The organism is Saccharopolyspora sp. NPDC002376, assembly GCF_053593195.1.
Genome location: NZ_JBSFBZ010000019.1, coordinates 1 through 56849, shown reverse-complemented (window position 1 = coordinate 56849; position 56849 = coordinate 1). Strand labels below are relative to the sequence as shown.

Annotated in this window: 53 protein-coding genes and 1 pseudogene (1 of these 54 running past the window's edge); 23 read left to right on the top strand and 31 right to left on the bottom strand. The window is 68.4% G+C overall.

From position 1 onward, the window contains the following. The 6 genes from ACWCO2_RS15445 to ACWCO2_RS15420 form a co-directional block, all read right to left on the bottom strand. Positions 1-364, bottom strand: the beginning of a protein-coding gene (locus tag ACWCO2_RS15445) for a replicative DNA helicase (protein WP_450128384.1). Its footprint begins 2309 nt before the window's first position; the window shows 364 of its 2673 coding nt (coding positions 1-364); the start codon lies at positions 362-364; its stop codon lies off the left edge, out of view. A 414-nt stretch (positions 365-778) separates the two neighbouring features. Further along, positions 779-1231 carry a 50S ribosomal protein L9 gene (rplI, locus tag ACWCO2_RS15440; protein WP_450128383.1) on the bottom strand — a complete coding sequence of 151 codons (453 nt, stop codon included), beginning with the start codon at positions 1229-1231 and terminating at the stop codon, positions 779-781. A 19-nt stretch (positions 1232-1250) separates the two neighbouring features. After that, positions 1251-1487 (bottom strand): 30S ribosomal protein S18, encoded by a 237-nt coding sequence (gene rpsR / locus ACWCO2_RS15435; RefSeq protein ID WP_093151213.1) that lies wholly within the window; start codon positions 1485-1487, stop codon positions 1251-1253. A gap of 45 nt (positions 1488-1532) precedes the next feature. Beyond that, positions 1533-2018: a single-stranded DNA-binding protein gene (locus ACWCO2_RS15430; RefSeq protein WP_450128382.1), complete on the bottom strand. Its 486-nt coding sequence runs from the start codon at positions 2016-2018 to the stop codon at positions 1533-1535. 42 nt (positions 2019-2060) lie between these two features. Beyond that, the gene (gene rpsF / locus ACWCO2_RS15425; protein WP_450128381.1) at positions 2061-2426 is read right to left on the bottom strand and encodes a 30S ribosomal protein S6; all 366 of its coding nucleotides are present in this window, start codon (positions 2424-2426) and stop codon (positions 2061-2063) included. Between the two features lie 272 nt (positions 2427-2698). Continuing rightward, positions 2699-3631, bottom strand: coding sequence for a hypothetical protein (locus ACWCO2_RS15420; RefSeq protein WP_450128380.1), 933 nt, complete (start codon positions 3629-3631; stop codon positions 2699-2701). A gap of 167 nt (positions 3632-3798) precedes the next feature. Here ACWCO2_RS15420 and ACWCO2_RS15415 point away from each other — a divergent pair, with 167 nt between their 5' ends. Beyond that, entirely contained in the window at positions 3799-4566 is a 768-nt protein-coding gene (locus tag ACWCO2_RS15415; protein WP_450128379.1) for a deoxyribonuclease IV, read from the top strand. 10 nt (positions 4567-4576) lie between these two features. Then, a complete protein-coding gene (locus tag ACWCO2_RS15410; RefSeq protein ID WP_450128378.1) occupies positions 4577-5947 on the top strand; it encodes a glycosyltransferase family 87 protein in 1371 nt (456 codons plus the stop codon). Here ACWCO2_RS15410 and ACWCO2_RS15405 read toward each other — a convergent pair. Then, complete coding sequence (locus ACWCO2_RS15405; protein ID WP_450128377.1) at positions 5935-6900, bottom strand: helix-turn-helix transcriptional regulator; 966 nt, start codon at positions 6898-6900, stop codon at positions 5935-5937. The two genes, ACWCO2_RS15410 and ACWCO2_RS15405, sit on opposite strands and share 13 nt — an antisense overlap. Positions 6901-6951: 51 nt before the next feature. Between ACWCO2_RS15405 and ACWCO2_RS15400 the strand changes: the two genes are divergently transcribed. Then, the gene (locus ACWCO2_RS15400; protein WP_450128376.1) at positions 6952-7377 is read left to right on the top strand and encodes a DUF3224 domain-containing protein; all 426 of its coding nucleotides are present in this window, start codon (positions 6952-6954) and stop codon (positions 7375-7377) included. Between the two features lie 60 nt (positions 7378-7437). Here the strand turns inward: ACWCO2_RS15400 and ACWCO2_RS15395 are convergent, their stop codons facing one another. Beyond that, positions 7438-9282: an acyl-CoA dehydrogenase gene (locus ACWCO2_RS15395; protein ID WP_450128375.1), complete on the bottom strand. Its 1845-nt coding sequence runs from the start codon at positions 9280-9282 to the stop codon at positions 7438-7440. Between the two features lie 436 nt (positions 9283-9718). Between ACWCO2_RS15395 and ACWCO2_RS15390 the strand changes: the two genes are divergently transcribed. The 6 genes from ACWCO2_RS15390 to ACWCO2_RS15365 all read left to right on the top strand — a co-directional run bounded on the left by ACWCO2_RS15390 (position 9719) and on the right by ACWCO2_RS15365 (position 14592). After that, positions 9719-10483 carry a MerR family transcriptional regulator gene (locus ACWCO2_RS15390; RefSeq protein ID WP_450128374.1) on the top strand — a complete coding sequence of 255 codons (765 nt, stop codon included), beginning with the start codon at positions 9719-9721 and terminating at the stop codon, positions 10481-10483. A gap of 163 nt (positions 10484-10646) precedes the next feature. Next, the gene (locus ACWCO2_RS15385; protein WP_450128373.1) at positions 10647-11165 is read left to right on the top strand and encodes a fluoride efflux transporter FluC; all 519 of its coding nucleotides are present in this window, start codon (positions 10647-10649) and stop codon (positions 11163-11165) included. Continuing rightward, positions 11165-11506, top strand: coding sequence for a DUF190 domain-containing protein (locus ACWCO2_RS15380; RefSeq protein WP_450128372.1), 342 nt, complete (start codon positions 11165-11167; stop codon positions 11504-11506). Before ACWCO2_RS15385 ends, ACWCO2_RS15380 begins: the two co-directional genes overlap by 1 nt. After that, positions 11503-11877, top strand: a complete 375-nt coding sequence (crcB, locus tag ACWCO2_RS15375; protein WP_450128371.1) for a fluoride efflux transporter CrcB — start codon at positions 11503-11505, stop codon at positions 11875-11877. The genes ACWCO2_RS15380 and crcB overlap by 4 nt, the downstream gene beginning before the upstream one ends. A 57-nt stretch (positions 11878-11934) precedes the next feature. Then, positions 11935-12237 carry a hypothetical protein gene (locus tag ACWCO2_RS15370; protein WP_450128370.1) on the top strand — a complete coding sequence of 101 codons (303 nt, stop codon included), beginning with the start codon at positions 11935-11937 and terminating at the stop codon, positions 12235-12237. A 69-nt stretch (positions 12238-12306) separates the two neighbouring features. After that, positions 12307-14592, top strand: a complete 2286-nt coding sequence (locus ACWCO2_RS15365; protein ID WP_450128369.1) for a LuxR C-terminal-related transcriptional regulator — start codon at positions 12307-12309, stop codon at positions 14590-14592. Positions 14593-14795: 203 nt separating this feature from the next. Here the strand turns inward: ACWCO2_RS15365 and ACWCO2_RS15360 are convergent, their stop codons facing one another. Next, positions 14796-15200, bottom strand: a complete 405-nt coding sequence (locus ACWCO2_RS15360) for a hypothetical protein (RefSeq protein WP_450128368.1) — start codon at positions 15198-15200, stop codon at positions 14796-14798. 496 nt (positions 15201-15696) lie between these two features. Here ACWCO2_RS15360 and ACWCO2_RS15355 point away from each other — a divergent pair, with 496 nt between their 5' ends. The 4 genes from ACWCO2_RS15355 to ACWCO2_RS15340 all read left to right on the top strand — a co-directional run bounded on the left by ACWCO2_RS15355 (position 15697) and on the right by ACWCO2_RS15340 (position 21957). After that, positions 15697-17478 carry a HEAT repeat domain-containing protein gene (locus tag ACWCO2_RS15355; protein WP_450128367.1) on the top strand — a complete coding sequence of 594 codons (1782 nt, stop codon included), beginning with the start codon at positions 15697-15699 and terminating at the stop codon, positions 17476-17478. Positions 17479-17681: 203 nt separating this feature from the next. After that, a complete protein-coding gene (locus ACWCO2_RS15350) occupies positions 17682-18905 on the top strand; it encodes an MFS transporter (protein ID WP_450128366.1) in 1224 nt (407 codons plus the stop codon). A gap of 183 nt (positions 18906-19088) precedes the next feature. Continuing rightward, complete coding sequence (locus tag ACWCO2_RS15345; protein ID WP_450128365.1) at positions 19089-21080, top strand: PhoX family protein; 1992 nt, start codon at positions 19089-19091, stop codon at positions 21078-21080. A 112-nt stretch (positions 21081-21192) separates the two neighbouring features. Continuing rightward, entirely contained in the window at positions 21193-21957 is a 765-nt protein-coding gene (locus tag ACWCO2_RS15340) for a hypothetical protein (RefSeq protein ID WP_450128364.1), read from the top strand. Positions 21958-21971: 14 nt separating this feature from the next. Here the strand turns inward: ACWCO2_RS15340 and ACWCO2_RS15335 are convergent, their stop codons facing one another. Together ACWCO2_RS15335 and ACWCO2_RS15330 are read right to left on the bottom strand one after the other, a co-directional pair. Continuing rightward, on the bottom strand, positions 21972-22433 hold the full coding sequence (locus ACWCO2_RS15335) for an NUDIX domain-containing protein (RefSeq protein ID WP_450128363.1): 462 nt from the start codon (positions 22431-22433) through the stop codon (positions 21972-21974). Between the two features lie 109 nt (positions 22434-22542). Further along, the gene (locus tag ACWCO2_RS15330; protein ID WP_450128362.1) at positions 22543-23733 is read right to left on the bottom strand and encodes an MFS transporter; all 1191 of its coding nucleotides are present in this window, start codon (positions 23731-23733) and stop codon (positions 22543-22545) included. Positions 23734-23872: 139 nt separating this feature from the next. On the opposite strand from ACWCO2_RS15330, the gene ACWCO2_RS15325 reads away from it, so the two are divergent. Next, positions 23873-24301 (top strand): DoxX family protein, encoded by a 429-nt coding sequence (locus ACWCO2_RS15325; protein WP_450128361.1) that lies wholly within the window; start codon positions 23873-23875, stop codon positions 24299-24301. 13 nt (positions 24302-24314) lie between these two features. Here the strand turns inward: ACWCO2_RS15325 and ACWCO2_RS15320 are convergent, their stop codons facing one another. From ACWCO2_RS15320 to erm, 4 genes are all read right to left on the bottom strand, one after another. Continuing rightward, the gene (locus tag ACWCO2_RS15320) at positions 24315-24797 is read right to left on the bottom strand and encodes an N-acetyltransferase family protein (RefSeq protein ID WP_450128360.1); all 483 of its coding nucleotides are present in this window, start codon (positions 24795-24797) and stop codon (positions 24315-24317) included. A 34-nt stretch (positions 24798-24831) separates the two neighbouring features. Further along, complete coding sequence (locus ACWCO2_RS15315) at positions 24832-25419, bottom strand: TetR/AcrR family transcriptional regulator (protein ID WP_450128359.1); 588 nt, start codon at positions 25417-25419, stop codon at positions 24832-24834. Next, positions 25416-27788: a PEP/pyruvate-binding domain-containing protein gene (locus tag ACWCO2_RS15310; RefSeq protein ID WP_450128358.1), complete on the bottom strand. Its 2373-nt coding sequence runs from the start codon at positions 27786-27788 to the stop codon at positions 25416-25418. Before ACWCO2_RS15310 ends, ACWCO2_RS15315 begins: the two co-directional genes overlap by 4 nt. 94 nt (positions 27789-27882) lie before the next feature. After that, positions 27883-28620, bottom strand: coding sequence for a 23S ribosomal RNA methyltransferase Erm (erm, locus tag ACWCO2_RS15305; RefSeq protein ID WP_450128357.1), 738 nt, complete (start codon positions 28618-28620; stop codon positions 27883-27885). A 286-nt stretch (positions 28621-28906) separates the two neighbouring features. Here erm and ACWCO2_RS15300 point away from each other — a divergent pair, with 286 nt between their 5' ends. From ACWCO2_RS15300 to ACWCO2_RS15290, 3 genes are all read left to right on the top strand, one after another. Continuing rightward, entirely contained in the window at positions 28907-29740 is an 834-nt protein-coding gene (locus ACWCO2_RS15300; protein ID WP_450128356.1) for a M55 family metallopeptidase, read from the top strand. A gap of 155 nt (positions 29741-29895) precedes the next feature. Next, positions 29896-31959, top strand: a complete 2064-nt coding sequence (locus tag ACWCO2_RS15295; RefSeq protein ID WP_450128355.1) for a PhoX family protein — start codon at positions 29896-29898, stop codon at positions 31957-31959. A 95-nt stretch (positions 31960-32054) separates the two neighbouring features. Then, complete coding sequence (locus tag ACWCO2_RS15290) at positions 32055-32843, top strand: hypothetical protein (protein ID WP_450128354.1); 789 nt, start codon at positions 32055-32057, stop codon at positions 32841-32843. Here ACWCO2_RS15290 and ACWCO2_RS15285 read toward each other — a convergent pair. Further along, positions 32829-34160, bottom strand: a complete 1332-nt coding sequence (locus tag ACWCO2_RS15285; RefSeq protein ID WP_450128353.1) for an MFS transporter — start codon at positions 34158-34160, stop codon at positions 32829-32831. The two genes, ACWCO2_RS15290 and ACWCO2_RS15285, sit on opposite strands and share 15 nt — an antisense overlap. Positions 34161-34261: 101 nt before the next feature. On the opposite strand from ACWCO2_RS15285, the gene ACWCO2_RS15280 reads away from it, so the two are divergent. Beyond that, entirely contained in the window at positions 34262-34945 is a 684-nt protein-coding gene (locus tag ACWCO2_RS15280; RefSeq protein ID WP_450128352.1) for an SDR family oxidoreductase, read from the top strand. Between the two features lie 130 nt (positions 34946-35075). Here ACWCO2_RS15280 and ACWCO2_RS15275 read toward each other — a convergent pair whose 3' ends face one another. The 4 genes from ACWCO2_RS15275 to ACWCO2_RS15260 all read right to left on the bottom strand — a co-directional run bounded on the left by ACWCO2_RS15275 (position 35076) and on the right by ACWCO2_RS15260 (position 41032). Then, a complete protein-coding gene (locus ACWCO2_RS15275; RefSeq protein ID WP_450128351.1) occupies positions 35076-36407 on the bottom strand; it encodes an amidohydrolase family protein in 1332 nt (443 codons plus the stop codon). Positions 36408-36659: 252 nt separating this feature from the next. Then, the gene (abc-f, locus tag ACWCO2_RS15270; protein ID WP_450128350.1) at positions 36660-38297 is read right to left on the bottom strand and encodes a ribosomal protection-like ABC-F family protein; all 1638 of its coding nucleotides are present in this window, start codon (positions 38295-38297) and stop codon (positions 36660-36662) included. A gap of 249 nt (positions 38298-38546) precedes the next feature. After that, complete coding sequence (locus ACWCO2_RS15265; RefSeq protein WP_450128349.1) at positions 38547-39200, bottom strand: response regulator transcription factor; 654 nt, start codon at positions 39198-39200, stop codon at positions 38547-38549. Further along, positions 39197-41032 carry a sensor histidine kinase gene (locus tag ACWCO2_RS15260; RefSeq protein WP_450128348.1) on the bottom strand — a complete coding sequence of 612 codons (1836 nt, stop codon included), beginning with the start codon at positions 41030-41032 and terminating at the stop codon, positions 39197-39199. The genes ACWCO2_RS15265 and ACWCO2_RS15260 overlap by 4 nt, the downstream gene beginning before the upstream one ends. A 206-nt stretch (positions 41033-41238) precedes the next feature. On the opposite strand from ACWCO2_RS15260, the gene ACWCO2_RS15255 reads away from it, so the two are divergent. Further along, positions 41239-41946: an ABC transporter ATP-binding protein gene (locus ACWCO2_RS15255; protein ID WP_450128347.1), complete on the top strand. Its 708-nt coding sequence runs from the start codon at positions 41239-41241 to the stop codon at positions 41944-41946. Next, positions 41943-44174: an FtsX-like permease family protein gene (locus ACWCO2_RS15250; protein WP_450128346.1), complete on the top strand. Its 2232-nt coding sequence runs from the start codon at positions 41943-41945 to the stop codon at positions 44172-44174. Before ACWCO2_RS15255 ends, ACWCO2_RS15250 begins: the two co-directional genes overlap by 4 nt. A 393-nt stretch (positions 44175-44567) precedes the next feature. Here ACWCO2_RS15250 and ACWCO2_RS15245 read toward each other — a convergent pair whose 3' ends face one another. The 5 genes from ACWCO2_RS15245 to ACWCO2_RS15225 all read right to left on the bottom strand — a co-directional run bounded on the left by ACWCO2_RS15245 (position 44568) and on the right by ACWCO2_RS15225 (position 48285). Then, the gene (locus ACWCO2_RS15245; RefSeq protein WP_450128345.1) at positions 44568-45806 is read right to left on the bottom strand and encodes a nitric oxide synthase oxygenase; all 1239 of its coding nucleotides are present in this window, start codon (positions 45804-45806) and stop codon (positions 44568-44570) included. Between the two features lie 294 nt (positions 45807-46100). Then, the gene (locus ACWCO2_RS15240) at positions 46101-46538 is read right to left on the bottom strand and encodes a GNAT family N-acetyltransferase (protein WP_450128344.1); all 438 of its coding nucleotides are present in this window, start codon (positions 46536-46538) and stop codon (positions 46101-46103) included. Between the two features lie 27 nt (positions 46539-46565). After that, a complete protein-coding gene (locus ACWCO2_RS15235; protein ID WP_450128343.1) occupies positions 46566-46913 on the bottom strand; it encodes a YybH family protein in 348 nt (115 codons plus the stop codon). Positions 46914-46963: 50 nt separating this feature from the next. Further along, a complete protein-coding gene (gene trmB / locus ACWCO2_RS15230) occupies positions 46964-47608 on the bottom strand; it encodes a tRNA (guanosine(46)-N7)-methyltransferase TrmB (protein WP_450128426.1) in 645 nt (214 codons plus the stop codon). A 119-nt stretch (positions 47609-47727) separates the two neighbouring features. Then, the gene (locus tag ACWCO2_RS15225) at positions 47728-48285 is read right to left on the bottom strand and encodes a hypothetical protein (RefSeq protein ID WP_450128342.1); all 558 of its coding nucleotides are present in this window, start codon (positions 48283-48285) and stop codon (positions 47728-47730) included. Positions 48286-48474: 189 nt separating this feature from the next. Between ACWCO2_RS15225 and ACWCO2_RS15220 the strand changes: the two genes are divergently transcribed. Next, the gene (locus tag ACWCO2_RS15220; protein ID WP_450128341.1) at positions 48475-48942 is read left to right on the top strand and encodes a universal stress protein; all 468 of its coding nucleotides are present in this window, start codon (positions 48475-48477) and stop codon (positions 48940-48942) included. A 531-nt stretch (positions 48943-49473) separates the two neighbouring features. Here the strand turns inward: ACWCO2_RS15220 and ACWCO2_RS15215 are convergent. The 5 genes from ACWCO2_RS15215 to ACWCO2_RS15195 form a co-directional block, all read right to left on the bottom strand. Beyond that, a complete protein-coding gene (locus ACWCO2_RS15215) occupies positions 49474-50196 on the bottom strand; it encodes a hypothetical protein (protein ID WP_450128340.1) in 723 nt (240 codons plus the stop codon). Continuing rightward, the gene (locus ACWCO2_RS15210) at positions 50193-51140 is read right to left on the bottom strand and encodes an ABC transporter ATP-binding protein (protein WP_450128339.1); all 948 of its coding nucleotides are present in this window, start codon (positions 51138-51140) and stop codon (positions 50193-50195) included. Before ACWCO2_RS15210 ends, ACWCO2_RS15215 begins: the two co-directional genes overlap by 4 nt. Positions 51141-51349: 209 nt before the next feature. After that, on the bottom strand, positions 51350-52150 hold the full coding sequence (locus tag ACWCO2_RS15205) for an HAD family hydrolase (RefSeq protein ID WP_450128338.1): 801 nt from the start codon (positions 52148-52150) through the stop codon (positions 51350-51352). A gap of 51 nt (positions 52151-52201) precedes the next feature. Further along, positions 52202-52858, bottom strand: coding sequence for a response regulator (locus ACWCO2_RS15200; protein ID WP_450128337.1), 657 nt, complete (start codon positions 52856-52858; stop codon positions 52202-52204). Positions 52859-53090: 232 nt separating this feature from the next. Next, positions 53091-54284, bottom strand: coding sequence for a sensor histidine kinase (locus ACWCO2_RS15195; protein ID WP_450128336.1), 1194 nt, complete (start codon positions 54282-54284; stop codon positions 53091-53093). Positions 54285-54429: 145 nt separating this feature from the next. Between ACWCO2_RS15195 and ACWCO2_RS15190 the strand changes: the two genes are divergently transcribed. Both ACWCO2_RS15190 and ACWCO2_RS15185 read left to right on the top strand, forming a co-directional pair. Continuing rightward, positions 54430-55965 (top strand): dynamin family protein, encoded by a 1536-nt coding sequence (locus ACWCO2_RS15190; RefSeq protein WP_450128335.1) that lies wholly within the window; start codon positions 54430-54432, stop codon positions 55963-55965. 113 nt (positions 55966-56078) lie between these two features. Continuing rightward, positions 56079-56408 (top strand): nucleotide exchange factor GrpE, encoded by a 330-nt coding sequence (locus ACWCO2_RS15185; RefSeq protein WP_450128425.1) that lies wholly within the window; start codon positions 56079-56081, stop codon positions 56406-56408. 201 nt (positions 56409-56609) lie between these two features. Here the strand turns inward: ACWCO2_RS15185 and ACWCO2_RS15180 are convergent. Continuing rightward, positions 56610-56849: pseudogene (locus ACWCO2_RS15180) on the bottom strand (IS1380 family transposase); the annotation flags it as partial.

Below are 56849 nucleotides of genomic sequence, written 5' to 3'. Positions count from 1 at the left end.
CGTTCGCCGCCGTGGGGACGGTGGCGATCAGCGTGTGCAAGTAGGGGGCGCCGCCGACCTTGAGAAGCTCCTGGCGGCGTTCCAGCTCCGCGGACACCGTGATCGCGTCCGCCGGCTCGCCGCGGCCGTAGAGGTCGAGGATGCAGTCGTAGATCGCCTGGTGCGCCGGGCGGTAGAAGTCGTTCGGGCTGAGCGCCTCGACCACGTCCGCGATCGCGTCCTTGCTCAGCATCATGCCGCCGAGCACGGACTGCTCCGCGGCCAGGTCTTGCGGGGGTTGCCGTTCGAAGGTGGTGCCCCCGGCCGGGCCGCTGCCACCGTCGTCCTCGAAGTAGGGGTCCTCGTGCTCCTCGGGAACCGCCACCTGACCCGGTCACCTCCTTCGCGCCAAGACCGTCGCGCGCGTTGGGCGCGTGGGCACGCGCGAAGCTAGATCACCCGCACAGAGCAGGCAACCCAGGCTGTGGACAAAACTCGGGACAACCTGTGGATAAGTTGCATCGAGCCTGGGGATAACTCACAGCAGCCTCCGGCAAAGCTGGGGACAACTTGGGGACAAGTCACCGGAGGTGACAACAATCCCCAGGTCAGAGGCTGCGCGTTGGCTGTGGAAGAAATCCGTGGAAAAGTCCGGGCGTGTCGTCAGCTCGGTGTGTCGGGATCGGCGGAACTTCGTCGTCGCCGTGACAGCCGGTGCACGCGCCGGACGAAGCACCGTCCACCCTTCACTCGAATGGCCGGGGTGGACGGTGCTTCGCGTTGTTCCGGTGTTACCGGGTCACTGCTCCTTGGTGACCTGGACGGCGACGTTGGCCGCCACGTCCGGGTGCAGCTGCACGTCGACGACGTGCTTGCCCAGCGACTTGATGTGGCCGCGCAGGCTGACCGAACGCTTGTCCAGGTTCGGGCCACCGGCCTTGCGGACCGCGGCGACGACGTCGCCGGGGGTGATCGAGCCGAACAGCTTGCCCTGCGCGGAAACCTTCGCGGTCAGGGTGACGCTGCCCAGGTTCTGCAGCAGCTGCTTCAGCTCGTGGGCGTGCTCCAGGTTCCGCACGCGGCGGCTCTCCTGGACGCGGCGGATCGTCTCGATCTGCTTCTGCGCGCCCTTGGTGCCCACGATGGCCAGGCCCTTGGGCAGCAGGTAGTTGCGCGCGTAGCCGTCCTTGACCTCGACGATGTCGCCGGACTCGCCCAGGTTGGACACGTCAGCGGTGAGGATGATCTTCACGACGTGACTCCTTTCCGGCTCAGCGAGCGGTCGAGGTGTAGGGCAGCAGCGCCATCTCGCGGGCGTTCTTCACCGCGATGGCGACGTCGCGCTGGTGCTGGCTGCAGTTGCCGGTCACGCGACGGGCACGGATCTTGCCGCGGTCGGAGATGTACTTCCGCAGCAGAGTCGTGTCCTTGTAGTCGATCTGCGCAGCCTTGTCCTTGCAGAAAACGCAGACCTTCTTCTTCGGCTTGCGCACGGGCGCCTTGGCCATCGGTCTTCCTCCTGAACGAAAACTTCGAGAGCGTTGTCGCCGCGTTTAGAACGGCGGCTCGTCGCTGAACCCACCGCCGGAACCGGCAGGTGGTGCGGAACCCCACGGGTCGTCGGCCGGCGGACCGGCCGGGCTGCCCCCGCCGCCGCTGAAACCGCTGCCGCCACGGCTGGCCTTGTTGACCTTGGCGGTGGCGTACTTGAGAGACGGACCGATCTCGTCGACCTCGAGCTCGACGACGGTGCGCTTCTCGCCCTCCTTCGTCTCGAAGGAGCGCTGGCGCAGTCGGCCCTGCACGACCACCCGCATGCCGCGGGTCAGCGACTCGGCCACGTTCTCCGCTGCCTGCCGCCAGATGTTGCAGCGCAGGAAGAGGGCTTCGCCGTCCTTCCACTCGCCGCTCTGGCGGTCGAAGGTCCGGGGCGTGGACGCGACGGTGAAGTTCGCGACCGCGGCACCCGACGGGGTGAAGCGCAGCTCCGGGTCGGCGGTCAGGTTGCCGACCACCGTGATTACCGTTTCACCAGCCATGACCTGGGGACTCCAGTCTGGTCGTTAGCGGTTCGGGCCGGATCAGGCGCTGGCCTGAGCCGCAGCAGCAGCCGCGGCACGAGCCTTGGCGGCACGCGCGGCCTTGCGGGGCTCGACGACCTTGCGCATGACCTTGGTCCGCAGGATCGACTCGTTGAGGTTCAGCTGCCGGTCCAGTTCCTTGATGGTGGCCGGCTCGCTGTTGAGGTCCAGGACGACGTAGATGCCCTCGGAGTTCTTCTCGATCTCGAAGGACAGACGACGACGGCCCCAGACGTCGACCTTCTCGACGGTGCCACCGTCGTTTCGGACGACGTTGAGGAAGTTCTCCAAGGACGGAGCGACGGTGCGCTCGTCCAGGCTCGGGTCCAGGATGACCATGAGCTCGTAATGACGCATGAAGACCATTCACCTCCTGTGGACTCACGGCCATGGACTTTCCATGGCAGGAGGGTCGTTCGCGTCGACGAACTGGACAAGGCTAGCAAGCCCCACCGACACCCAGCGCACGGGGCAACCCCCGAAGGCACTGGAACTCCGCCCCGCAGGGGCACCGGAACCCCAGCGGACGGGACAACCCGCAATGCACGGAACTCCGGCGAGATCAACTGAATTCCACAGTTTCAATTGAAACTGTAAATCCCACCCACGGCGGATCACAGTTTCAATTGAAACTGTGATTACTGGCGGCGGAGGACCCAGCTTCGGACCAGGGCCGCGGTGGCGACCGCGAGGGCGATGGAGGCGAGCAGGACCGGGACCGCCACGCGCTCGGTGACCTCGGTCGGCAGCGCCTCGGCCTTGCCCGCGGCGCGGACCTCGTCCTGCTGCTCGCGCGCCTGCTGCTGCTCCTGCGCGTGCTTGGCCTGCTGGACGAGGTCTCCGACGTTGGGCGTCATGCCGGGCGCCTTGCCGTAGCTGCCCTGCGCCCAGGTCAGCGCCGATCCCCGCAGGTCGGGCGGCAGGATGCTCATCGCGGTCGGCGCCCCGCCCGGCTGCGGGAGCGCGGGCGCCGGGTCCGGCGGGGGCAGCGCCTGGCGAGGGGCGGGCGGCGGTGTCTTGCCCGTCGTCGGGTCCGGCGGCGGCGCGGGTTTCTCCGATGACGACGGCGGGGGCGGCGGCTCTTCCTCGTTCTTCGGGACGCGCACGGTGACGGCATTGCCGAGGCTGACGAGGTTGGTGAAGTGCGTGCGCACCGAGTCGACCTTGTCCTCGGGCAGGCCGATCTCGGAGAGCCGCGATCCGGCGGCCTTGGCGATGTCCTTGCCCGAGTAGAAGGTGCTGCCCTCGGACGCGGTGCCGATCGGGATCGGGCTGAGCGCGGCGAAGCGCTTGGAGGCGTCCTTGGCGGGCCCGAAGGCCAGCGGTATGGCCAGCAGCACCGCTTCGCGGACCTTGAAGTCCATGGTGCTGGGCGCGACAGCGACCTGCTGGCCGGCTTCGGCGTCGACGATGGCCAGCGCCTTGTCGACGATCAGCATGTCCGCGGCCTGCGCGGTTCCGGCGCCGAGGAAGGTGCTGGCGGTCATCGCGAGGCCGACGATTCCGGCGGACAGGCCTCGGTTGCGGACCTTCGGCTTCATCAGCGGATTCGGCCGCCCCCGTGCACCCATAGCTCTCCTCCCCAGGATTTACGACTCGATGATCACTCTGCCAAATGTGAACCTCTCAGATGTGTACAACGTCTGAACACCGCCATTGGTGACGGCTCGGTTCGGTTTTCACGTCGTGGGATTCGGGCGGCGCGAACGATGCCGTCGGGCGGCCTAGACTTTCGGACATGCGTATCGGCGCCCACGTCCGCGATGACGACCCGTTGACCGCTGCGGAGGAGCGCGGTGCGGAGGTCGTGCAGTTCTTCCTGTCCGACCCGCAGGGTTGGAAGGCACCGAAGCCGCACCCGCAGGCCGAGCAGCTGCGCGACAGCGACTTGGCGGTGTTCGTCCACGCGCCGTACGTGATCAACGTGGCGTCGTTGAACAACCGGATCCGGATCCCGTCGCGCAAGGCGGTCGGTCAGCAGGCGAAGGCCGCGGCCGAGGTCGGTGCGCAGGGCCTGATCGTGCACGGCGGGCACGTGACCAAGGACGACGACCCGTCCGAAGGCTTCGCGAACTGGCGCAAGCTCTTCGAGCGGCAGGCCGCGGAGGGCGGCTTCGAGGTCCCCGTCCTGATCGAGAACACCGCCGGCGGCGCCAACGCGATGGCGCGCAAGTTCGATGCGCTGGCGCGCCTGTGGGACGCCGTCGGCGAGTTCGGCGCGGGCTTCTGCCTGGACACCTGCCACGCGCACGCCGCGGGTGAGGAGCTGCTGGACGTCGTGGACCGGGTCAAGGCGATCACCGGCCGCATCGACCTGGTGCACCTGAACGATTCGCGGGACGAGTTCGGTTCGTCCCGCGATCGGCACGCCAACATCGGCGCGGGCAACATCGATCCCGACCTCCTGGTCGCGGTCTGCGTCAGCGCCGGCGCCCCGGTGGTCGTCGAGACCCCGTCCGAGGGCCAGGCCGACGACATCGCTTTCCTGCGCGACAAGGTGCAGTGATCAGCTCCCGGTGAAGGGGTATCGAACGGAGGGATCGCCGATCAGCAGGACGGCTCGCGGGCTGACGGTCTCCGGTTTGGTGGCGCTGTGCGTGCTGACCGCGTTGTCGTTGGCGTTGGGGTACGCGAACAAGGCGCGCTGCACCGGTCCGGAGTTCGACGAGTGGGGGCGCTCGGAACCCGCGTACCAGGAGCGGGCTTACGGCGACGTCTGCTACTCCGACATCCAGAACCTGTGGATCGGCCGGGACATTGATCAGCACGTGTTCCCGTACGTGCACGGCGGGATCGAACCGGACGGGTCGCTGTACGGCGGGGTCGTCGAGTACCCGGTGCTGTCCGGGTTGTTGATGTGGGCCGGGGCGTACTTCGTCGACACCGATGCCGGGTTCTTGGCCGCGTCGGCGCTGTTGATGGCTCCGTTCGGGCTCGCGACCGCGTGGTGGTTGGGCCGGTTGAGCGGCTGGCGGGCGTTGTTGTGGGCGTTGTCGCCGCCGTTGGTGCTTTATGCGTTCCACAACTGGGACCTGCCGGTCGTGGCGTGCGCGGTCGCGGCCGTTTTCGTGGTGCACCGGTGGACGTCGGTGTCGTTGCGTCGGCGCGCGACGGTGGCCGCAGTGATCTTGGGGCTCGGGTTCGCGCTGAAGATCTACCCGGCGATGTTCGTGCTGCCGTTGGCGTTGTACGTGCTGACCAGCGGCAAGGAGCGCTGGGACGTGCGCGGTGCGCTGCAGGTCGTGGGCGCCTCGGTGGCTACGGCAGTGGTCGCGAACGTGCCGTTCATGATCGCCGGGTTCGGGGGTTGGCTGGCGTCGTTCGAGTTCCAGTCGCGGCGGCAGGTCGACATCAGCACGAATTCGATCTGGTACTGGGGTTTTCGGGACTGGACGGGTTCAGCGGACTTCCAGTCAGCGATGAGCGTGGTCTCGCCGCTGCTGATACTGCTGTCGTTCACCATCGCCTGCGTGGTGGGCTGGCTGCGGTACGAGCGGTGCGGGACGTATCCGTGGATCCCGGTGTCGGCGGCGATGCTGGTCGGGTTCCTGCTGCTGCACAAGGTTCATTCGCCGCAGTACACGTTGTGGCTGCTGCCGTTCTTCGTGCTGGTGCGGGTGCGCTGGGGCTGGATCGTGGCGTACCTGGTGGCGGACCTGGCGATGGGGATCAGCATCTTCCGCTGGCTGTACCTGAACATGATGGGCGAGCCGAGCGGCATCCACGACGGTTTCACCGCGCAGGCGTTGATGATCGGTGTGTGGGGTCGAGCGGCGCTGCTGGTCGGGTTGTTCATCGTGTTCCTGAAGTCGCGATCCACTGTGGAATCGCCAGGTGATGAGCGCGTCCTGCCGGGGCGTCCGGCCCCGCGGCTTCAGGGGGCGTAGCGCGCGGACAGGGAGGTCACGGCTTCTGCGACGGCGGCGCGGAGTTCGGCTGGTTCCAGGACTTCGGCTTCGGCGCCGAGGCGGAGCACGTCGTGGACGGCGACGACGGTCTTCTCGACCGGCAGGTCGACTTCCACCCATCCGTGCTCGTCCGGAGGGCTGGCTTCAGCCAGGGCCCGGGTGCCCTTCGTGCCGAACTTCGCAGGTAGGAGATACTGCGCGACCGGCGAGAGCCGCAGCCGGGCTGTTCCGCGCACCATCGACTCCTCCATCCGGCGAGCCGATTCCGCCCAGCTCGCGGCGAGGTCGAAACCCGTTGGGCGGGTGAAGGACTCGGGCGCGGTCCGCACGTCCAGGAAACGCGAGATGCGATAGGTGCGGACGGCTTCGTCGGCGCGGGCCACGAGGTACCAGATACCGCCTTTGAGCACGATGCCCAGCGGGTGGAGTTCGCGGTGCACCTCGCTGTGCCAGCTGCGGTAGTGGGTGTGCAGGACGCGTTGTTCCCAGACCGCGCGGGCGATTTCGGCCAGGTGCGGCACTTCGTCGGCGTCCCGGAACCAGCCCGGCGCGTCGAGGTGGAAGCGGTCCTGGATCCGTCGAGCACGTTCGGCCAGTTCAGCTGGCAGCGCCGCCTGCACCTTCAGCTGCGCGGTGGCCAGGACCGCGCCGAGGCCGAGGTCGTGAGCCGGGCCGGGAGCGCCGGACAGGAACAGCGAGCCTGCTTCGGCGTCGGTGAGTCCGGTGAGGCGAGTGCGGTAGCCGTCCAACAGGCGGTAGCCGCCGTCGGGGCCGCGGTCGGCGCAGACCGGCACGCCTGCGGCGCCGAGGGCTTCGACGTCGCGGTAGACGGTGCGGACCGACACCTCGAGTTCGGCGGCCAGCTCGGGCGCGGTCATCCGGCCGCGGTTCTGCAACAGCAGGAGCAGGGAGAGCAGGCGGTCGGCGCGCATGCCGGAAATTCTGCCGCGCGTACCTGACAGGAGGTGTCAGGTACGGAGTCGATGCTGGTAGCAGCACTGATCGAGAGGAATTCCATGCAGACCACCGGCAGCTTCACCGTGACCAGCTGGGACGAGAACGTCATCGGCGACGAGCACCCGAAGCTCGCGCGCGCTTCGATCGTCTACACCTTCTCCGGCGGCATCAGCGGTGAGACGACCTGCGCGTACGCCCTCGTCTACAACGCCGATCAGACCGGCGCGTTCAACGGCATGCAGCTGATCCGCGGCACTGTCGACGGACGCGAGGGCACGTTCGCGATCCAGGAGCGCGGCCACTTCGGCACGGACGGGAAGATCCACAGCACCTTCGAGGTCGTGCTGGGTTCCGGCACCGGTGACCTGGCCGGACTCCGCGGCACCGGCAACTACACCGCCACGCACGGCGAACCCGCGGTGTCCTACGCGTTCGACTACGAGCTGGCCTGAAAGCGCACCAGGCGCGGCCCCGCAGTGGGTCCGCGCCTGGTGCAGTTCTGGTCCGGACGATCAGAAGACGGACTCGTCGAGCTCCATCAGCGAGTTGTCGGCCGCCTCGATGATCTTGCGGCGACCGGTCAGCTCCGGCAGCACGTTCTTCGCGAAGAAGTGCGCCGTCGCGATCTTGCCCTGGTAGAAGGCCTGGTCCTTGGCGGAGGCACCGGCGTCCAGCGCGGCCAGGGCGATCTCGGCCTGACGCAGCAGCAGCCAGCCGACGAGCAGGTCGCCCATGCTCATCAGGAACGTGACGGCGTGCTGGCCGACCTTGTAGATGTTCTTGACGTCCTCCTGCGAGGAGGTCAGGAACTCGATCATCGTGCCGAGCATGCCCTGCGCGTCCTGCAGTGCCCGGGCGACCAGCGCACGCTCTTCCTTCAGCCGCTCGTCGGCGCCCTCGGCTTCCAGCGTCGCCTGGATCTCGGCGGCGATGTGGCCGATCGCGGCACCGTTGTTGCGGACGATCTTGCGGAAGAAGAAGTCCTGCGCCTGGATCGCGGTGGTGCCCTCGTAGAGGCTGTCGATCTTCGAGTCGCGGATGTACTGCTCGATCGGGTAGTCCTGCAGGAAGCCGGAGCCGCCCAGCGTCTGCAGCGACAGGGTCAGCATCTCGTAGGCCCGCTCCGAGCCGACGCCCTTGACGATCGGCAGCAGCAGGTCGTTGACCTGCTCAGCGGTGCTGAAGTCGCTGCCGTCGTGCTGCCCCTGGAAGACCTGGTCCTGGAAGCTGGCGGTGTAGAGGTACACCGAGCGCAGACCTTCCGCGTAGGCCTTCTGCAGCATCAGGATGCGCCGCACATCGGGGTGGTTGGTGATCGCCACGCGCGGGGCGGTCTTGTCGGTGGCGCGGGTCAGGTCCGCGCCCTGCACGCGCTCCTTGGCGTAGTCCAGGGCGTTGAGGTAGCCGGTGGACAGGGTGCCGATGGCCTTGGTGCCGACCATCATCCGCGCGTACTCGATGACCTGGAACATCTGCGCGATGCCGTCGTGCACCTCGCCGAGCAGCCAGCCCTTGGCCGGCGTGCCGTGCTGGCCGAAGGTCAGCTCGCAGGTCGCCGAGGCGTTCAGGCCCATCTTGTGCTCGACGTTGGTGACGAAGGCGCCGTTGCGCTCGCCCAGCTCACCGGTGGCGCTGTCGAAGTGGAACTTGGGCACCAGGAACAGGCTCAGGCCCTTGGTGCCGGGCTTGGTCTCCACGCCCGGGCCCTCGGGACGGGCCAGCACCAGGTGAATGATGTTCTCGGTCATGTCATGGTCGGCGGAGGTGATGAACCGCTTCACGCCGTCCAGGTGCCAGGAGCCGTCCTCCTGCTTGATGGCCTTGGTGCGGCCGGCGCCGACGTCGGAACCCGCGTCGGGCTCGGTGAGCACCATCGTGGCTCCCCAGGCGCGCTCGATCATCAGCTTGGCCCAGCGGCGCTGCTCCTCGGTGCCGTTGCGCCACAGGATCGTCGCGAAGGTCGGGCCCCCCATGTACATGTAGACCGCCGGGTTGGCGCCGAGGATGAGCTCGGCTGCCGACCAGATGACGCTCGGCGGGGTGCCGTAGCCGCCGAGGTCGTCCGGCAGGCTCAGCCGCCACCACTCACCGTCCATGACCTGCTGGTAGGACTTCTTGAAGGCCTCGGGCAGGGTCACCGAGTGGGTGGCCGGGTCGAACTGGGCCGGGTTGCGGTCGCCCTCGACGAAGGACTCGGCCAAGGGCCCGGTCGCGAGCTCGTTGAGTTCGGTGAGCACGCCGCGCACGGTGTCCTCATCGGACTGCTCGAAGGCACCCTTGCCCAGCCGTTCCTGCACCTTGAACAGCTCGAACAGGTTGAACTCGAGGTCTCGTACGTTGCTCTTGTAGTGGCCCATGGAAAGGCTCCCTCTTGCACGCTGCTGCGGGTGGGCCCGGCTCGGCCCTTACTCGTCGGTAACAAGAGGATATTACCTGACGGTAACTTCTGCCAGGGCGGTCTTCGCTACACCACTCGAGCGGGCCAGCTGACCAGCCCGTTCCCCGCGAAACTCACCGCTGCCGCTCGCAGTGTCCAGGAGCGCGCGACCGCAGACCGTTCGGGGTCCGATCGGAGACCGGGAACGCGACCACCCGGGGCGGCGCGGCTCATGATCGCACGGATCGCTTGCCCGCTGAAGAGACCAGCCGAGCAGCGATGCGCCCGGCCGACCGGAGCAGGTCGCGCGCACCTCCGGTGCCGCCAAGCGCCGAATCCGGGTGACCTCGGCCCCACGCGGCAGAATTCGGCTTGACCCTCACGTCGCGTGAGGCCGCAGGCTCGTCCCCGAGGAGGTGAGGACCGTGCCCCACTCGGTCGGCGAAGCAGCTCGGATCTCCGGCGTGACCGTGCGAACCCTGCACCACTACGACGAGATCGGACTGCTCACCCCGAGCTCCCGGACGGCCGCGGGCTACCGCAGCTACTCCGATGCGGACCTGGACCGGCTGCGCCGGATCCTCGGGTACCGGGCGATGGACCTCGGCCTCGACGAGATCGCGACCATCCTCGACGACGGCACCGACCGCGAACACCTGCGACGGCAACGCGAACTGCTGCTGGAACGCATCGAGCGGCTGCAGCGGATGGTCGCGGCAGTGGACCGCGAACTGGAGGCGAGCACGATGGGAATCGACCTGACGCAGGAGGAGAAGTTCGAGCTGTTCGGCGACTTCGACCCCGACGACCACGCCGAGGAGGCCGAACAGCGCTGGGGCGGCACCGACGCGTACCGCCAGTCCCAGCAGCGGATGCGCTCCTTCACCAAGCAGGGCTGGCAGCGCTTCATGGCCGAGCAGCAAGAAGTCGGGCAGCGACTGGCGGAGGCCAAGCGGGCCGGAGTCGCCCCGGACAGCGAGCAGGCGATGGACCTGGCCGAACAGCACCGCCAGCACATCACGCGCTGGTGCTACGACTGCACCTACGAGATCCACCGAGGCCTCGGCGACATGTACGTGGCGGACGAGCGCTTTACCGCGCACTACGAGCAGACCGAACCGGGCCTGGCGAACTACATCCGCACGGCGATCCACGCCAACGCCAACCGCGCCGAGCCGTAGACCGCGGCCCAGAACCCCTGGAGTTCCATTGAAATCAGACGTCTGATTTCAATGGAGCTTGCGCCCCGAGGCCAGAGGCCCGCCAGCCGTGGACGTGCGGATCTACAGTTTCAATTGAAACTGTGAATCGTCGTGGGCGGGGATCACAGTTTCAATTGAAACTGTGGTTGACGGGCGGGCGGACGGCGAGGTCGCGCCGCTACCGTTCGAGGGGAAGGTCGAGAGCGTGGGAGGGGCGATGGGGTCCGCATTTCCCGCGGAGCTGCGCCCGGATCGCAAAGCCCGGGCACGCGCGCCGCGGGACGTCCTAGCCGTGGTCGCCGCGGGCGGCGCCATCGGCGCGCTGCTGCGCTACTGCGCCTACATCGCCTGGCCTGGGCCGTTCTCGACGTTCCTGGTCAACGTGATCGGCTGCGTGGCCATCGGCGTGCTGATGTTCGTGATCACCGAGCTGGTCACCGCGCACCGCCTGGTCCGGCCGTTCCTCGGCGTCGGAGTGCTGGGCGGTTTCACCACGTTCTCCACCTACGTCGCCGACGCGGTGCACCTGGTTGTCGAGGGACGCCCCGTGCTCGCCCTGGTCTACCTGACCGGGACGGTGCTGAGCTGCTTGCTCGCGGTGGCCGTCGGGCTGCTCGCGACTCGGGCGGTGGCCCGCGAGTTCGGGAGAGGTGATCGGTGATGCGACTCCAGGGACAAGCCGTTCGGCTCACCGCGATCTTCGGTGAAACCGACACCTACCAGCACAAACCGCTCTACCACGAGATCGTGCGCCGGGCCCGCGAAGCTGGGTTGGCGGGAGCGTCGGTGTTCCGCGGCGTGGAGGGGTTCGGGGCGTCCTCGGCGATCCACACCGCGCGGTTGCTGTCGCTGAGCGAGGACATGCCGATCGCGGTGGTGATCGTCGACGACGAGCAGCGGGTGCGCGACTTCCTGCCGGAACTCGACGAGTTGGTCACCGAGGGGTTGGTGCTGCTCGACGAGGTCGAGGTGATCCGCTACGCCGGACGGGAGCAGCGGTGACCTTCGTCCTCGTCGCGATCGGTGGCGCGTTCGGCGCCTGCCTGCGCTACCTCACCGACCGCTGGGTGCAGGCCCGCCACGACACCGGATTCCCGTGGGGCACCCTGACGGCCAACTCGATCGGCTCGCTGCTCCTCGGGATCCTCACCGGCGCCGCGCTGTTCGGCCTACAACTGCCGGAACTGCAAGCGCTGATCGGCGTCGGTTTCTGCGGCGCGCTGACCACCTTCAGCACCTTCGGCTACGAGAGCGTGCGCCTGCTGGCCGATGGCGCGCGGCTGTACACGGTGCTCAACGTGCTCGGAACGGTCCTGGCCGGCATCGGCTCCGGCGTGCTCGGCGTAGTCCTGACCGCCGCCATCTGGGCCTGACCGCCGTGTCACCCCTGGGGTGACGGAACCGCCAGGGGATGGCGGAGTCGTAGTGGGGTGGACTTCAGCTGGCTCTTCGTGTTCGTGCCGATCCTGGTCGGGGCGACGTTCGGGTACCACGCTGTGGTCCGGTGGACCGCGCCCGACAGCCAGCTGTGGAGGCGCCCAGCAGCCAGGGTCGGCTGCTCCGCCGCGTTCCGGTCGGCACCGAGGTCACCATCAACCAGCACCCGCGCGACCCGTACCGGATCCTGCTCAGCAGCGATGGGCCGAGCGCGAATCCACATCGCGTTCCTGCTGATCGGAACGCTGTTCAGCGGCATCGGCGCCGTCGTGCTCTGGACGACGCTGATCGGCTGAACCCGGCCTACACTCAGACACGCCAAATTGTTCGGGTGAGTGCGGGTGGTCTCGATGACAACCCGGCGGGTGGGCAGACTGCCTGACGACCTAACGAGCTTCGTCGGTCGTCGCGGAGCGATCACGCAGGTCAAAAGACTGCTGTCGACGTCCCGGCTGGTGACCCTCACGGGAGTTGCCGGGGTCGGCAAGTCCCGGCTGGCCACCCGCGTCGCGCACGACCTGCGCCGCGCCTTCCCCGACGGCATCTGGCTGGTGTCGTTCGCCGAGGTCCCCGTTACCAGCGATCTCGCACAAGTGCTGGCCAGCGGTCTCGGCCTGCGCAGCTCACCGCCCTCCTCGGCCGAGAACCTGCTGACCGAGCAGCTGGCCGACAAACGGATGCTGATCGTGCTGGACGGTTGCGAGCACCTGCTGGAGGGGTGCGGGCTACTGGTCGGCGAGCTGCTGGCGACCGCCCCCGAACTGCGCGTCCTGGTCACCTCGCGGGCGCCGCTGGCCATCGCCGGGGAACAGGTGTTGCCAGTGCCGCCGCTGCTGATGCCGCGACTGGATTCGCGAGGCCGGGTGGTGCAGCGGGCCGTCGGCCACGAAGCGCTGGAGCTGTTCGCCGACCGGGCCTCGGCTGTGTTGCCGGACTTCGCCGTCGGACCGGACAACGAGGCCGAGGTGGTCCGGCTGTGCCAGCAGCTGGACGGGTTGCCACTGGCGATCGAGCTGGCCGCGGTGTGGATGCGCTCGCTGTCGGTGTCGGAGATCCTGGCCCGCCTCACCGACCGGTACCGGCTGCTGACCTGGGGCAATCGCAGCGCGGCACCGCACCACCAGTCATTGCGGGCGGCGATCGAGTGGAGCTACGACCTGTGCTCGCCGGTGGAGCAAGCGGTGTGGGCGCGGCTTTCGGTGTTCTCCGACAGCTTCGAACTGGAGGCGGCCGAGGCGGTGTGCGTCGGGGACGGCGTGACCGTGGAGGACGTCTTCGTCGGGGTGGCCGGTCTGGTCGAGAAGTCCGTGCTGATCAAGGAAGATCCGCAGGACGCGCGCACCCGCTACCGGCTGCTGCGGACGATCCAGGAGTACGGCCGGGAACGGCTCGGCGGCGGCACCAAGGAACTCGTGCTGCGCCGTCACCACCGCGACCACTTCCTGCTGCTGGCCGAGCGCGTCGACGCCGAGTGGCTCGGACCGGATCAGGTGGAGTGGCTGGCTCGGCTGCGGCTGGACCGGCGAAACCTGCGCAGCGCGTTGGAGTTCTGCTGCACCGAGCCCGGCGAATCCGACGAGGCCCTGCGCATGGCGGCGGCACTGCGGTTCTTCTGGCTCGCCAGCGGCGCCCTCCGCGAAGGCATCTCGTGGCTGGGAGAGGCCCTGCAGGTCTCACCCGGGCCGAGTCCGCAGCGGGCCCGCGCCTTGCTGGTGAAAGCGCTGGTCAGCGGCTGGCACGGGGATTCCGACGCGGCGTCGGATCTGCTCACCGAGGCGCAGGGAATGGCCCGGGAGGTGCGGGCCGATGCGGTGCTGAGCCTGGTCCCGCAAACCGCCGGGTTCATCGACATGTTCCGCGGCCACCACGACGCCGCGATGGCCCGGTTCGCCGAGGCGCTGGAGCAGGAGGAAGTCCTGCGCCACGACGGGCTCGCGATGATCAGCATGTTGTGCCTGGCGGCGCTGCGGATCTTCGACAGCGAGCTCCGGCGGGCGCTCGACCTGTGCGAGCGGTGCCAGGAGATCTGCGAGGAGCACGGCGAGCGGTGGGCGCGGTCGTGGTGCGAGCTGGTGCTCGGACTGGCGCGCTGGCGGCAGGGCGACCTCGACGCGTCCGTGGCCCACCTGCACGAATGCCTGCGGATCAAGCAGCTCTTCGGCGATGTGCTGGGCGAGCTGCTGGCGATCGAGATCGATTCGTGGGCTGCCGCGGCGCAGGGCCAAGCGGCTCGATCCGCGCAGCTGAGCGCGGCGGTGAGCCGGTTGTGGCAGCCGGCGGGCAGCTGCCTGCTCGGACTGCGCCCTTATGCGGTCTGGCACACGGAAACCGAGGCGAAGATCCGAAATATGCTGCCCACCGCGGAACTTCGCGCCGCACGGCGACGGGGCGCGGAGTGCACGCTGGACGAGCTGATCCAGTTCGCGCTGGGCGAGCGCCACACGGCACCGACGACGGAGGCGCCAGTCCGGCTGACGCCGCGGGAGCGCGAGGTGGCGCGACTGGTGGCGCAGGGCTTGTCGAACCGCCAGATCGCCGAGCAGCTGGTGATCTCCAAGCGGACCTCGGACAGCCACCTCGAGCACATCATGTCCAAGCTCGGCGTCACCTCCCGCGCCCAGATCGCAGTCTGGTTCGCCGAACAACCATGACCTGAGCCGTCCTCACATCCTCGGTGTGTCGTGACCCAACACGCCGATGACGTGCGATTTCCATGGAAATTGGACGTCCGACTTCCATGGAATTCGCGGATCATCGACGGCGGAGGACCCAGCGCGGCGGGAGGCAGGTGTCAGTTTTGCCCTAAAACTGACACCCGGAGTCCGTGGGCAGTTTTAGGCAAAACCAACGTTGTTCAGGCGGCGACGAGGGGCGCGACTAGGCGGGCTCGGCGGGTGGCCGAGCAGACTACCTGGTGCGCCGGCGCCGAGAGGCCCATGCGCGGCGGACTGATCCAGCGCGGGTCGTTCAGCGGCGGGAGCACGAGGCGGGTGCCGACCGGAACTGCGGTGAGTTCGGGGAGGTCGAGCGGCGGTTCGGAGCGCGGGGCCAGCTGGGTGAACAGCACCCAGTCCGCGCCGTCGACGAGCACCGGACCGGCCTGCAGGTGCACGGCCAGCACGTGGTGGATGTGGGCGGCGAAGTGGGCGGGCGTGCGCAGTGCGCTGACGCGGTCGCCGACGAGGAGTGTGGTTCGGTTGGTGCGCGGGTCGTGATCGACCCGCCATCCGGCTGCGTGGTACTCGGAATGGCTGGACATGTGGGTGTTCCGCAGGCTTTCGGGGATCGGGGGGCGGGGAACGCGAAGCGGGGCTCAGCGAGGTGGGTGCGGCGGCTTCGTTGCCGCCTCGTCGGACGGGTGCCACCCACCTCGCTGAAAGGAGGCCGGACGGCAGACAGCTTGGGGCAATTGCTGTCGCCCGGTCGCCGATACCTCCTCCCTGTTGCGGCTTCGTTGAGGCAGTCCGCTTGTCACTCCGGCCGGGTGGGCCGAACCGGGGCGGCGGAGTCTTCTCCGGGCTGCCGGGCAGGTACTTCGCGTTTGGTGCGCCGTTCTCGGACGCAGCGAAAGCATGGACGAACGGCCCTGGCGGCCGAAGCGGGACAAGTACAGATGGGCATACCGACACCCCAGCAGATTCACCCGTTAGAGGGTCCCGACACAGGTGCGGAACCTTGCTTGCACTACCCGGAAATGCTGCGCGGACTCCCTACGCTCGACGTGATCCGCACACCTGAGCGAAGAGGAGCACGCCATGCGAACCGTTTTCATCCACGGCGAGACCGACCGGTTCGAAACCGCCCGCGCCGAGCTGATCGCCCTGTTCGACCACGACCACCCCGCGCTCGACGCCTGCTGGCTGGTCGACGATCTGCTGACCGACAAGTTCGCCAGGGACGGCTTGCTGGCCTGGTGGTCCGAGGACGAGCTAGCCAGGTTCCTGGTGTCCGTGGTGCCGCGCCGAGCGGTGCTGGCGGACTGGTCGATCGTGCCCGACTTCCTGCACAAGTGGATCGACTTCCTCGCCTCGAACAGCCTTCTGACCAGCCCGAATCCGACTCCCGACCTGCATTGGGCGGTGGAGCGCGCCACGCCGGACTACCTGGCGGCGATGGCTGAACCGACCGAGTGGAGCTCGGAGAAGTTCTGGGCGACCGCGATGCGGGAACTTGGTGTGAACGCCGACGATCCTCGGGCCGCGGCGAAGTTCTCCGCCGCAGTGGAGGCCGACGAGGTCGATGTGGACCACGACGTGCTGGAGGAGATCGAGCGCCGCGAATCACTGGAGCCGAGCGTTCAACCCGCGCTGTGGCTGCCACCTACCGAGCTCACGGCGCCCGAACCGCACCGGTCGATCGCGGCAGAATCGCCGATCATGCAACGGATCCGCACCGTCCTGGACTGGATCGGCGACGCCCGCGATCCGTCCGATGTGGACGATTTGGTGACGGCGCTGGGCGGCAGCGCGGAAGATGCCGACCTGTTGCTGGAGTGGGCCGAGCGCACTGGCCTGCTCCGCCCGGTCGGCGAGCTCCTGGTGCGCACCCAGATCGCGGATCCCCTGCTGTCCCAACCCGAACTGCTGTGGACCCGGCTGTGGCAGCGGTTCGTGCTGGTCGACGACGTCTTCCGGGATCGACTGGAAGCGTTGACCGATGGCGCCGATGCGCTCCCGGAGATCGTGCAGGCGACGCTGAGCGTGCTCTACGCTCGCATTGACGCGGTGCCGCTCGAGCTGATCGTGACGATGACCTGCGACCTGCTCGACGAGGAGGAACCGGCAGCGCGCGAGGCGGTGCGCGACGTCGTGCGTCAGGTGATCGCCCAGTGGGAGGCGATGCAGGCCGTCCGCACGCGCGCCACCACCGATCCAGCGGAGATCGAGGCACTGGACACCGAGGTTCCCGACGCCGACTGCACAGTGGTCGAGTTGCTTCCCGCCGGCAAATGGGCGGCGCGGGAATCGTTGCGCGCCTTCGGATTCCGCGTGCCATCGGTGGACGACCTGGTGTCCACCCCAGCGGAGCTGCTCGTCTTGGCCGCCGCAGATACCCCTCCCGGCATCCAGCAGGTCCTGATCGCGCGGTGGATCGAGCACCGCGGCGCCCGGCAGGCGAGCGGCGAGCTGACAGCCCTGCTGCGCCGAGTCGACGACCCGACGGTCCGACTGTCGGCGCTCGCCGTCCTGGAGCACACCGGCGCGGAGGGCGTGACAGCGGCACGCGAGCTGGTCGACGATCCGGTGGCAGGCTCGGCAGTGCGAATGTGGTTGCAGGCCGGGCAAAGCGCGGACGACGTGCTCCGTCCAGGCGACGAGCTCTCGTGCGCGCTGGACGGCATGGCGGCGGCGCTGGACGAGGATTCCGACCTGTTCCTCACCGAGTTCGGCCGACACCCGGCATCCGACCAGCTGTCCCTGATCACGGAGATCGCGAACAGCACGCACGCCAGCGCGACCGAAGTTCTCGAGGTCATCGCCGATCAACACCCGGAGGAGGCGATCGCAACCGCAGCCCGCGCCAGCCTCAGCACCTAGCCCGGCCGACGAGCGAACGGACCGTTCGCCTTGTACGAGAAGGAGAACAGTCCGTTCGCACCATCCCCACTCGGCGAACGATGGCACCGTTTCCGCTGGTCGGAGCCTTTCCCGGTGAGCTTGCTCATTTTCTTTTGCGCCGCTAAACGCCGATTGTTAGCCTTGCAAACGAAATCATTTCCTGCTGCGAGGGGTGGCGGCCGATGAGCGCCGGGCATGACGTTCGGTTCCTCGACGTGTTCAAGGGGCAGCCAAAAGCGGTGTGGATCACCGCCTTCGCCGCCGTGATCGCCTTCATGGGCATCGGACTGGTCGACCCGATCCTGCTTTCGATCGCTGAGGCCCTGCGCGCCGGCCCTGAGCAGGTCACCCTGCTGTTCTCGTCCTACCTGGGCGTGCAGGTCGTGGCGATGCTGATCACCGGTGCCTTCAGCGCCCGCTTCGGCGCGAAGCGGACCGTGGTCACCGGGCTGGCGCTGATCGTGGTCGCGACGCTGGCGTGCGCGGCGGCCGACTCGATCGGCCAACTCGTCGCGCTCCGCGCGGTGTGGGGTCTGGGCAACGCGTTCTTCATCGCCACCGCGCTGTCGGTAATCGTCGGCGCCGCCAGCGGTGGCCAGGCCGCCGCGATCATGCTCTACGAGGCAGCTCTCGGCATCGGCCTCTCCACCGGGCCGCTGCTGGGCGCGCTGCTGGGCAACATCTCCTGGCGCGGCCCGTTCGCCGGAACCGCGGCGCTGATGGCGATCGCACTGATCCTGTCCGCCGGTTTCCTGCCGAAGGACGGTGCCCGCTCCGAGCGACCCAAGGTCCGGCTGCTCGACCCGATCCGCGCGCTCGGCCACGGCGGCCTGCTGCGGACGGCACTGGGCTCGGCCTTCTACACCGCCGCGTTCTTCATCGTGCTCGCCTGGGCACCGTTCGTCCTGGAGTTCGGCGCGATCGCGGTCGGTCTGGTGTTCTTCGGCTGGGGCCTGTGCGTCGCGCTGGCCGGCGTGTTCCTAGCGCCGCGGCTCGCGGCCCGCTTCGGCGAGGTCGGCGGCACCATCATCGCGGTGCTGATCTTCGCCGTCCTGCTCGGCGTCATGTCCATCGGTTCCAAGCCGGTGGTGGTCATCGCGGTGATCCTCAGCGGCCTAGCCTCCGGCCTGCTCAACACCCTGTTCACCGGCACCGCGATGAGCATCAGCGACGCGCCGCGGCCGGTCGCCAGCGCGGGCTACAACTTCCTCCGTTGGCTCGGCGGAGCGGTCGCGGCCACCTTGGTCGGGCACGTCGCCACCTGGTTCGGTTCGAACCACGCTCCGTTCGCCGTCGGCGCGGTGCTGTGCGTGATCGCAGCCGGACTGCTTTCCCTCGAGCTGCGTGCCAAGGGCAACGAGCACGAGGTTCCCGCCGAGGCCGCGCTGGTCGGCGAAGAGTTCTGAGCTGCTTGACACCAACGGACCGTTTGCCTCATCCACCGAGGTGAACGGTCCGTTCGCTTTCTCCGACCGTTGAGCCCGACAGGCAAGCGATTTGCGGGAATTCACCCGTTTTTCCCATATCTCTTGCTATTCGTTCACCTTGTCATACGCTCCAAGCCGTTCTCGATCAGCTTGGAGGTATCGGTGGCACCACAGCCGGACGAACGTCGACTCCTGCCACTGCTTTCCACCGGCCGGGCCAAACTCACCTGCCGGTACCGCTGCGGCGATCAGTGCTCCGAGCACCCGCCGAACCCCACGAACAACCCGTACTTCGGGGATCTGCTGGCCAGCGCGCTGAACCGGCGCGGCCTCCTGCGCGCGGGCGCAGTCGTCGCGGCCTCCGCCGCGGTGCTGCCCGGGCTCAGCACCCGATCCGCCACCGCCGCCCCCGGCAATCCACCGGGCCTGGACTTCACCCCGGTGCAGCCGAACAGCGAAGACGCGGTGGTCGTCCCGGATGGCTACCAGCACGACATCGTGATCCGCTGGGGCGATCCGATCCTGCCCGGCGCACCGGAATTCGACTTCGAAAACCAGACGCCCGAAGCGCAGGAAGCGCAGTTCGGCTACAACAACGACTTCTGCGCGCTGCTGCCGTTCAAGGGCAAGCGGCGGCTGATGGTGAACAACCACGAGTACACCACCGAGGAATTCCTCTTCCAGGGATACGACCCGGAAAACCCCACCGAGCAGCAGGTCCGGATCGCCTGGGCTGCGCACGGGTTGTCCGTGGTCGTGCTCGAAACCGGTAAGGGCGCACCGAAACCTGTGCTGGACCCGCTCAACCGGCGGATCACCCTCAACACCGCGTTCGAGCTGCGCGGACCGGCCGCCGGCAGCGACCTGCTGAAGACTCCGGTGGATCCGACCGGAACGCGCTCGTTCGGCACCATGAACAACTGCTCGGGCGGCGTGACCCCGTGGGGCACGATCCTGTCCGGCGAGGAGAACATCCACTTCTACTTCGCCAACGCCGACCAGGTCACCGACCCGACCACCCAGGAGCGCCTGACCCGCTACGGCATCAAGGGCGGCGCCTCCGAACGCAAGTGGGAGCGCTTCGACTCCCGCTGGGACCTCGCACAGCAGGTCAACGAGCCGAACCGGTTCGGCTGGATCATCGAACTCGACCCGTACGACCCGGAATCGACGCCGATCAAGCACACCGCGCTCGGCCGCTTCAAGCACGAAGGCGCCAACATCCGCCTCGCCGACGACGGTCGCGCCGTCGCGTACATGGGCGACGACGAGAAGTTCGAATACCTCTACCGCTTCGTCTCCGACGAGAAGATGAAGCCCGGCAACAGCGCCCACGCCCGCCGCCACAACATGGCGCTGCTGGACTCGGGAACCCTGTACGTCGCGAAGTTCACCGGCAACAGCCCCGACGAGATCGACGGTTCCGGCGAGCTCCCGGCCGACGGCGAGTTCGACGGCACCGGAGAGTGGATCCCGTTGGCGCACAACGACACCAGCTTCGTCGACGGGATGAGCGCCGAAGAGGTTTACGTCTTCGCCCGCCTCGCCGCCGACAAGGTGGGTGCGACGAAGATGGACCGCCCTGAGGACGTTGAACCGCACCCGAAGACCGGTCGCGTCTACGCCGCGCTGACCAACAACTCCGACCGCGGACCGGACGGCAAAGCCTCTGCCGACGAGGCCAACCCGCGCACGGCCAACAAGCACGGCCAGGTCCTGGAGCTCGACGACGCCCCTGCCGGCAACCACTTCGCCTGGCGCCTGCTGCTGGTCTGCGGCGACCCGAACGACCCGAGCACGTACTTCGGCGGCTTCGACAAGTCCCAGGTCAGCCCGATCTCCTGCCCGGACAACGTGACCTTCGACAGCCACGGCCACCTGTGGATCGCCACCGACTCCTCGGAAGCCCTCAGCGCCAACGACGGCCTCTACGCGGTTCCACTGGAAGGTCCGCACCGCGGCCACGTGATGCAGTTCCTGTCCGTCCCGCGCGGCGCAGAAACCTGCGGCCCGGTCGTCGAAGACGACCTGATCATGGTTTCGGTCCAGCACCCGGGAGAGCTCGACGGGGCGAACGCGGACAACCCCGCCTCGCACTGGCCCGACGGTGGGGACTCCCGCCCCCGCCCGTCGGTCGTAGCCGTCTGGCGCTGACCCTCCGCTCTGAAGGCACCTTCCGCCGAACTCGGCGGGAGGTGCCTTTCACGTCTCGCCCACCGATGAGCGGCGCGGCCGAACTATCCTCTCTACTCGCGGATGTGCACCCATGCGTCGCATCGCTCAGTTCGCTGACCTGCGGGTGGTCGGCCCGGCAGAGAGGCGAAGGATGTCCCCCGACTGGCTGACCGCCGGCCTGACCTTCCCGGACGGGGACTTGGTGGAGTACTTGACCACTGCGACCGAACTCGTCCCGGAACCGCTGCGCAACGACAGCGGGCAGACCGCCGAACTGGCCGTCTGCATCGCCGACGGCCACCACCACTTCTGGATGAACGCCCTGCACTTCATCGGGCACTGGGCCGATGAAGTCGGCCGCGACGACGAACTCCCGACCGAGTTCTGGGTGCGCGTGGCGCAAGCGGCGCACACCATGCAGTTCCCGGAGTTCGTCCCGTACTGCCTCGGCAAGGCCCAGCGCTTCCCCCACCAGGACGCGGGCGACCTGATGGCGGCGTTCAGCACCCTGCCGTCCGTCGTCGAGGTCACCGAGGAACTGCACCACGACTGCTTCGAAGTCGCCGAGCACCTCCGCAACGACGACCCGAGGGCAGCCGCCATGCTCGATTCGCTCGACCTGGAAGCGCTGGCCGCCCACCTCCGCCACGGGGCCTACGCCCGCATCGGAGAGCCCCTGAGCGAACTGTTCTCGGACGCCTTCGACGAGCTGTTCCAGCTGGTCACGAGCCCGTCCTTCCCGTCAGAGCACGCGAAGCACGCCTGGGCGGTGATTGGCCCGAACCCGTTCCGAGTGGTCCTGAGCGACGGAATGTTCCCCACCACCGAAGCCCAACCCTGGTGGCGAACCCGCTGAGCGCAGGGCGAGGTCTAGCAGCTCAGCAGTCGGGCGAGTGGGTCCCTGACATCGGCGGGGTGGAGGTTCAGGCGGTCGAACTCGCCGGCAGTCGCCCACGCCAGTTCGAAGTGGTTGTTCGGGCTGTGCGCGCGGGCCTCCGGGCCGGACAGGACAGCGGTCCCGCTGACGTCCGCCATGAGGAAGTACGAGGCCGGGCGTCCGTTGTGGTGCCCGGCCCACAGCAGCCGATCGATCCGAGCCCGCAGCGTGGTCTCCTCGGCCAACTCCCGCACCGCCGCATCTTCCGATAACTCCCCGTCCTCGACGTGTCCGCCAGGCAGGACCGCATAACGATGTCCAGGACAACCCGGCTCCATCCAGCGAGAGCCCCTGCACATCGCGCAACCCTCGGACGACTCGCGTCGGCGGTAGCGCTTGATGACCAGAACCCGCCTCCGGTCGACGACCACGGCAACAGCGCGCGGAATCGGCATTACTCGATTCTGGCGGCAATCCCGAAAGCTCCCAACCGCCCCATCAGCGTCGACTTCCGGGCGCGAGTGCGACGGAATCCACGGACGCCCAACCTCGGTGGCGAAGCCCCTAAGCACCTATCGCGGGGCGGCGCCCCATCCGCCCGGGGATCAGGAACACCGGTACAGCGAGGAAAGCGACCGCAGCGGTCAGGAATGCCGCACCACCGGTGCTGCCCACGACGCCAGCAGCCATGGCCACGACGGCGGGGACAGCCGGCTGGGCGATACCCCACGACGAACCGTAGAAGGCGAACCAGCGGGGGCGCTCGGCGACCGGTGCGATCTCGGCGATCATCGCCAGCCAACGGCCCAGCAGCACGCCGTTCACCGCCGCCCACCCCAGGTACGCCGCGACGGTGAGCGCGAGATCGTCGCCGAACACCATCAGCAGGGCCAGCACGCCGAGCAACGTTGTCCCGCCTGCCAGCACCGTCGAATGCGGCAAGGCGTTGACCGGCGTGCGGGTCAGGCGCACGACCAGCGGGGCCAGCAGCGCCGATCCGGTCAGGGCCAGGCCGGGCAGCCAGTCCGGAGCGCCCCGTTGCAGCAGGACGAACGGCATGAACATCAGAACGGCCAGGTAGCCGAAGGCGAACGCGGTCCCCGCCGCGGTCAGCGCCAGGAGAAGTGCCGGGGGACGCCAACGCTCCCGGGAGGATCGCGTGGTCGGCTGCGCTGCTTCCGCACCCAGGAAAGCCAGCGTGACCAGAGCGGCGACAACGCAGGTGACCCCGTCGACGACCATCAGCCAGCGAACGCCGAGCGGAAGCACCAACGCGGCCAGCAATCCCCCGACCGCACCGGACGCCACCAGGAACGTACCCAGCAGCGCATAGGCGTCCTGGCGCTGCTCGCCCTCGGTGAGGCGGGCTAGCAGGTCCTGGGACGCCGGTTCGTAGATCTCGAAGGCCAGTCCAACCAGCGCGGCTGCGAGCACCACTTGCACCGGGTTCTGCGCCGCTGCCAGGACCAGCAAGGAGACCCCGGTCGCGGCCAACCCGGATGCGATCACGGTTCGGTGCGCCAGCCTGTCCAACAACAGGCTCCCGGCCCACCGCGAGATCAACGCCGCCACCCCGAAGACTCCCAGTGCAACGGCCGCCAGATCGGGACCGGCCAGCACAGCCAGGAACGCCAGCACGTAGGCGCCCAACTGGTTGAGGACCCGCACCCCCAGCAACGCCTTCACCGACCGGGGCAATGACCTGAACACCCGCACCTCCACGTCCAGCCCGGCCGACCGAGCACGCGGAACCATGCCACGCACCACCGACAACCAGGCAAAACAGGTTCGCGGAAAATCTCCGAAAAGTTCTGGGGTTCGTGTCGATCCGGGGGCGGTTGGTTCGACCTACGGGTGAAAGCACCCCGAGCGAGCCCCCTGAGAGGACACCGCCATGAGCGTCCAGACCACCCCCAAGACCACCGCCGTCGCTGCCTCCGCCGACCGTGCCAAGCCGGTTGTGCTCGGGTTGTTCCGGATCGTGATGGGGTTCCTGTTCCTCTGCCACGGCCTGCTGGGATTCGGCTTCTTCGGCGGCATCGACGGCGCGGGCCTGGCCATGGCCTTCGGGGAGTGGCCGGGGTGGTACGCCTCCCTGATCGAGGTCGTTGGCTCCCTGTGCGTGCTCGCCGGGTTCGGCACCCGGACCGCGGGCTTCCTGCTCTCCGGCGTGATGGCCTACGCCTACTTCGTCTACCACGCCCCGGCGGGCCTGCTCCCGCTGAGCAACATGGGAGAACTGGCGGCCATGTACTCCTGGATCTTCCTTCTCCTCGCCGCCTTCGGCCCCGGAGCCTTCGCCCTCGACAAGCTCCACCGCTGAGTCCTGGAGCCCGTCAGCGCAGCGCCTTCCGCATCACGTGCTCCCTGGTTTCCCCATCGGGCAACAGTTCTCCGACTTCTTCCACGGCGACGAACCCGTTGCGGAGGTACAGGGCGATGGCGGATTCATTGCCCGGGATGACCGCGAGCTTCAACGCGACAGCGCCAGCTCGCACTGCCCAATCCTGAACCGCCCCCACCAGGTAGTTCCCGACACCGCGTCCTCGGGCTTTCGGGCCGACCCAGACGGACCGGAGTTCCACGACACCGCCACGACCCGCGATTCCGCTGGCCATGCCGACCGGTTCACCGTCGAGCAGAACGAGGATGTTGTAGATGTCCGGAGCTTCCAAACGCGAACGCCATCGCTGCTCACCGTCCTTCTCCCAGTCCTCCAGCCGGGATTTGAAGGCGTGCGGAGCCTCAGCGAGAGCGGCGAGTCGGACCTCCCGCCACAGGTCCCAGTCGGCTGGCGTGAGAACTCGCAAGCTCAGCATTTCGCAGACCTTGCCACCAGATCATCACGAGGGGCTAGCGCTGGAGGAGGGGGAGCAGGACTGTGTCGACTATTTCCACGATCACCTCGTCCGGTACCGGGGTGCCGTTGAACAGGAAGTGCTGGCGGAGCATCGCTTGGCCGACCTCGAGGCGGCGGGGCGGGATCGTCGTCGCGTCCAGCTCGCCGCGCTCGGACGCTCGGCGGACGATCTCCTCCATCGTTCGGCGGCCGCGCGCCTGGGAGAGCTGCCGCAGCTGGACCGTTCGGTCCTGGCCCGATAGGACGTCGCCAAGCAGGCCTCGCATCGCCTCGCCCGCTGGCCCCGCCAGCACCTCGGCGCTGCGGCGCAGCATCGCGAGCAGGTCGCCGCGCAGCGTTCCCGTGTCCACCGAATCCGCCGGTTCCGGCCAGGTGCTGTAGACCGCCGCCAGCACCAGTTCCATCCGGCTCGGCCATCTCCGGTACAGCGACGCCTTGCCGGTCTTGGCGCGTTCCGCGACCCGTTCCATGGTCAGGCCCGCGTAGCCAACCTCCTCCAGCTCGGCGAGCGTCGCCACGAAGATCGCCGCGGTGAGCTCGTCGCCTCGTCGGCGGGGGAGTTTGCGGTGGTCAATGGTCATGATTCCTCGGAGTTCGCCGGAACGACTCGTCCGGTGTCGCCGTCGACGGTGACGATCAGGCCGTCGATGATCGTGCTCGTGCCGTCCGCCGTGCCCATCACCGCCGGGATGCCGTACTCGCGGGCCACGATCGCCGCGTGCGAGGCGGATCCGCCGGAGTCCACGACCACGGCCGCGGCGCGCTGGAACAGCGGTGTCCACGATGGATTCGTGTACCGGCACACGAGCACGTCGCCGCTGTTCAGCCGGGAGAAATCGGCTGGTTCGCGGATGATCCGCGCCGGTCCGGTGGCCTGGCCGCCGCTGGCCGGAGTCCCGGACACCAGCGCGTCACCGCGATCTTCGCGGGGAAAGACCAGGTTCGGGTCGATGAGCCGGACACCCGCCAGCTCCTCGCGACGGGCCGACCGCGCCGCGACGAGTCCGCGCAGCTGCTGGCCGTCGGCCGGGTCCGCGACCGCTTCCAGTTCCTCCAGCCGCAGGTGGAAGACCTGCTCCGGGTCGTCGAGCCCTCCAGCATCAACCAGCCGGCGGCCGATCTCCAGCAGCGACCGACGCAAGATCGGCTGCGGCATCGTGAAGTAGAAGTGGCTGTCCTCCCGGAAGGCCACGCCGGCGCGGGCTCGCTGCACCCACCTGCGGATGCGGAGACTGCGCAGCCGCGCCATCGCCCGATCCTCGTGCCCGTCAGAACTCGGTTCCCCATCGGCCAGCACCTTGATCAGGCCGAGCACCGTTTCCGGGGATTCGCCCCAGCTCGGCGCCGTCACCAGGACCGGGGTTTCGGTCTCGCGATGGCCGTACTCGGCCAGGAACCCCGCGAACTCCGTGTGGAACTCGGGAAAACCGGCCAGCTTCGCCGGGTCGAGGTCGTCGACGGCCTCCTTCAATGGCGGGTTGTCCCGAACCCGAACGGCCAGGGCCTCCAGCGCGCGGTTGGCGTCGGCGGTGCGGGTCGGAGCACCAGCGATCAGCTCGCCCAGCAGCTCCGCACGTCCGGTCAGCTTGAGCGCGATCAGCAGCCGCACCAGCGACAACCCGGTCGCCGGGAGGTAGTCGATGCGCAGGTCGGCGACCGGCGACACCAGGTCCAGCGCTTGCCTCGGCACGCGGATCAGCTGCGACCACGGCATCTTCGTCAGGTCGCGCGCCGCGAGTTCGCGGACGTCAGCTCGGAAGCGGATGAACCGCGGATCTTCCGTCCAGCGCGCCGGGTCGTAGCGCCGGGCTCGGGCGATCAGCTTGAACGGTGCCTTCAGAACCCCGAGCGATGGGCGTGGGGATGGCGGCACCAGCCGGTCCACCACGCCGTCGACTTCAGGCAGGAATCCGTCGAACGCGCCGCGGATCCCGTACGCGCCGGTGACCTCGGCCATCATCCCGGCCGGACCGTGCGGTACCCATGTCGACATGTCGATCGGGTACGGCCGGTACGGGACGTATTCGAGCAGCACCGAGCCGATCTTGCGCTGGCGCCGGTTCAGGTGCAGCGGCGGCGGTGGCAGCGCCGTCATCGGCCTGGCCTGCAACAACAGGACCCTGCCCGCGGCGTATGCCCACTCGATGTCCTGCGGGCGGCCGAAGTGCGCGGTGACCTGGGTGCCGAGCCGCGCGAGCTCCGCGAGGACCGGACCGGGCAGCCGCTCGACGGCGGCACCGGTCTGCTGGGTGACTCCGCCGCCCGCAACGCTCTTGATCACCACTTCGCGGCGGCCTGGTGACCACTCGTGGACCTGCCCGTCCGGATCCAGGACGTAGTGGTCGGGCGTGACCAGACCGGACACCACCGCTTCGCCGAGGCCGCTGCTGGCGTCGACCACGAGCTGCCGCCGATCGCCGGTGAGCGGGTTCGCGGTGAACACGACCCCGGCGAACTCGGCGTCGACCATCCGCTGCACCACCACGGCGATGCGCACCTCATCAGGCGCGATGCCGCGCTTCTCGCGGTAGGCGATCGCACGGTCCGTCCACAGTGAACCCCAGCACCGCCGCACCGCGTCGAGCAGCGCTACCTCGCCGATGACGTTGAGGTAGGTGTCCTGCTGCCCGGCGAACGCGGCTCCGGGCAGGTCCTCCGCAGTGGCGCTCGAGCGCACCGCGACCGGGCCGGCACCCAACTCGGCGTATGCGGTGGTGATCGCTTTGAGCAGCTCATCCGGCACGGTCGCCGCTTCGAACTCGGCCCGCAGTGCTGCCGCGTTGCCGGACACCATTGACCTGGCGACCTCGGCGTAGGCGTCGGTGGTGATCACGAAGCCGTCGGGGACGGCGAATCCGGCGTTGATGAGCTCGCCGAGGTTCGCCGCTTTGCCGCCAGCCGAGGCCAGGTCATCGCGGCCGAACTCGCGCAGCGGAACGACGCACGCCACGACGACCTCCGATCCCGGCCTCGCACGCCGGCCGAATAGAAGACGAACCGTTCTCTACTGACAATACTCCCACCATGTTGGGAACGCACTAATCTCAGGTGGTTTCGAAGTAGAGCCAGGCCCATGTCTCAGCGGGGAGATCCCGGGGCAGCGCGGGCAGATTCGACACCCTGGAGCCCGTGACGTTGCGGACGATCTCGGTCAGACCTCGACCTCGGCCGGTGAACACCGCTTCGACGAACCGCTGGTAGCGCTGCTTTTCACGCCACGGCACCAGGGGATCGACTCTGCGATGCAGCTTCAGGATTCCTCCGTCGACTACGGGCACCGGGCGGAACGAACGCGCGGGAACCCTGCCGCAGAGCCGGAATTCATACCAGGGCGCCCACTGCGCGTTCAGCTGACTGCCGCCCGCGGCGCGTTTTCGGGCGACATCCCACTGCACCAGCAGCACCGCTTCCGACCAGGACCTCTCGTCCAGCAGGCGGCGTGTCATCGACGTCGTGATGCCGAACGGCAAGTTGCCGATCATCGAGTACGGCGCAGCGGGGAAGCGGAAGTCGAGCATGTCGCAGCGGACTACGCTGACCTGCGGATAGGCGTCTCGGAGCGCATCCGCCCAACGCGGATCGAGCTCGACAGCGACGACTTGTCGTCCACTGTGGACCAGATAGTGAGTGATAGCGCCTCGTCCGGCACCGAGTTCCACGATCGGCACCGGGGCTGGCTCGAAGAGGTCGACCAGGTGGCGGGCGACGCCCCGGTCGACCAGGAAGTTCTGGCCGAGTTCGCGGCGCGCTCGATCGCGCGCCGACCTGCGGCGGGTAGGCATGTTCGGGTTCTCCTGCGTTTCGCGGACCGGTCGGAACCGGACTCCCGCGAGCGCAGGTCAGTGCTTCAGGGCACGACGAACCGCGCGTCGGGAACGGGAGTCCGGACGCGGACGGCGCAGAATGCAGCTGCTGCGCCGCCTAGGCGGAACGCAGCCGGATGAAGTACGCGGCAAAACAAGCCATGCGGCGAAAGTAGCAAGGCGCGCACTTCGGCGACACCGATTTTTCGCGCCACAGCTGTGGAATCATCGATCCGGCCTGGTTCTCCGGCCCGGGAGCGTGCGCATGCGGATCTACCTCAGCGTCGACATGGAAGGGATCACCGGACTCGTCGACGCTCAAGACGTCCAACCCGCCGGGCGGGACTACGAGCACGGCAGGCTGATGATGGCCGAGGACGTCAACGCGGCCGTCCGAGGCGCGCTCACCGCCGGGGCCACCGATGTCGTGGTCAACGACGCGCACGGTCCGATGCGCAACCTCCGTTCCGACATGCTTCACCCCGCGGCCCGGTTGATCCGCGGAAAACCCAAGGCCATGGGCATGCTCGAAGGACTCGACGACAGCTTCGACGCGGCGCTGTGCATCGGTTTCCACTCGCGGGCCGGCACTTCGGGAGTGCTCAGCCACAGCTTCATGGGCCACGAGATCGAAGACATCTGGCTCAACGAGCGCCCGGTCGGCGAGATCGGCCTGACGCACGCCACCGCCGCCGCGCTCGGCGCTCCCGTGGTGCTGCTCTCCGGCGACGACACCGCCTGCGCGGAGATGACCAAGTGGGATCCGGGCGTGCGGACCGTGCCGGTGAAGTACGCGCGAGGTCGTTTCGCCGCCGAACTCCGCCCGCTCGCGGAAGCCCGCGAAGCCATCGAAACCGCCGCCGCGGCCTGCCTGACCAGCGAACTCCCGACCCCGTCCGCGCCGGACACCACGACGCTGGCGGTGCGCTGGCAATCCGCTTCGGTGGCCGACACCCTGAAGGAGCTGCCCGGCGTCACCGGGCGCGATGACCGAACCGTCGAGATCAGCGGTCCGGTGGTCGACGTCTACCGGCAGTTCAGGGTGTGGATGACCGTGCCGGCGCTCTCGGCAACCAGCCACCCTACTGCTGATCCGTAGTCGCTCGACCACCCAGCGTTCCTTCTTTTCGGCGATCAGAACCAGTTTCGATAACTCTGCGTCGCGTGTTTGGTCGCTGTTCATCTTCCCGTACTGAAGCCATCGCCTGATCTGCCTAATGTCCGGGTGTTCCCGATGAGCACTTGGAGGTCCGCTTGTCTCCCCGACCGGACAACGGGCGGGTCATCCCGCTGCCGCTGCTTCCCCACCACTCCGCGAACCGTTCCTCGGTGACCTGCAAGTACCGCTGCGGCAACGCCTGCGCGCACGAGGCACCCAATACATCGGACAACTCCTACTTCGGCGACATCGCCGCGAGCGTGCTCAGCCGGCGCAACGCTCTGAAGGCCAGCGGCGTCGTCGCCCTGGCCGTCGGCGGTGCAGCCGCGCTGACCAGCACCGCAGCCGCCGTCCCGGCGCCGCTGCGCGGCCAGGGCCGGGCGAGCATCCCGGGCACCGACTTCGCCGTGGTCGCCCCGAACACCGAAGACGCCGTGGTCACCGCGGAGGGCTACGAGCAGGGTGTCGTGATCCGCTGGGGCGACCCGATCCTGCCCGGCGCGCCCGAGTTCGACTTCAACAACCAGACCGCGGCCGCGCAGGAGCAGCAGTTCGGCTACAACAACGACTTCGCCGAGCTGGTCCCGCTCGACGGCAGCGGCAAGAGCAACCTGCTCGTGGTCAACCACGAGTACACCACCGAAACCCACATGTTCACCGGGTACGACGAGAACAACCCGACCGAGGAGCAGGTGCGCATCGCGTGGGCCGCGCACGGGCTTTCGGTCGTCTACGTCGAGCGGGAGGGCAACGGCGGGCTCAAGCCGGTGCCGAGCCAGTACAACCGCCGCATCACCCTGAACACGCCGTTCGAGATGCGCGGACCGGCCGCCGGCAGTGACTTCCTCAAGACCTCGGCCGACCCCACCGGCACCAAGGTCCTCGGCACGCAGAACAACTGCGCGGGCAGCATGACGCCGTGGGGCACGATCCTGTCCGGCGAGGAGAACTTCAACCAGTACTTCGCCAACGCCGACTCGATCACCGACCCGACCGCCAAGAAGCGCCTCGCACGCTACGGGTTGAAGGGCACCACCAGCACCCGCAAGTGGGAGAAGTTCGACAAGCGCTGGGACCTCGCGCAGGAGCCGAACGAGACCAACCGCTTCGGCTGGATCGTCGAGATCGACCCGCACGACCCGAACTCCACGCCGGTCAAGCACACCGCGCTCGGGCGCTTCAAGCACGAAGGCGCGGCGGTCAAGGTCGCCGAGGACGGCCGGGTTGTCGCCTACTCCGGTGACGACGAGCGCTTCGACTACATCTACAAGTTCGTCTCCAACGGCAAGATCAAGCAGGGCAACAGCGCCCACGCCCGCCGGCAGAACATGACGCTGCTCGACGACGGCACGCTCTACGTCGCGAAGTTCGCCGGCAACAGCCCGGAAAGCGAGATCGACGGCACCGGCAAGCTGCCCGCCGACGGCGCCTTCGACGGCACCGGCGAGTGGATCGCGCTGGCCAGCGGCGACAAGTCGTTCGTGCCCGGCTTCACCGCCGAAGAGGTCTACGTCTTCACCCGACTGGCCGCCGATGCGGTGGGCCCGACCAAGATGGACCGGCCGGAGGACATCGAGCCGAACCCGGTCAACGGCCGCATCTACTGCGCGCTGACCAACAACTCCAACCGCGGTTCGACCGGCAACGCCGCGCCCGACGAGGCCAACCCGCGGGTCGGTAACAAGCACGGCCACGTCATCGAGATCGACGACGACGCCACCGGCACGACGCTGCGCTGGAACCTGCTGCTGGTGTGCGGCGACCCGAACGACCCGGGCACCTACTTCGGCGGTTTCGACAAGTCCCAGGTCAGCCCGATCTCGTGCCCGGACAACGTGGCGTTCGACCGGCACGGCAACCTGTGGATCTCCACCGACGGCAACGCGTTGAAGAGCAACGACGGCCTGTTCGCGGTTCCGGTGGACGGCCCCGAACGCGGCCAGGTCAAGCAGTTCCTGACCGTGCCGCACGGCGCGGAGACCTGCGGCCCGGTGGTCCGGGACAGCCTGGTGACCGTGTCCGTGCAGCACCCGGGCGAGCTCGACGGGGCGAGCGCGGACAAGCCTGCCTCCCACTGGCCGGACGGCGGCGACTCGCAGCCGCGCCCGTCGGTCGTGGCGGTGTGGCGCAAGGACGGCGGTGAGATCGGCCGACGCTGATCACACCTTGCGAGCGCGGGGGTCTCCGGCATCGACCGGAGGCCCTCGTTGCGTTTTCAGCGTCTCTGCGGACTCGGGCGGTTCAGCCTGGGCCGATGTTCCAGGACCAGCGTGCTTTTGCTGCTGCCATCAGCCAGGTTCTCACCTCTGCGGTTTCCGACTCGCGCGTTTCGCTGATCGGGTCGTTGGGGGCTGGCACCGCTGATGCGTACAGCGATGTCGACCTCGCTTGGGTGGTTCCGGAAGGTTCGGTGCCGACGTGCGTCGAACGGTTGCCCTCGGTGCTCGGGACTGTGGCCGAGTTCGTTTCGGTGCGATCGTCGCCGGAGTTCCAGCGGTCTGCTGTGCGGAGGTCGGTCTTCGTGCGGTTCCGCCGAGTTCCGCTGTTCTGGCGACTGGACCTGGCTGTTTGGGCTGCCTCCCACGCTTTCGACGAGAGCGCGGACATCGACAACCCGGAGGCTCGCGGCGCGGACTGGTCGCTACCGGAAAGCGCTGCGATGAACGCGATCGGCGCGCGCAAGGAGGTGCTACGCGGCCGTTCCTCACTTGCAGACGGCTTGCTGTCGCGCGGTTTTCAACGCATCGACGCGCCAGACCCCGGCGGCGACTGGCACACCCGCATCACCAGCCTCGCCCGCGCGGCGGCCTCCCGAGCCCCGAACTCGACGATCTCAGCAACGAGATCGTCGACCTGGCAACCGACCTCCACTGACCGCCCGATCCCGCCGCCCCATAAGCGATCTCCAGGTTCCGCCTACTGCCGGGTAACTACAGTTTCAATTGAAACTGTGATCCCTCGTGCCTGGGATTTACAGTTTCAATTGAAACTGTGGTTCCGGCGCAGCCGCGGGTCGAGGGCCTCGGGATCAGTTCTGGTTTGAGGATTCGGCTCGCGGGGATGCTTTGAGGGCGATCACGGTGATTGCTGCTGCGACCATCACGATGCCGACGATCCACAGGCCTGCTCGTTGGGAGCCGGTTGCGTCTTTGAGGGCTCCGGTGATGTAGGGCGCGGCGAAACCGCTGATGTTGCCCAGGGAGTTGATCAGCGCGATGCCTCCTGCGGCCGCTGCCCCGGCCAGGAAATTACTGGGGAGTGCCCAGAACGCGGGCAGCGCTGAGCAGACGCCGACCGCGCAGACCGTCACCGCGACCATCGCCAGGAACGGATTTCCCATGTACAGCGCGATCGGGATGCTCAGGCCGCCGAGAAGCAGCGGCAGGGCTACGTGCCACACCCGTTCCCGCTTCCGGTCACCGTGCGCGCCCCAGATCACCATCGCCACCGCGCCGATCACGTAGGGCACCGCCGTGATCAGACCCGTCTCCATAGTGGACAGTTCGGTACCGTACTGCTGCTCGAAGCCCTTGATGATGGTGGGCAGGAAGAACCCGAGCGCGTACAGGCCATAGGCGATGCCGAAGTACACGAACGCCAGCGCCAGGATCCGCGGGTGGGTCAGCGCCTTCCGCAGCGGCCAGCTGTGCTCGGCCTCGGTCTGCTCGCGCTCGGCGTCCAGCTGGTCGCTCAGCCACGTGCGTTCCTCGGCGGTGAGCCACTTCGCTTCCGACGGGCGGTCGGTCAGGTAGAACCAGGTGACGAACGCCAGCAGGATTGCCGGCACACCCTCCACCAGGAACATGAACCGCCAGCCGGACAAGCCGAAGATCCCGTGGCCGCTGGTGATCAGCACGCTCGACACGGTGGCGCCGATCGCGCTGGACACCGGCACCGCGGCCATGAACAGCGCGACCGCCCTGGCCCGCTGCGCGGCCGGGAACCAGTAGGTCAGGTACAGGATGATGCCCGGGAAGAACCCGGCCTCGGCCACGCCGAGCAGGAAGCGCAGCACCACCAAGGTCGTGGCGTTCGGCACGAACGCCATCACCGTGGCCACCGCGCCCCAGGTGATCATGATGCGGGCGAGCCACTTCCGCGCCCCGAACCGGTGCAGCGCGAGGTTGCTCGGCACCTCCAACACCAGGTAGCCGAGGAAGAAGATGCCCGAGGCGAAACCGAAGACCGTTGCGGTCATGCCGAGTTCGTCGTTCATCCCGTTCGGGCCGGCGAAGCCGATGTTGACCCGGTCCAGGTAGTTGACGAAGTACAGCAAGCACAGGAACGGCATCAGCCGCACGGCGACCTTGCGAAGGATCCGGTTCTGCACCGAGGCAGGGGCTGCATCAACTCCGCTCATCCGAGTGACCTAAACCGCACCCACTCATCAGGTCAAGAGGTCAACCACTGGATGAGATGGCCGGTAACTGTGGCTCGACTCACCGAAGCTACCGTTAAGGCATGCCCGAACGCCCAATTGCCCTGGTCACCGGCGCCTCACGCGGTATCGGTGCCGCCGTCGCCCGCTCGCTTTCCGACACGCACGATCTGCTGTTGGGCGGGCGCGACGCCGACGCGCTGCAAGCACTCGTCGCCGAGCTCCCCGAAGCCAAGCCCTGGCCGGTCGAGCTCACCGACCACGAAGCCGTTGCCAACGCGGTCGCCGACATCGATCGGCTCGACGTCGTGGTGCACTGCGCCGGTCTGGTCGAGCTGGCCGCGGTCGCGGACGCTCCCAGCGACTCCTGGCGACGCACGTTCGAGCTGAACCTGTTCGCCGTCACCGAGCTGACCCGGCTCCTGCTGCCCAAGCTGCGTGACAGCAAGGGCCACGTGGTGCTGGTCAACTCCGGCGCGGGGCTATCCGCGAAGCCGAACTGGGGCTCCTACGCCGCCAGCAAGTTCGCGCTGCGCGCCTTCGCCGACGTGCTCCGCGCCGAGGAAGCAGTGAACGGCTTGCGGGTCACCTCCGTGTTCCCCGGTCGCACCGCCACCGACATGCAGCGCGGTGTTCGCGAGCAGGAAGGCGCCGAGTTCCAGCCTGGCGACTACCTGCGGCCCGAGTCGGTCGCCGAGCCGATCGTCTCCGCGGTGCGCGCCACCGCCGACGCCCACCTCACCGAGATCGTCATCCGCCCCTCCTAATCTGGTCGGACGGCTTCCCGGCCGGGTTGTCGACGTTGTGACGTCCGACCCGGCCGGCGCCGCGGTCCAGCCGGGGGGCGGCCCGGTGGCCCAGCCCACCCCGCCCAGACTTGCCGCTGAACTGTCCGACTCAGCCGCGGATGTGCTGCGCTGCGGTGCGGGCTGCCGCCTGCACTGCGCGGCGGTCCACCTGGGTGGGTTCGCGGTCGCGCAGCACTCGGTCGCCGGCGACCCAGACGTCGCGGACGCAGCGCGATCCGGACGCCCACACCACGTTCGCCAGGATCTGCTCGTCCGGCACGTCCAGACCGGTGGCGAAAGCCGGGTTGTCGACGTCGAGGTGCACGATGTCGGCCCACTTGCCCGGCTCCAACGAGCCGATGTCGTCGCGGTGCAGTGCCTCAGCTCCGCCACGCGTCGCGGCGAGCAGCGCCGCGCCAGCGCTCAGCGCGGTCGCGTCACCGGTCACGGTGCGCGCGAAGAGTCCTGCCAACTGCACCTCCTCCCACAAGTCCAGGTCATCGTTGCTGGACGGCCCGTCAGTACCCAGGCCGACCGGGACACTGGCTGCCAGCAGGTCGACCAGCCGCGCCGTCCCCGAAGCGAGCTTCGCGTTGGAACCGGGGCAGTGCGCCACCCCGACTCCGCGGCGTGCGAACAACGCGATGTCCTCGTCCGACAGGTGCACTCCGTGCGCGGCGAGCACCCGGCCGTCGAGCACACCGAGCTTCTCCAGCAGTGCGGGCACCGAACCGAACTGCTCCCGCTGCTCGACGTCTTCAGCGAGGGTCTCCGCCACGTGCGTGTGCACCAGCGCCTCACGTTGCTGCGCGGCCTCACCGATCGCCTGCAACGCCTCCGGCGGAAGCGTGTACGCCGAGTGCGGCCCGTAGGCGAGCTCCACCCGATCGCCCCGCCCGAACCGCAGGCCGTCGGCGTCGATCCACCGGTTGATCCCGTCGACCATGCCCTGCCAGCCGCCGAGCTTGTCCAGCTCGGGAGTCGCGATCACCGCGGAAGCGAACACGACGCGCGACCCGACCGCGAGGGTGGCGTTGACCACCGACTCCCCGTCGAAGTACATCTCGGCGCTGGTCGTGACCCCGGCACACAGCATCTCGACGCACCCGAGCTCCATGCCCGCTCGGATGTCCGACGGCCGCAGCCTCGCCTCCGCGGGCCAGATCACCTCTCGCAGCCAGCGCAGCAACGGAAGATCGCCACCCATCCCCCGGAGCAGCGTCATCGGGCTGTGCGCGTGCGAGTTGATCAGGCCCGGCAGCAGGATCCCGCTGCATTCGCGGACGTTGACGTCGTTCGGACGCTCCGGCGCACCGATGCTCGGGCCGCAGTACACGATGCGACCGGCCTCATCGATGTCAACCACCGCATCCCGGATGACCGAGCATTCCGGGTCGCAGGGCAGGACCATCGGCGCGTGCAGGCGTAGTGCGATCGGCATGTCCGCATTCTGCCGGATGCCTGTCAGGCACCTAAGCCGTTCATGAGCTGCATCATGATCACTCCTGCCAAGGTCGCGATTCCGGCGAGCACTGCCACGAAAACGGTGTCCTGGGTTCGCTTCGTCATGAATCCAGGATCACCGGACTAGGGCCCTTCTGACCTCGGCTGAACGGTCAACTGCCCTCCTTCGATCGGTCATTGCCCGAGGGGCCCGAAAGCCAGATGGCCGACCTCTACCGGGTGCAGGCCGTCATGCCTCCTCCGGCGCTCCGGTCTCGGTCAGACGACCGCCGTCCAGCCGGAGCCAGCGCTCCACTCCGATCTCCGCCAGGAACCGCTCGTCGTGGCTGACCACCACGAACGCGCCTGCGTAAGCGTTGAGCGCGCTCTCCAGCTGACCAACGCTGACCAGGTCCAGATTGTTGGTGGGCTCGTCGAGCAGCAGGAGCTGAGGCGCTGGCTCCGCACTCAGAACGCAGGCCAGCGTCGCGCGCAGCCGCTCACCACCGGACAGCGCACCGATCGGAAGATGCACGCGGGAGCCCCGGAACAGGAAGCGCGCGAGCAGGTGCATTCGCCGCGACTCCGGCATCCCCGGTGCGAACTGGACCAGGCTCTCCAAAACCGTGCGGTCCAGGTCCAGGAGATCGAGTCGCTGGGACAGGTAAGCGATCCGCCCGTCGACCCGCTTGATCTCGCCGCGCTCCGGCGCCACCTGGCCTTCCACCAGGCGCAGCAGCGTGGACTTCCCGGAACCGTTCGGGCCGGTCAGCGCGATCCGCTCCGGTCCCTTGATCGCCAGGTCCAGGCCCTCCTCCGCGAAGATCTCCCGCTCGCCGCGGCGGGCCTGCATTCCTTCGCCGAGGAACACCACGCGCCCGGCCGGGACGCGGGTGCCCGGCAGGTCGAGCGCGATCTTGTCGTCGTCCCGCAGCGCTCGGCTCGCCTCGTCGAGGCGGGTTCTGGCTTCGTTGACCCGGTTGGCGTGCGTCTCCTTCGCCTTGCCCGCGGTCTCCTGAGCCCGCCGCTTCAGCCCGCCGGAAACGATCTTCGGCAGTCCGGCGTTGCCGATGTTGCGAGCCGCGTTGCTGGCCTTGCGCTCAGCTCGTTCGCGGGCCTGCTGCATCTCCCGCTTCTCGCGCTTGAGCTCCTGCTCAGCGTTGCGGACGTTCTTCTCCGCAACCTCCTGCTCAGCGCGCACGGCGTCCTCGTACTCGGTGAAATTACCGCCGTAGAAGCGGGTTTCGCCGCTTCCGAGCTCGGCGATGCGATCCATCTGGTCGAGCAGCGAGCGGTCGTGGCTGACCAGCAGCAGGCAGCCGTTGAACTCCTCGAGCACGCCGGCGAGCTTGCGCCGCGCATCGCGGTCGAGGTTGTTGGTCGGTTCGTCCAGCAGCAGCACGTCGGGGCGCTTGAGCAACTGCGCGGCGAGACCGAGCGAAACCACCTGGCCGCCGCTGAGGGTGTGCAGCTGCCGGTCGAGTTGGACGTCGTCGAGGCCGAGCCGGTCCAGTTGGACGCGAGTGCGCTCCTCGATGTCCCAGTCGTTGCCGATGGTGGCGAAGTGCTCCTCGTCGACGTCGCCGGATTCGACGGCGTGCAACGCCTTGATCACCGCGGACACCCCCAGGACCTCGGCGACGGTCAGGTCACCGACGAGCGGGAGGGTCTGCGGCAGGTAGCCGAGCACGCCGTTCGTGGACGCGGTTCCGCTGCTGGGCCGGTATTCGCCCGCGATCAGCTTGAGCAAGGTGGATTTTCCTGCCCCGTTGGGCGCGACGAGGCCGGTGCGGCCACTGCCCACCGTGAACGACAGCCCGTCGAAGACAGGTGTGTCGTCCGGCCAGGAGAAGGAGAGGTTCGAGCAGGTGATGAACGCTTCGGACATGCGAGAGCCCTCGGATGCGATGCGGGCGCGCTGAGGCAACCCGGTGGTGAACGGGGAAACGTGACATGACGGAATCGCCACCGCGGCGGCGCTGCGCGCCTGCCCGTGGCTGATCACTACCGGGAATCACCCGGAGATGTCGTCGTCCCCTGCCACTGCCGCTCCTCGGTTCACGATCACTTGCAGGTCGTGAGCCTAACAGCAGCCAACCCGGATCGCGGACTCATTTTCCGGCCGCAGAAGCAGCTTTCACTCCCCGTCCATCAAGCCGCTGCGCCAAGCCCAGGCCGCCGTCTCCACCCGGTTGCGGGCCTTGATCTTGCTCTGCGCGGAGGCGAGGTGGGTCTTCACCGTCGACAGGGACATGAACAGCTCCTGCCCGATCTCGCCGTTGGTCAGACCGCGCGCGGTCGCCCGGACCACGTCGAGCTCGCGCTCGGTGAGATCCACTTGCGGGACCGCTCGGCGCTGCACCTGCGGCTGTGAGAAGTGCTTGAGCAGTCGCACCGTGATCTGCGGCGAGACCAGCGCATCCCCGCGCTGGGCGGCTCGGATGGCCTCCAGCAGCAGCGTTGGACCGGCGTCCTTGAGCAGGAATCCGCTCGCCCCGTTGCGCAGCGCGCGGTCGACGTACTCGTCCAGGTCGAAGGTGGTCACGACCACGACCTTGATCGGGTCGGCCACGTCGGGACCGGCCAGCTGCTTGGTCGCCTCCAGTCCGTCGATGCCCGGCATGCGGATGTCCATCAGGCACACGTCCGGCTGCTTCTCCCGCGCCACCCGAACCGCGTCCACGCCGTTGGCGACATCGGCGACCACCTCGATGTCGTCCTGGGACTCCAGGATCATTCGGAACCCAGCGCGCACCAGCTCCTGGTCGTCGGCGATCAGCACCCGGATCATCGCTGTCCCTCATCTCCGCTCTGCTCGTCCAGCGGCAGCACGGCTTCTACCCGCCAACCGACGTGTTCGCCCGGCCCGGCGTGGAACTCACCGCCGAGCAGCTCGATCCGCTCCCGCATCCCGACCAGACCGTATCCCCCCGACCCACCGACGGGTTGGCGGCGCACCCCAGAACCGTCGTCGGTGATCAACGCGTACAGATTCGTGGTGTCGGCCCACACCCTGACCTGGACGTAACTCGCTTCCAACGCGTGCTTCTCCGAATTCGTCAGGGATTCCTGCACCACGCGCAGCGCGGAGCGCGCCACTTCCTGGGGGACCGTCCGATCCACCAGATCGACCTTCAGGTCCACCCGAGTCTGATCGGTGTGCTCGGTGGTGTGGCGCTGGGCGGATTCCACCAGCGCCCGCAGGTCGGCCTCGAGGTCGGTGGTGGCCTGTTCCGTCGCGGCCGAAGCCCCGGCAGGTTCAGTGCTGCGCATGCTCCCCACCAGCCGCCGCATCGCGGTCAGCGCTTCGGTGCCGCTGTCCGAGATCCGGGCGAGGGCTTCGGTCGCCGCCTTCGGGTTCTTCTCCGCCACCATCTGCGCTGCCTGCGCCTGCACCACGATGCCGGTGACGTGGTGCGCCACCACGTCGTGGAGTTCGCGCGCCAACGCCATCCGCTCGGCATGCTGCGCACTCTCCACCGCGGAGTGCACGGACCGGGCCCGTTCCCCGTCCCTGGCGCGGAAGTACATCCCGGTGCCGACCGAGATCACCAGCAGCAGGCCGCCCATGAACAGCGGCGAGATCAGGTCGCGCGTGAGACTGTCGTTGAAGAAGGTGCTGGTGCCGCTGTACGCGGGGGTCATGAACAGGGCGAACAGCGTCGTCCCGACCAGCACGCCGGTGGCCTCGATCGCCCGGCGGATCTCCGCGTGGCGGACCGCGTAGGTCACCAGCAGCATGCCCGCTCCGGTCGCCGCGATGGACACCGGTCCCAGCAGGTTCCCGCGGCTGCCGGTCAACCCCAGCAGCCACATCGCCAGGACCGTCAGCCCGATCGTCGCCGCCCCCAGGTAGGCGGACTCGATGGGCCGCCTCGGAGCGAACGCGGCGAGCACTGCCAAGACCAGACCGTTGAGCAGCACCACCAGGTTCGACAGGAAGGACAGTTCGCCGTTCTTGCTGAACTCCAGGAACAGCAGGATGCTCAGCGCGGCCATCACCGGCCACTGGCGGCGCATCAGCTCCTGCATCGGCGAACCCTGGAAGCGCCTCCGGCCGGGCCAGTTACCGCGCAGGTAGAGACCGGTGCCGGTGACCAGGAGCAGCTGCAGGAATCCGAAGGACAGCGTCTGCTCGAAGTCGCCGCCCCCGTAGTTCGACGCCTCCAAGCGGACCACGACCGAGGCCAGGCAGGCCAGCACGAGCGTGGCGGTGACCGGGATGGCTTTGCGCAGCGGGCTGGATTTGAAGGTGTAGAGCACCAGCAGCAGGCCCGCGGCGTTCTCCGTCGGCAGGATCTCGTCCAGGCCGAGCGTGTGGACGTGGACCCTGAGCACCACGAGCACCGCGGTGTTGCCGAGCAGGACCGCCGCCGCGAGCAGTCCGCACCGGACCGGGTACCGCCGGCCGAAGACGGCCAGCAGCGCCATCGCGGTGATGCCCGGGATCAGCAACATCCCGTACCGGTAGTGGCCGGAAGAGCTGATCAGCACCAGGGAGTCGCCGGCCCAGATCAGCCCGAGCAACGCCGCGAAGATCCACTGCTCGCGCAGCAGGCTGCCGAACCGGCGCCACCAGGGCGCGTCCGATTCGGTTCCCGTCGCCGTCACGAAACTGCTCACGCTCAAACCGTAGACGGTGCGCTCATCCGAGCGCCTTGGCCGATCGGTCCGAACAACCTGGCCGATAGGCCGACCTCCGCCGAACGATCAGCGGCCCGCAGGCCGATCCGAAAACTGCTGCCGCCGACCACTCTTGATCGCAATGCGGCGGCCCGCACCCAGCGGCGCCCCATCACGACAGCAGTGCACACGAGCAGGAGGCAGACATGTCGGCTCCCTTGGCCGCGCAACGGCCCGGCGATCCGTTCCTGGTGGGACGGGGGCTGGTCAAGAACTACGGTGCGCACCGCGCCCTGGCCGGGGTGGACGTCTCGTTCCGCGCCGGTGAAGTGGTCGCGATCGTGGGGCCGTCCGGGTCGGGCAAGACCACGCTGCTGCACGTGATGGCCGGCATCCTGCGCCCGGACGGCGGTGAGGTCCTACTCGACGGGCACCGCATCGACCAGCTCGGCGAGACCAAGCGCAGCGCGCTGCGCCGCCACGAGTTCGGGTTCGTGTTCCAGCAGGGCATGCTGGTCGGCGAGCTGACCGCGGCCGAGAACACCGCGCTGCCGCTGCTGCTGGCCGGGGCCAACAGAAAGCAGGCCATGGCCGGTGCGCGGGACTGGCTGGGGCGGCTCGGCCTCGGCGGGCTGGAGGACCGGCTGCCCGGTGAACTCTCCGGCGGCCAGGCTCAGCGGGTCGCGATCGCACGGGCGCTTGCCCACCGACCAAAGGTGATCTTCGCCGACGAGCCGACCGGGGCGCTGGACACGCGCACCGGCGAAGAGACCACGCAGGCGCTCTTCGAGGCTGCGGCCGCCACCAATGCAGCAGTGGTGATCGTGACGCACGACCGCGACCTGGCCGCCAAGGCCGGCCGGGTGGTGGAGATCCGCGACGGACTCATCGCCGGCGGGGTGATGGCCGCATGAATCCGGTGCAACTAGCGCTGCGGGTGCTGCGCGTTGATTCGCGCAGTCGCCTGTCCGCAGTGCTCACCGCCGCGGGAGTCGCGGTGGCCACCGCGTTGATCCTGTTCCTAGCGACGCTGCCGAACGCCACCGAGGCCCGGCTGCAGCGTTTGGCGTGGCAGGAAGGCTCGGCGAACCAGTCCGGCGTGACGATGGCCAGCCGGGACTTCTTCGAGAACCAGACCATCGCGCGGCTGGACGTCTCCGGCAAGGCCGAGCCGGGCACGGGCGTGCCGGACTACCCCGGTCCTGGCGAGGTGTTGCTGTCGCCGCGGCTGGCCGAACTGGCTCAGCAGCACCCGAGCGGTGAACTCGCCGACAGGTTCGCCGGCAAGGTGATCGGCACGCTCGACGAGAGCTCGCTGAAGTTCCCGGAGCAGCTGGTCGCCGTCGTCGGGCACCCACCGGGAACGCTGGACGCGGAGAAGGCGGCCCTGTCCGGCTCGGCGGCGATCGACAACGGCGACATCATGCTGGAAATCCTGGCCGGCGTGGGCATCGTGGTGCTGGCGATCCCCAGCATGGTGCTGGTCGCCTCGGCCGCACGCCTGACCGCCGCACGCCGGGAACGCCGACTGGCCGCGCTGCGGTTGGCCGGTGCCACGCCGGGTCAGGTGATCGGCGTGGTCACCGCGGAGACGGCCGTCGCCGCCGTGGCCGGCACCGTCGCGGGCCTGCTGCTGAGCTGGCCGCTGCGCTACCTCGGCATGCACATCCCGTGGGGCGGCGGCACCTGGCTGGCCAGCGACTTCACCCCGTCAGCGGTCACCGTCGCGCTGCTCGGCCTGCTGATCCCGACGCTGGTCGTGCTGGCCGCGGTGCTGGGCCTGCGGCGGGTGGTCCGGACGCCGATCGGCGCGGCGATGAGCCACGCGCGGAAGCGTCCGAAGGCGTGGCGACTGCTCGCGCTGGTCGCTGCGGGCGGCGTCTTCCTCATCGGGCTGTCCTCCTCCGACGGGACCGCCGGCATCGGGCTCCTGCTCGCTTCGCTGGCTGCGGTGCTGCTGTCCGCGTCCGTCGTCGGTCCGTGGCTGACCGGGATGATCGGTTCGCTGTTCGCCAAGATGTGGCGGAAACCGTCGGTGCTGCTGGCCGGCAGGCGGTTGAGCAGCGATCCGCAGGCCGCCTACCGCTCGGTGTCGGGCATCGTCCTGGCGGTGTTTGTCGGGACAATGGCGCTGACCCTGCTGCCCAGCTTCGAGGGGTTCGCCGGCGGTGGCCGCTCGTTCAAGGACTCGGTCCTCTACCTGGACACCCCGACAGCGCTAGCCGTTGATCAGGAAAAACGCATCAAGGACCAGTTGGCCAGCAGCGGCGCCGACGCAACGGTCGTGCGCGCTGAGCGGGTCGTCGTGGAGAAGTCGGAGAACGACAGCGTCTTCGGGATCGTGATCAACTGCCGGGATGCCGCCGCGGTGACCCGCCTCGACGTCGGGGACTGCGCCGGCCCACCGTCGATCCGGACCCCGGGCGCCCAGGAGCTGCCGAGCTCGGGCATGCGGATCCAGGCCTACCCGACGCAGGGCACCTCCTCCGTCGACGAACTGCCGACAGTCCCGCTGCCCGAGGGAGTCCCGGTGCACCAGCTGGGCGGAAACCAGGACCAGGATCTCGACTCCACGGTGCTGATCGACCCCGCGCTCGTCCCCGGGTTCGGCGATCAAGGGGAATCGACCCTGGCCGTCAGCCCGGCAACCGATGCGGACCGTGAGAAGGTGCGCACGGCGCTCGCAGTGGCCCTCCCCGGGGAGAGCTTCAACAGCCGTGAACTGCGGCTCTACGACCAGCAGACGATTCTCGGCGACCTCAAGCGGGTCACCGCGATCGGGCTCGGGCTGACCGCCCTGCTGGCCGGGTCCAGTGCTGCGATCACCGCGGCCTCGTCGGTGATCGACCGGCGACGGACCCTCGCCGCGCTGATCGCCGCAGGCACCCCAGTCCGGATGCTCGGCCGAGCGCTGCGCGCCGAAACCGCGCTGCCCGCGTTCGTCGCGACGATCGGAGCGGGCGCAGCCGGGATCGCGGTCGCGGCCGGGATCTTCGGCCTGTTCACCGAAGAACTCCCGGTGGTGATCAGCGGCTGGCTGTTCGCACCGGTAGTGATCGGCATGGTCGTCGCGGTGATCGCGGCCGCCAGCAGCGGTCCGATACTGCGCCGAATCGGCGCGGAGCGCATCAGCGAGGAGTAGACCAGCGGCAGGTCGGTCGGTGTGCGGGCACGGTCGGAAACGGCCGTGCCCGCACACGTCTTTCCAGAAGGCCGAGTCCGGGAAGCCGAGACCGAACAGCCCAGTCCACCCAGCCGATCGGCCGGTCCGGCGGCTCGCAGGACTGGCCGATCGGCCACCCGGACCGACCACCTGACCGATCCGCCAGACCACCTGAAAAGGAGACGCTTGTGGTGTCAACGGGGAAGGGGCGCAGCGAGCGGAGCGCCAGAGCCAGGAAGGTCGGGGTCGAAATGTTCACCACCACGTTCTCCATCATCGGAGCCGTCCTCGCGATGGCCGTGCTGCTGCTCATGGCGCTCAGCTCGATCCTGCTGGAGCAGTTCTCGGCGCACCGGAGCTCGGACGAGTCGATCACTCACCGAACGGCTCAGTACCCAGGAAACGCCGGTTCAGCCGGGCCAGTTCGTCGTAGCGGGGTCGCCTCGGCTCGGGCGACGGGTGGTCACGCAGTGCTCCCTGGCGGGCACGCTGGCTCGCTTCCCTGCTGACGCTGAACATCGGCCGGGATGCGCTGGTGCGCGGACCGGAGCGCAACCAGGCCAGCCGCTGCAGAGCCTCGCTGTGGTGGTCGGTGATCGTGACCCGCGCGGAGTCGAACGAGAACAGCACGGCCCGGTTGATCTCGACGATTGCCCGGTCCCGCCACAGAGTTCGTTCGGTCGAGGTGTCCATGCCCAACCGCTCGGCGACGTGCCTGGTGACGCCGTAGGCGTTCTCGTCGGCCAGCCCGCGGGTGCCGATCTCGGTGCCCACGAACCAGGTGTTGAACGGCGCGGCCGGGTACCGGATACCACCGATCTCCAGCTGCATGTTGCTGATCAGCGGAACGGTGTGCCAACGCAGTCCCAGCTCCACGAACCACGGGTGATCCGGATGCTCCAGCGGAACTTCCTGAACCACATCGCGCGGCAGGGTGACCAGCTTGATGCCTTCGTGGGCGGTTTCCACGACCAGCGGCAGGTGGTCGAAGCGGCCGCGCTGGTTCGGCGGTTTCCAGCCCATTCGCTGCACTTCAGCGGTGAAGCCGCTGTAGCGGGCGTCGCCGAGCACCCCGCCGCTGGACATCGTGTAGCCCGCGTAGCGCACCACCTGTTCGTTCCAGATGCGCGGACCGGAGGTGCCCGGAGCGTCCGGGGCGAAGACGGTGATCATCGGCTGGATCCGGCCGGCGTTGGTGGCCAGGCGCAGGTGTTCGAAGCACTCGCTGGCGATGGCCGAGGCGTTGCACAGCCCGCGCAGGTCGCGGACCTTCAGCTGGCGCCACGAAACTCCGCTGGTGCACCAACCGCTGTCGCGGAGCGCGACGCGGGCACCGTAGGCGAGTTCGGGACCGGTGTGTTTGTAGGTGCCGGTTTCGGCGATCGAGTGGCGCACTTCGACGAGCCGTTCGGCCAGCGACCCGGCCTTCGGGTGCGCGTCGTGGAATGCGCGTAGGAAATCCTCGGCGGCCGAGACGTCCGTGGTCGAATCCGCCCGGACGAACGCGGCCGGTGAACCGCCGCCGGGCTCGCCGACCTCGCGCACACCGTCGAGAACCGGCTCCAGCGGGCGTTGCTGGATCAGGATCACTTCATCACGGGTAACCGTCACGGGCCGGAAACGTAGTCGCGATCGGTGCTTACTCGTCACTCCAGCGGCACTCTTCTTTCCGGTGAACTTCCAGGCCACGATCGCAGCCAAAACCACCGGACGTAAGCACCTTCGAGCAATCGGCACCCAAACTTGATCGCTCGATCAAGTGAATTGTTATCTGTTGATCTTCAGATTCGGCGATTCCGATGCTCGCGCCGGAGGCGAGTTGCGGGGCCCGGAAAACGCCAGCCGCTCACGTCCAGAACGGCAATGCTGACGGCGCGACCGACCAGAGCAGATCAGAACAGGCGCTCAGGCGGGCGTCCGCACCATGAACACGTCCACCGGATCCTCGGATTCGAGGGCGAACCCGTGCCGCTCGTACAGCCGTCGGGCCGGACTGCCCTGCAGCACGTTCAACCGGACCAAGGCGCCGTCGCGGTCGCACCGCTCCAGCAGCCAGCGCAGCACTCCCGAGCCGATGCCACTGCCCTGCAGGTGCGGGGCAAGGTAGAAGTGCTCCAGCCAGTGGGCGTCGTCGGCCGGCCGCAGGGCCACACAGCCAGCGAACGTGCCGCCCACTTCGATCACCTGGGTGCACGACGGATCGAACCCGTCGCGCAGCCGTTGCCGCACGCGCTGCTCGTCGTACCGCCCGAGCCGCTCCAGATCCGCCCGCAACACCACGGCGCGCAATTCCGCTACCGCATCGACATCCGCAGCCGAAGACGGTCGAACATCCCAGCTCACCACGACCGGCACGCTACTGCGCCCGAGCTAGACACCCAGGTTCGGCTGGTCGATGACCCATCGCCAGCTGCCGTCCGGCTGGCGGCGGGCCACCTCGACGGTGGCACCGCCACCGGCCAGCAGCACCGAGGTCAACGCCAGATCCCCGTTGCGGATCGGCGGTTGCGCAGCACCGGGAGCGAACTGCGGAGAACCCGCCACGATCTGCTCGTAAGTAGCGCGGATCGCCACGTGCCCGACGGCGGGCCCGGCCGGCGTGACCAGGACCGCGTCGGGTTCGTAGAGCTCCACCAACCCGTCCACGTCCCCGGCGTTGAGTCGCTCCAGGACGAACCGGTTGAGGTCTTCCGGGCACTGCGCACGCTGACGAGCCATCGTCGTCCTCCTTCTCTGATGAGCGGAGGATGCCAGCGGGCTACGACAGATCAGATGCGTTCGAAGATCAGGTCGTGGATGACCCGGCCCTCTTCGTGGGCGCGGTTCTCGAACTTCGTGACCGGTCGCCATTCCGGTCGCGGCGCCCAGCCGTCCGGCTCGTCGGCGTAGCGGTTGTGCAGCTGCGACTCGCCCTGGCAGACCTCCATCATCTGCTCGGCGTAGTTCTCCCAGTCCGTGGCCAGGTGCAGCACACCGCCCGGCTTGAGCCGCGAGGCGATCAGCGCCACGGCCTCGGCCTGGACCAGCCGCCGCTTGTGGTGGCGCTTCTTCGGCCACGGGTCGGGGAAGTAGATGCGGACCTCGTCCAGCGAGCCCGGCTCGAGGTGGTCGCGCATCAGCACGATCGCATCGCCGCGCAGCAGCCGGAGGTTGCTGACCTCGAGCTTCTCAGCGCGGAGCATGAGCTGGGCCAGGCCGGGCTTGTAGACCTCGACGGCCAGGTAGTTGGACTCGGGCTGGGCGGCCACCAACTGCGAGGTCGTCTCGCCCATGCCGGAACCGATCTCCAGCACCACCGGCGCCGTCCGGCCGAACCAGGACGTCACGTCCAACGGGCCTTCCGGCAGCGCGGTCACCTCGGTACCCATCTCGGGCCAGTAGCGATCCCAAGCGCGCTGCTGGCCCACCGTCATCCGCTCGCCTCGCTGGACGTAGCTCACGACGGTACGGCGGAACGGAACCTGCTGGTCAGACGCATTCACGAGGACTCAGTATCGCAAACCGGCTGCCCGTAGAAGCACCGCGGTGCCGGTCACCACGATTCGATCTGCGCGAGCATCGCCACCAGCCCGGTGACACCCCGGACCGGGATCGCAACGGGCTCGGGATCGCGGTGCGCGGGCAGCACGTTCAACCAGCCGTTGTGCTCGTCGGTGAGGGCCACGGTCGTCGGCATCTGCATCGGGGCGCGGTCCGATGGCGCGTACTCCCAGTACCCGGCTTCACCGGCGCCGGCCCAGGGCACGAACACCCAGCCCGGGCGGGAGCGCAGGGCCGCGTGCACCTCGTCCTCGACCGCGAACGCCGACTCGCGCGACGGGAGCTCTCCGCGGTCCAGCGCGCGTAGCCACCACGGCGCGGGCAGCCGCCGCTTGGCGCCGTGCAGCTTGCGGAACAGTTCGAGCACCTGCCGCTCGGGCGCGGTGTGGATCCAGCTGCGGCGCAGCGAAGCGGGCTTGGCCGCTTCCAGCGCCGGTGGGTGAGCTTCGGTCGCCAGCGACCACTCGAGTCGTGGCACCGGCTGGAGCTGCACGTCGTCCGCCGCACGCCCCTGACCGCTCCGGATGACCGAGCCTTCGTTCGATCGCACCGTTGGCCCACCCTTCTGCTGTTGAGAAAGTTGCGAGCCGCTAACTCGCCCTAGACCAGCTCATGCCCCAAGCAACGCTGGTTCGGGACAGTCCCTACTCAATGCATTACCACAACGGACGCGTTCAATGACAACATGTGGTCAACTGTGCCTTAATTCACAAGATTCGAACCGCTGGGGTGGAGAGAGATGGCTGACCAAACGATCCAACGAGTCGAGATCGACGGTGGCGTCGTCGTCGGCGTCGACAGCTCCGCGTCCTCGCTGCGAGCGCTCGTCCTGGCCGCGGGGGAAGCCAGACGCCGCAACGCCGCACTGCACGTGGTGCGCGCCTGGAGCCTGCGGACCGCCCCGCGCCCGGCGGACTGCCCGCCGAGCGTGATGCCGAGCATGGACGAGTTCCAGAAAACGGTCCGAGCGGACACCGAACGCCTCGTGGACGAGAAGCTCGGCGACCACAGCGACCTCCGAGTGGAGTTCCACATCGTCCACTCCCCATCCCCTCAAGCCCTGCTCTCCGCCTCAAGAGGAGCAGACCTCCTGGTCGTAGGCCACAGAGGCCGAGGAGGCTTCGCAGGCCTAATGCTCGGCTCAGTAGCCGAGCAATGCGTCCGCCACGCAGCCTGCCCAGTCCTAGTAGTCCGCCCCAACGTCTAACCACCAGACAACCTGCCAGGGACTTCCGCTTCTGGCCACCGGCCTGGGTCTTGGACTTTCAGCGTTCGTCCTGGCGAGGACGGCCCAACTGCCGTGTATTGGCATACATCAAGTTGGACACCCGCAGTCCAGGCGGGCGCTGAGGTTCCGCCACCGGCACCGCCACGCAAATCAGCCGCTGAAAATCCAAGAAGAAAGCACAGGGCCCGGGCCATCCCCCGAATGACAGCCCGGGCCCTCCCCCGTCCCGACCGCCGGCGCCCCCGAGCGCTGCTGCAGTCGGTCGATTTCACTTGTGCTCACCAGCCGCGCCATCGCCGGACCCCGCAGAAATGTCCATTGGGGACACTCCGGAGCGCGGCGATCTTGCACGTCGCGTGGGCGACGGCAGCGGCTCGATCTTGCCCTCGATCTTATCGGTCGACGTGATCAGACTCTCGGCCGGGCTGGGTAACGTTTTGCTATCCGCCGCCCAGCTGGGCATTTCCAGAGTTGATCATGGTGGGTTCCACCAAGATCGATCAGTGCTGGTCAGGCGTCCCTGCGTCGCACGACGACCAACGCGATCACCCAGATCGCGAGCACGACGCCCGCGAAGTACCCGAGCGAGCCCCACGGCCCCAGCGGCATTCCGTCCATGTCGCCGCCACCAGCCAGGAAGTTGCTGGCGTGGTTGAACGGCATCCACGTCTGGATGTCCTTGCCGACCTTCGGGATCAGGCCGACCAGGCTCTCCAGCAGCAGCGACCAGATCAGCAGCAGCGTCACCGCACCGGCGGTCTGCCGCAGCAGCGCGCCGACGGCGACCGCCAGCACCGCGCCGAGCGCGAACACCAGCCCGACGCCGGCGACCATCCGCCAGTCGTCCGCAGTGGTCAGAGCCAGATCCGAGCCGGGTGCCAGCAGATTCGACACACCCCACGAACCGAACGCCGCGATCTCGCCGAGCACCAGCGCCACCAGCGCGACCAGCACCGTCTTGGCGACCAGCGCGGCGGTGCGGTTCGGCACCGCGAGGAAGGTCGAACGGATCGTGCCGAAGCGGTACTCGGTAGTGATCGACAGCGTCGCCAGCACCAGCACCACCATCAGGCCGAACTGGTGGCCGACCTGCGTCATCGGCACCGACATGTCGTCCAGCTGGGACGCGAACAGGCCCGCGAATCCGATGGTCAGCGCCAGGGCGAGCGCGGAGCACCACCACGCCGAGCGGGTGGAGAAGAGCTTGATCCGTTCCACGGCGAGCAGGGTCATCGGGCCACCCCCGGAGCGATCGGCGCGTTCGCGGGCGCACCGAGATTCGTCTGGTATTCCACGGAATTGCTGGTCAGCTGCATGAAGGCGTCTTCCAGCGAGCTGCGCTGCGCGGTCAGCTCGTGCAGCACGATCTGGTGCTGCGCGGCGAGCTCACCGATCTGCTCGGTCGCGGCGTCGTCGATCACGAGCGTGTCGTTGCCGGTGGCGCGGGCACTCAGGCCCTGCGCGGCGATCAGCTGCTGCAAGTCGGCAGAGCGCGGCGAACGCACGAGCACGGCCTGCGAACCGGCGTTGTCCACGAACTGCTGGGTGCTGCACTGCGCGATCAGCTCGCCACGGCCGATCACCACGAGTTCTTCAGCCGTCAGCGACATTTCCGACAGCAGGTGGCTGGAAACGAAGACGGTGCGGCCTTCCGCGGCCAGGCCCTGCATGAACCGGCGGATCCAGTGGATGCCCTCCGGGTCCAGGCCGTTCACCGGCTCGTCGAACAGCAGGATCTTGGGGTCGCCGAGCAGCGCGCCGGCGATGCCGAGCCGCTGCGACATGCCGAGCGAGAAGCCCCCGGCGCGGCGGTTCGCAGCCTCCTCGAGGCCGACCATGCCGAGCACCTCGTCGACCCGCTTCTGCGGAATCCCGTTGGATTTGGCCAGCCAGCGCAGGTGGCTGCGCGCCGAGCGGTTCGGGTGCACCCACTTCGCGTCGAGCAGCGCGCCCACGGTGCGCAGCGGGCTCTTGAGGTCCTGGTAGCGCTTGCCATCGATGCGGACTTCGCCCGCGGTCGGGCGGTCCAGGCCGAGAATCATCCGCATGGTGGTGGACTTGCCGGCGCCGTTCGGGCCCAGGAAGCCCGTGACCTGGCCGGGCTTCACCGTGAACGACAGGTCGTTCACCGCGACTTTCGAACCGTAGCGCTTGGTGAGGCCGATCGCCTCGATCATGATCACTCCTGTTGCCGAGGACAACGCTGGGCGGCCCTCTCCGGGCCACTTGGTCCAGATTGCCCGGCTGGCGAGTGAGCCCGCATCGGACCGGCGTATCGACTTGGGATCAGACCCGGGTCGTAGTCCACCCTGACCAGAGGATGACCCGCTGACCAGGTCGAAGATCAAGATCTTCCCAATTTTAGGGAAATTTGGAGTTTTCCGGTTCAGCGGAACCAGCGGTCGAGGACGGTGGGCAGGCCGTCTTCAGCGACCGGACCGGCCACCTCGTCGGCCGCCGCGCGGACCGACTCCGGGCCCTGGCCCATCGCCACGCCGTGCGCCGCCCACCGCAGCATCTCGATGTCGTTGCCCCCGTCACCGGCGGCGAAGGTGTCCTCTCTGGGCACGCCCAGTTCGGCACGCAGCTTCTCCAGCGCGGATCCCTTGGACACGCCCTGGGGCGTCACGGTCACCCACGGTTCGTAGTGGTCCAACGTGAAGGTGCACGACGGCAGTTCGACGCCGGAGAGCCGTTCGGCGAGTTCGGCGGGGCTGCGGCCGATCCAGCTGGCGATCAGGCGCGGCACCCGGAGCGCGGCCATTTCGTCCACTGTGGTCAGCAGTTGCTCGCCTTCCAGCTGGCGCGGCGGGAATTCAGCGGTCACCCGGTTGCCGACACCGAGGTTCTCGGCAGCGAAGATCGCACCCGCCAGCCGGTCGGACAGCTCCGCCAGCACCGCCTCCAGCTCGAAGGTCTCCGTCGACACCGCTTCCCGGGCGGCCACGTCCACTAGCACCGCACCGTTCGAGCACAGCGCGAAACCGCTGGTCAGCTCGAGTTCGTCCAGAACGGGAGCGGTGCCGAGCACGGTCCGACCGGTCGAGATGACGACCTGGCTGCCGGCGTCGATCGCGCGGTGCACAGCGGCTTTGACGGCTGCCGAGATCTGCCCGGTATCCGGGTTCAGCAAGGTTCCGTCGACGTCGAGGGCGATCAGTCGGGGTTTCCACGCGGCGTCGGTCACCCGGGCAGGCTATCCTCCGGAACGGGCGTTGTGGCTGGTTGGAGGCGAAGTTCACGCCTCGCCGGGTTTGACCAGACCGGTCTCGTAGGCCAGCACCACCGCCTGCACCCGGTCCCGGAGGTCCAATTTGGACAGAATGCGGCCGAGGTGGGTCTTCACGGTGGCCTCGGACAGGAACAGCTTGCCCGCGATCTCGGTGTTGGACAGGCCCTTCGCGACCAGCACCAGCACCTCGCGCTCCCGCTCGGTCAGCGCATCGAGCACCGACGCGTCGCGCAGCTCGCCGCCACCCTCACCCAGGAACCGGTCGAGCAGTCGCTTGGTGACGCTCGGCGACACCACCGCGTCGCCGCTGGCCACGGAACGCACCGCGCTGACCAGGTTCTCCGGCGGGGTGTCCTTCAGCAGGAAGCCGCTGGCCCCGCTGCGCAGCGCCGACAGCGCGTACTCGTCGAGGTCGAAGGTGGTCATGACCAGGACTTTCGCACCATCGGCCGCGACGATCCGGCGGGTCGCCTCGACGCCGTCGAGCACCGGCATCCGCACGTCCATCAGCACGACGTCCGGGCGCAGTTGCGCGGCGAGTTCGACGGCGTCCGCGCCGTTGCCCGCCTCGCCGACGACCTCGAGGTCCTCCTGCGCGTCGAGCACCATCCGGAACCCCATGCGCATGAGCTCCTGGTCGTCCACCAGCAAAACCCGAGTCATGCCCCAGACCGTAGCCGTGCCCCTCACGCCCAGCGGTCCGGGTGGCTCCGCGGATCACAGTTTCAATTGAAACTGTGGTCCCACGGCGTGTCCGGCGCCCGACATGCCGACGTGTGCCGGTGCCCGACATGCCGGTGGTTGTGGACAGGTTCTGGGTGCCGTGGAGAACTTCCGCGATTTCAATTGGAAATTGGACGTCTGATTTCCATTGAAGTTGCGTGCCTCCGGGGGGTCAGTCGTGCTTGGGGAGGGGTAGGGGGATGGTGGCGTGGACTCGCCAGCCGCTTTCGGGACGGGGGCCTGCTTCGAGGGTTCCTCCGTAGACCACTGCTCGTTCGCGCATGCCGATCAGGCCGTTGCCGCCCGAGGCGAGGCCGCTGGGCAGGGATGTCGTGCCGATGTTGACGATCTCGATGTCGATCTGCTGGCCGTCGTTGATGGCTCGGACTTCGGCTTTTGCTCCGGTTCCGGCGTGTTTGACCACGTTGGTCAGGGATTCCTGCACGATGCGGTAGACGCTGAGGCCGATCCCTGCGGGCAGGGTGGTGAAGTCGCCGGTCAGCTCCAGCGAGGTCGTGACGCCGAGACCGAGGACGCGGTCGACCAGATCGTGCAGGTTGGCGGCAGTGGGCTGCGGGATGCGGCCGGGTTTGTGCTCGTCCGGGTTCCGCAGCACACCGAGCAGTCCGCGCAGTTCGTTGAGCGCGTCCCGGCCAGTGCTGCCGATCGTCTGCAGCGCCTGCTCAGCGAGTTCCGGCTTCTTGCTCAGGGCGTAACTGGCGCCGTCGGCCTGCGTGACCATCACGCTGACCGAGTGCGCCAGGACGTCGTGGATCTCCCGCGCGATGCGGTTGCGCTCCTCGGCGACGGCGATACGGGCCTGCTGGTCGCGCTCGAACTCCAGGTTGCGCAGCCGCCGCTCCACCTCCGCGAGGTAGGCGCGGCGGGCGCCGATGAACTCACCCAGCACCCAGCAGAAACCGCCCAGCATGACGAGGAACAGGAGCTGGACGATGAGCAGCTGCACCAGATTGTCGGTCGTTTCCAGGCCGGTGAACAGCTGGATCAGGAACAACGCACCGACCAGCGCCGTGTACAGCGCCGCGATGCGGCGGCTCGTGTAGGCGACCAGCGTGTAGATCATCATGCACGGAACCAGGGTCGCTATGGCCGCGTCCTCACGCCCGAGTGCTAGGAGCACCACCCCGAGCAGCACCGCGTAGGCCGACTGGACTGGCCAGATCCGCCGGACGGCGACCGGCGCGGTCAGCACGAGACCGATCGGGATGGCCAGCCAGAGCGTCAGGTGGTTGTTCTTCTCCGCCTCGTTGCCCGACTCCGCGATGTAGAGCAGCAGCATGAAGGCGGCGATCGCCCCGTCGCCCACCACTGGATGCGCCTGCAGCCACAGGCTCAGTTTCCGCACGCGCCCGAGCCTAGAGCGGTCCGACCTGCGGTGACGTCATGCCAGCGGCTCGATTCGCATCCACCTGTGGTCGTACGCACGCCCCCGACGAGGGACAGCTGCGTGGCAGGATGTAGCAGTTGACATCCGCGTCGAAAGGTCCGCGTTGAGCACCGCACCCGAGCAGCACTTACCCGGCCCGCTGTCCGCGGCGGTCGCCCGGTTGTGCACCGGTCTGCAGCCGCAGGTGTCCGAGCAGACCGCGGCGGGTTTCGCGGAAGTGCTGCGCCGGTTGTCCGCGCCGCTGCAGGTGGCCGTCGCCGGGCGGATCAAGTCCGGCAAGTCGACGCTGGTCAACGCGCTGATCGGACGCCGGGTGGCGCCGACCGACGTGGGCGAGTGCACCCGGCTGGTGACCCGCTTCCAGTACGGCACGGTGGACCGCGTCGAGGTGATCTTCCGGGACGGCAGCAAGCAGGCGGTGCCCTTCGACGCCGACGGCGGCATCCCCGCTGACCTGGGCGTGGACATCGACGAGGTCTCGCACCTGGAGGCCTACCTGACCAACGCGGTCCTGCGGGATCTGACGGTCATCGACACCCCGGGCCTCGGTTCGCTGGACGCCGCTTCGGTGGCGCGCACCGAGGAGCTGCTGGGCGCGAGCAAGAACGAGGGCGACGATCTGGATCCGGTGTCGCGCAACGCCGTCGCCGGGGCCGAAGCCGTGCTGTACGTGGTCACGCAGGGCGTTCGCGCTGATGACGAGCACGCGCTGGCGTCGTTCACCGCTGCCACGGCCAGCCGCGAGGCCGGGCCCGTCAATGCGATCGCGGTGCTGAACAAGGCCGACACCATCGAGGCGAGCACGGTCGACGGCGCCGACGACGACGTGTGGAAGGCCGCGACGCTGCTCGCCGGCAAGCAGGCCGACCTGCTCAAACCGAAGGTCGCCGACGTGCTGCCGGTGATCGGGCTGCTCGCCGAGACCGCGGAGTCGGGCGGGTTCACCTCCAACGACGCCGAGGCCCTGCGTGAGCTGGCGAAGCTCGACGAGGCGACGCGCGAAACGCTGCTGATGTCGGCGGACCTGTTCACCAGCTGGGAGTGCGACGTTCCAGCCGGTACTCGCAGCCGCCTGCTGGAGCGGATGGACCTCTACGGGATCCGCTGCGCGCTGGAGACCATCGATGCGGAACCGGAGATCACCGCGGGCTCGCTGCGGCGACGGCTGCTGGACTCCTCCGGGCTGGCTTCGGTGCTGAACCGGCTGGACACGGTGTTCCGCGCGCGGGCCGACGGGATCAAGGCCGCGGCCGGGCTGGCGTCGGTGACCGCGCTGTCGCACACCTCCGGTGATCCAGGGGAGCGGCAGCGGGTGCGCGACGCGATCGAGGTGCTGCTGGCCAAGCCGGAAGCTCACCAGCTGCGCGTGCTGGAGGCGTTGACGCTGGTCGCGGCGGGTGCGGTGTCGATGCCGACGGACCTGGCCGAGGAGGTCATGCGGGTCGGCAGCAGCAACGACGCCGGTGAGCAGCTCGGACTGGCCGGTCGCCCACGCAACGAACTGACCGACTACGCGCTGGAGCGGGCGAACTGGTGGCGCTCGTTCTCCTCGTTCGGCGCGACCCCAGCGCAGAGCCGCATCGCGCACGTGGTGCATCGGGCGTACTTCCTGCTCTGGCAGCAGCTGCGGTCCGGGTGAGCGCGATGTGGGGTCGACAGCGGCGGAAGAATTCACCTGAAAGTGGAACCGAGCAGGTGTCCACTCCGTCCGATACCGAAGAGGGCAGTTCGGACGTGGAGTTGGGGACAGACATGATCGCTGCCGTGACCGCTGATCCGCTCGACCAGGCACTGGCCGAGCGCGCGACCCTGATCCAGCTCTGCATGTACGCCCTGGACAGAGCCCGGAGCACGGGTGTGGTGGAGCGGCTGGCCGAGGGCATGAGCGCTATCGGTGTGTCCTCGCTGAGTCCCGACGGTTCCCGCTTCGATCCGGCGCTGCACGAGGCCGGCGGCACGCTGCCCACCGACGACCCGGCGCTGGACGGCGTGATCGCGGAGACCGAGGTGCTCGGCTTCGCCGACCGCGACCGCGTCCTGCGCGCCCCGATCGTCACCGTCTACCAGCTCCGCAAGCCCTGATGTTTTGCCTGCTCAGGCACCGTGAGTCTTTTGGGTGACTATACCCGGATCCACCGAGCTGGTTTTGGCGTGGGGTTGTTGATCAAGATCTGTGGGTGTTGATCAACGATCCTGGTGGTGGGTGTGCGGGGTCTGCCGGCCTGGTGGTCCGGCTTGTCCACGTCTGGTTTCCGGTCGGCGCCCTCGGGCGGGGTGGTCAGGTTAGGCCGCAGCCGGTGGGGAGTGGGTTTTGGTGAACAGGCTGGTGAACGCTTCGGCCCAGGCCCAGCCGGTGGGGAGGTGGAGCACGATGCGGCGGGCGGAGCGGGCGATGCGGGCCGGGATCGTGACGAGGTGCCGGCGTAGCGTGGCGGTGCGGGCTTTGGCGTGAAACCGCGACGCGAGAGTCCCTGCGGCGCGCATCAGGTTGTGGGTCAGGGCGGCCAGGGACAGCCAGGCGCC

Coding starts and splice junctions, on each gene's coding strand:
- rpsR (WP_093151213.1), bottom strand. CDS start 1,487: ATGGCCAAGGCGCCCGTGCGCAAGCCGAAGAAGAAGGTCTGCGTTTTC.
- ACWCO2_RS15430 (WP_450128382.1), bottom strand. CDS start 2,018: ATGGCTGGTGAAACGGTAATCACGGTGGTCGGCAACCTGACCGCCGAC.
- rpsF (WP_450128381.1), bottom strand. CDS start 2,426: ATGGTCTTCATGCGTCATTACGAGCTCATGGTCATCCTGGACCCGAGC.
- ACWCO2_RS15420 (WP_450128380.1), bottom strand. CDS start 3,631: ATGGGTGCACGGGGGCGGCCGAATCCGCTGATGAAGCCGAAGGTCCGC.
- ACWCO2_RS15415 (WP_450128379.1), top strand. CDS start 3,799: ATGCGTATCGGCGCCCACGTCCGCGATGACGACCCGTTGACCGCTGCG.
- ACWCO2_RS15405 (WP_450128377.1), bottom strand. CDS start 6,900: ATGCGCGCCGACCGCCTGCTCTCCCTGCTCCTGCTGTTGCAGAACCGC.
- ACWCO2_RS15400 (WP_450128376.1), top strand. CDS start 6,952: ATGCTGGTAGCAGCACTGATCGAGAGGAATTCCATGCAGACCACCGGC.
- ACWCO2_RS15395 (WP_450128375.1), bottom strand. CDS start 9,282: ATGGGCCACTACAAGAGCAACGTACGAGACCTCGAGTTCAACCTGTTC.
- ACWCO2_RS15380 (WP_450128372.1), top strand. CDS start 11,165: ATGCGACTCCAGGGACAAGCCGTTCGGCTCACCGCGATCTTCGGTGAA.
- ACWCO2_RS15360 (WP_450128368.1), bottom strand. CDS start 15,200: ATGTCCAGCCATTCCGAGTACCACGCAGCCGGATGGCGGGTCGATCAC.
- ACWCO2_RS15355 (WP_450128367.1), top strand. CDS start 15,697: ATGCGAACCGTTTTCATCCACGGCGAGACCGACCGGTTCGAAACCGCC.
- ACWCO2_RS15350 (WP_450128366.1), top strand. CDS start 17,682: ATGAGCGCCGGGCATGACGTTCGGTTCCTCGACGTGTTCAAGGGGCAG.
- ACWCO2_RS15340 (WP_450128364.1), top strand. CDS start 21,193: ATGCGTCGCATCGCTCAGTTCGCTGACCTGCGGGTGGTCGGCCCGGCA.
- ACWCO2_RS15335 (WP_450128363.1), bottom strand. CDS start 22,433: ATGCCGATTCCGCGCGCTGTTGCCGTGGTCGTCGACCGGAGGCGGGTT.
- ACWCO2_RS15330 (WP_450128362.1), bottom strand. CDS start 23,733: ATGGTTCCGCGTGCTCGGTCGGCCGGGCTGGACGTGGAGGTGCGGGTG.
- ACWCO2_RS15325 (WP_450128361.1), top strand. CDS start 23,873: ATGAGCGTCCAGACCACCCCCAAGACCACCGCCGTCGCTGCCTCCGCC.
- ACWCO2_RS15320 (WP_450128360.1), bottom strand. CDS start 24,797: ATGCTGAGCTTGCGAGTTCTCACGCCAGCCGACTGGGACCTGTGGCGG.
- ACWCO2_RS15315 (WP_450128359.1), bottom strand. CDS start 25,419: ATGACCATTGACCACCGCAAACTCCCCCGCCGACGAGGCGACGAGCTC.
- erm (WP_450128357.1), bottom strand. CDS start 28,620: ATGCCTACCCGCCGCAGGTCGGCGCGCGATCGAGCGCGCCGCGAACTC.
- ACWCO2_RS15300 (WP_450128356.1), top strand. CDS start 28,907: ATGCGGATCTACCTCAGCGTCGACATGGAAGGGATCACCGGACTCGTC.
- ACWCO2_RS15290 (WP_450128354.1), top strand. CDS start 32,055: ATGTTCCAGGACCAGCGTGCTTTTGCTGCTGCCATCAGCCAGGTTCTC.
- ACWCO2_RS15285 (WP_450128353.1), bottom strand. CDS start 34,160: ATGAGCGGAGTTGATGCAGCCCCTGCCTCGGTGCAGAACCGGATCCTT.
- ACWCO2_RS15280 (WP_450128352.1), top strand. CDS start 34,262: ATGCCCGAACGCCCAATTGCCCTGGTCACCGGCGCCTCACGCGGTATC.
- ACWCO2_RS15275 (WP_450128351.1), bottom strand. CDS start 36,407: ATGCCGATCGCACTACGCCTGCACGCGCCGATGGTCCTGCCCTGCGAC.
- abc-f (WP_450128350.1), bottom strand. CDS start 38,297: ATGTCCGAAGCGTTCATCACCTGCTCGAACCTCTCCTTCTCCTGGCCG.
- ACWCO2_RS15265 (WP_450128349.1), bottom strand. CDS start 39,200: ATGATCCGGGTGCTGATCGCCGACGACCAGGAGCTGGTGCGCGCTGGG.
- ACWCO2_RS15255 (WP_450128347.1), top strand. CDS start 41,239: ATGTCGGCTCCCTTGGCCGCGCAACGGCCCGGCGATCCGTTCCTGGTG.
- ACWCO2_RS15250 (WP_450128346.1), top strand. CDS start 41,943: ATGAATCCGGTGCAACTAGCGCTGCGGGTGCTGCGCGTTGATTCGCGC.
- ACWCO2_RS15235 (WP_450128343.1), bottom strand. CDS start 46,913: ATGGCTCGTCAGCGTGCGCAGTGCCCGGAAGACCTCAACCGGTTCGTC.
- trmB (WP_450128426.1), bottom strand. CDS start 47,608: ATGACGGTGGGCCAGCAGCGCGCTTGGGATCGCTACTGGCCCGAGATG.
- ACWCO2_RS15220 (WP_450128341.1), top strand. CDS start 48,475: ATGGCTGACCAAACGATCCAACGAGTCGAGATCGACGGTGGCGTCGTC.
- ACWCO2_RS15215 (WP_450128340.1), bottom strand. CDS start 50,196: ATGACCCTGCTCGCCGTGGAACGGATCAAGCTCTTCTCCACCCGCTCG.
- ACWCO2_RS15210 (WP_450128339.1), bottom strand. CDS start 51,140: ATGATCGAGGCGATCGGCCTCACCAAGCGCTACGGTTCGAAAGTCGCG.
- ACWCO2_RS15200 (WP_450128337.1), bottom strand. CDS start 52,858: ATGACTCGGGTTTTGCTGGTGGACGACCAGGAGCTCATGCGCATGGGG.
- ACWCO2_RS15185 (WP_450128425.1), top strand. CDS start 56,079: ATGATCGCTGCCGTGACCGCTGATCCGCTCGACCAGGCACTGGCCGAG.